At 68.0% G+C, this 46801-nt stretch carries 38 protein-coding genes, 6 pseudogenes and 1 CRISPR repeat array; of the genes and pseudogenes, 26 read left to right on the top strand and 18 right to left on the bottom strand.

Features of this window, described 5'->3' with window-relative positions:
• Positions 1-204, top strand: a pseudogene (locus tag ACWCP8_RS36970) (ISAzo13-like element transposase-related protein); the annotation flags it as partial.
• Positions 205-402: 198 nt separating this feature from the next.
• Here the strand turns inward: ACWCP8_RS36970 and ACWCP8_RS36965 are convergent.
• Complete coding sequence (locus ACWCP8_RS36965; RefSeq protein ID WP_451120704.1) at positions 403-3021, bottom strand: tetratricopeptide repeat protein; 2619 nt, start codon at positions 3019-3021, stop codon at positions 403-405.
• A gap of 1318 nt (positions 3022-4339) precedes the next feature.
• Between ACWCP8_RS36965 and dnaE the strand changes: the two genes are divergently transcribed.
• Both dnaE and ACWCP8_RS36955 read left to right on the top strand, forming a co-directional pair.
• On the top strand, positions 4340-7927 hold the full coding sequence (gene dnaE, locus ACWCP8_RS36960) for a DNA polymerase III subunit alpha (protein WP_451120702.1): 3588 nt from the start codon (positions 4340-4342) through the stop codon (positions 7925-7927).
• Positions 7924-8274: a DUF6300 family protein gene (locus tag ACWCP8_RS36955; RefSeq protein ID WP_451120700.1), complete on the top strand. Its 351-nt coding sequence runs from the start codon at positions 7924-7926 to the stop codon at positions 8272-8274. Before dnaE ends, ACWCP8_RS36955 begins: the two co-directional genes overlap by 4 nt.
• Positions 8275-9019: 745 nt before the next feature.
• On the opposite strand, the gene ACWCP8_RS36950 is transcribed toward ACWCP8_RS36955, so the two are convergent.
• From ACWCP8_RS36950 to ACWCP8_RS36940, 3 genes are all read right to left on the bottom strand, one after another.
• On the bottom strand, positions 9020-9676 hold the full coding sequence (locus ACWCP8_RS36950) for a hypothetical protein (RefSeq protein ID WP_382842785.1): 657 nt from the start codon (positions 9674-9676) through the stop codon (positions 9020-9022).
• Positions 9673-9873, bottom strand: a complete 201-nt coding sequence (locus ACWCP8_RS36945) for a DUF5999 family protein (RefSeq protein WP_382842786.1) — start codon at positions 9871-9873, stop codon at positions 9673-9675. Before ACWCP8_RS36945 ends, ACWCP8_RS36950 begins: the two co-directional genes overlap by 4 nt.
• 154 nt (positions 9874-10027) lie before the next feature.
• Positions 10028-10438, bottom strand: a complete 411-nt coding sequence (locus ACWCP8_RS36940) for a DUF6415 family natural product biosynthesis protein (protein ID WP_451120698.1) — start codon at positions 10436-10438, stop codon at positions 10028-10030.
• Positions 10439-10553: 115 nt separating this feature from the next.
• Between ACWCP8_RS36940 and ACWCP8_RS36935 the strand changes: the two genes are divergently transcribed.
• The 3 genes from ACWCP8_RS36935 to ACWCP8_RS36925 all read left to right on the top strand — a co-directional run bounded on the left by ACWCP8_RS36935 (position 10554) and on the right by ACWCP8_RS36925 (position 12440).
• Positions 10554-10877 (top strand): hypothetical protein, encoded by a 324-nt coding sequence (locus tag ACWCP8_RS36935; RefSeq protein WP_451120696.1) that lies wholly within the window; start codon positions 10554-10556, stop codon positions 10875-10877.
• Positions 10878-11251: 374 nt separating this feature from the next.
• Positions 11252-12211 carry a hypothetical protein gene (locus ACWCP8_RS36930; protein ID WP_451120694.1) on the top strand — a complete coding sequence of 320 codons (960 nt, stop codon included), beginning with the start codon at positions 11252-11254 and terminating at the stop codon, positions 12209-12211.
• Positions 12198-12440: a hypothetical protein gene (locus tag ACWCP8_RS36925; RefSeq protein ID WP_451120692.1), complete on the top strand. Its 243-nt coding sequence runs from the start codon at positions 12198-12200 to the stop codon at positions 12438-12440. The genes ACWCP8_RS36930 and ACWCP8_RS36925 overlap by 14 nt, the downstream gene beginning before the upstream one ends.
• Here ACWCP8_RS36925 and ACWCP8_RS36920 read toward each other — a convergent pair whose 3' ends face one another.
• The 6 genes from ACWCP8_RS36920 to ACWCP8_RS36895 form a co-directional block, all read right to left on the bottom strand.
• Entirely contained in the window at positions 12441-13457 is a 1017-nt protein-coding gene (locus ACWCP8_RS36920; protein WP_451120690.1) for an NAD-dependent epimerase/dehydratase family protein, read from the bottom strand.
• Positions 13458-13527: 70 nt separating this feature from the next.
• On the bottom strand, positions 13528-13905 hold the full coding sequence (locus tag ACWCP8_RS36915) for a toxin Doc (protein ID WP_352271384.1): 378 nt from the start codon (positions 13903-13905) through the stop codon (positions 13528-13530).
• 2 nt (positions 13906-13907) lie between these two features.
• The gene (locus tag ACWCP8_RS36910) at positions 13908-14153 is read right to left on the bottom strand and encodes an antitoxin MazE7 (RefSeq protein ID WP_352271382.1); all 246 of its coding nucleotides are present in this window, start codon (positions 14151-14153) and stop codon (positions 13908-13910) included.
• Between the two features lie 199 nt (positions 14154-14352).
• On the bottom strand, positions 14353-14835 hold the full coding sequence (locus ACWCP8_RS36905; protein WP_382842792.1) for a cupin domain-containing protein: 483 nt from the start codon (positions 14833-14835) through the stop codon (positions 14353-14355).
• Positions 14836-15172: 337 nt separating this feature from the next.
• Positions 15173-16048, bottom strand: a complete 876-nt coding sequence (locus ACWCP8_RS36900) for a tyrosine-type recombinase/integrase (protein WP_451120688.1) — start codon at positions 16046-16048, stop codon at positions 15173-15175.
• A 184-nt stretch (positions 16049-16232) separates the two neighbouring features.
• Complete coding sequence (locus ACWCP8_RS36895; protein ID WP_352271335.1) at positions 16233-16568, bottom strand: hypothetical protein; 336 nt, start codon at positions 16566-16568, stop codon at positions 16233-16235.
• Between the two features lie 86 nt (positions 16569-16654).
• Between ACWCP8_RS36895 and ACWCP8_RS36890 the strand changes: the two are divergent.
• Positions 16655-16885 (top strand): annotated as a pseudogene (locus ACWCP8_RS36890) (hypothetical protein); the annotation flags it as partial.
• A 117-nt stretch (positions 16886-17002) separates the two neighbouring features.
• Positions 17003-18735, top strand: a pseudogene (locus ACWCP8_RS36885) (IS1182 family transposase).
• Positions 18736-18767: 32 nt separating this feature from the next.
• On the opposite strand, the gene ACWCP8_RS36880 reads toward ACWCP8_RS36885, so the two are convergent.
• From ACWCP8_RS36880 to ACWCP8_RS36865, 4 genes are all read right to left on the bottom strand, one after another.
• Positions 18768-20015 (bottom strand): hypothetical protein, encoded by a 1248-nt coding sequence (locus ACWCP8_RS36880; protein ID WP_352271339.1) that lies wholly within the window; start codon positions 20013-20015, stop codon positions 18768-18770.
• A 445-nt stretch (positions 20016-20460) separates the two neighbouring features.
• On the bottom strand, positions 20461-20619 hold the full coding sequence (locus tag ACWCP8_RS36875) for a hypothetical protein (RefSeq protein WP_451120685.1): 159 nt from the start codon (positions 20617-20619) through the stop codon (positions 20461-20463).
• Positions 20620-20890: 271 nt separating this feature from the next.
• Positions 20891-21724: an ABC transporter permease gene (locus ACWCP8_RS36870; RefSeq protein WP_352271343.1), complete on the bottom strand. Its 834-nt coding sequence runs from the start codon at positions 21722-21724 to the stop codon at positions 20891-20893.
• On the bottom strand, positions 21721-22641 hold the full coding sequence (locus tag ACWCP8_RS36865) for an ABC transporter ATP-binding protein (protein ID WP_352271345.1): 921 nt from the start codon (positions 22639-22641) through the stop codon (positions 21721-21723). The genes ACWCP8_RS36870 and ACWCP8_RS36865 overlap by 4 nt, the downstream gene beginning before the upstream one ends.
• 226 nt (positions 22642-22867) lie before the next feature.
• Here ACWCP8_RS36865 and ACWCP8_RS36860 point away from each other — a divergent pair, with 226 nt between their 5' ends.
• The 8 genes from ACWCP8_RS36860 to ACWCP8_RS36825 all read left to right on the top strand — a co-directional run bounded on the left by ACWCP8_RS36860 (position 22868) and on the right by ACWCP8_RS36825 (position 29608).
• Entirely contained in the window at positions 22868-24043 is a 1176-nt protein-coding gene (locus tag ACWCP8_RS36860; RefSeq protein WP_352271347.1) for a sensor histidine kinase, read from the top strand.
• The gene (locus ACWCP8_RS36855) at positions 24040-24711 is read left to right on the top strand and encodes a response regulator transcription factor (protein ID WP_352271349.1); all 672 of its coding nucleotides are present in this window, start codon (positions 24040-24042) and stop codon (positions 24709-24711) included. Before ACWCP8_RS36860 ends, ACWCP8_RS36855 begins: the two co-directional genes overlap by 4 nt.
• 351 nt (positions 24712-25062) lie before the next feature.
• The gene (locus ACWCP8_RS36850) at positions 25063-25872 is read left to right on the top strand and encodes a tyrosine-type recombinase/integrase (RefSeq protein ID WP_451120682.1); all 810 of its coding nucleotides are present in this window, start codon (positions 25063-25065) and stop codon (positions 25870-25872) included.
• Positions 25824-26198 (top strand): tyrosine-type recombinase/integrase, encoded by a 375-nt coding sequence (locus ACWCP8_RS36845; protein WP_451120680.1) that lies wholly within the window; start codon positions 25824-25826, stop codon positions 26196-26198. Before ACWCP8_RS36850 ends, ACWCP8_RS36845 begins: the two co-directional genes overlap by 49 nt.
• Positions 26195-27283, top strand: a complete 1089-nt coding sequence (locus ACWCP8_RS36840; protein WP_451120678.1) for a hypothetical protein — start codon at positions 26195-26197, stop codon at positions 27281-27283. The genes ACWCP8_RS36845 and ACWCP8_RS36840 overlap by 4 nt, the downstream gene beginning before the upstream one ends.
• Positions 27187-28119, top strand: coding sequence for a tyrosine-type recombinase/integrase (locus tag ACWCP8_RS36835; protein WP_451120676.1), 933 nt, complete (start codon positions 27187-27189; stop codon positions 28117-28119). The genes ACWCP8_RS36840 and ACWCP8_RS36835 overlap by 97 nt, the downstream gene beginning before the upstream one ends.
• 48 nt (positions 28120-28167) lie before the next feature.
• Positions 28168-28812: an ATP-binding protein gene (locus tag ACWCP8_RS36830; RefSeq protein ID WP_352271354.1), complete on the top strand. Its 645-nt coding sequence runs from the start codon at positions 28168-28170 to the stop codon at positions 28810-28812.
• A 499-nt stretch (positions 28813-29311) separates the two neighbouring features.
• Positions 29312-29608 carry a transposase gene (locus ACWCP8_RS36825; RefSeq protein WP_451120706.1) on the top strand — a complete coding sequence of 99 codons (297 nt, stop codon included), beginning with the start codon at positions 29312-29314 and terminating at the stop codon, positions 29606-29608.
• A 289-nt stretch (positions 29609-29897) separates the two neighbouring features.
• Here the strand turns inward: ACWCP8_RS36825 and ACWCP8_RS36820 are convergent, their stop codons facing one another.
• From ACWCP8_RS36820 to ACWCP8_RS36805, 4 genes and pseudogenes are all read right to left on the bottom strand, one after another.
• Entirely contained in the window at positions 29898-30119 is a 222-nt protein-coding gene (locus ACWCP8_RS36820; protein WP_451120708.1) for a hypothetical protein, read from the bottom strand.
• Positions 30120-30154: 35 nt separating this feature from the next.
• Positions 30155-30430 carry a pirin family protein gene (locus tag ACWCP8_RS36815; RefSeq protein WP_451120674.1) on the bottom strand — a complete coding sequence of 92 codons (276 nt, stop codon included), beginning with the start codon at positions 30428-30430 and terminating at the stop codon, positions 30155-30157.
• A gap of 184 nt (positions 30431-30614) precedes the next feature.
• Positions 30615-30722, bottom strand: a pseudogene (locus tag ACWCP8_RS36810) (ribose-5-phosphate isomerase A); the annotation flags it as partial.
• A gap of 248 nt (positions 30723-30970) precedes the next feature.
• Complete coding sequence (locus ACWCP8_RS36805) at positions 30971-31774, bottom strand: Cof-type HAD-IIB family hydrolase (protein WP_352271356.1); 804 nt, start codon at positions 31772-31774, stop codon at positions 30971-30973.
• 361 nt (positions 31775-32135) lie between these two features.
• Between ACWCP8_RS36805 and ppgK the strand changes: the two genes are divergently transcribed.
• The 10 genes and pseudogenes from ppgK to ACWCP8_RS36755 form a co-directional block, all read left to right on the top strand.
• A complete protein-coding gene (gene ppgK, locus ACWCP8_RS36800; RefSeq protein ID WP_451120672.1) occupies positions 32136-32909 on the top strand; it encodes a polyphosphate--glucose phosphotransferase in 774 nt (257 codons plus the stop codon).
• A 51-nt stretch (positions 32910-32960) separates the two neighbouring features.
• Positions 32961-35027 (top strand): transketolase, encoded by a 2067-nt coding sequence (tkt, locus tag ACWCP8_RS36795; RefSeq protein ID WP_451120670.1) that lies wholly within the window; start codon positions 32961-32963, stop codon positions 35025-35027.
• Positions 35024-36070: a transaldolase gene (tal, locus tag ACWCP8_RS36790; protein ID WP_451120668.1), complete on the top strand. Its 1047-nt coding sequence runs from the start codon at positions 35024-35026 to the stop codon at positions 36068-36070. The genes tkt and tal overlap by 4 nt, the downstream gene beginning before the upstream one ends.
• Before the next feature lie 71 nt (positions 36071-36141).
• Positions 36142-36603: pseudogene (pgi, locus tag ACWCP8_RS36785) on the top strand (glucose-6-phosphate isomerase); the annotation flags it as partial.
• Between the two features lie 11 nt (positions 36604-36614).
• Positions 36615-36749, top strand: coding sequence for a hypothetical protein (locus ACWCP8_RS36780; RefSeq protein WP_451120666.1), 135 nt, complete (start codon positions 36615-36617; stop codon positions 36747-36749).
• Positions 36750-36759: 10 nt separating this feature from the next.
• On the top strand, positions 36760-37791 hold the full coding sequence (gene gnd / locus ACWCP8_RS36775; RefSeq protein WP_382844920.1) for a phosphogluconate dehydrogenase (NAD(+)-dependent, decarboxylating): 1032 nt from the start codon (positions 36760-36762) through the stop codon (positions 37789-37791).
• A 5-nt stretch (positions 37792-37796) separates the two neighbouring features.
• Positions 37797-38492, top strand: coding sequence for a 6-phosphogluconolactonase (gene pgl / locus ACWCP8_RS36770; RefSeq protein ID WP_451120664.1), 696 nt, complete (start codon positions 37797-37799; stop codon positions 38490-38492).
• A 48-nt stretch (positions 38493-38540) separates the two neighbouring features.
• Positions 38541-39950 carry a glucose-6-phosphate dehydrogenase gene (gene zwf, locus ACWCP8_RS36765; protein WP_451120662.1) on the top strand — a complete coding sequence of 470 codons (1410 nt, stop codon included), beginning with the start codon at positions 38541-38543 and terminating at the stop codon, positions 39948-39950.
• Positions 39951-40174: 224 nt separating this feature from the next.
• A CRISPR array of direct repeats spans positions 40175-42888; the repeat unit is 29 nt; unit sequence GGGACCATCCCCGCGGGTGCGGGGAGCAG.
• 241 nt (positions 42889-43129) lie between these two features.
• Positions 43130-46090: a CRISPR-associated helicase Cas3' gene (gene cas3, locus ACWCP8_RS36760; RefSeq protein ID WP_451120660.1), complete on the top strand. Its 2961-nt coding sequence runs from the start codon at positions 43130-43132 to the stop codon at positions 46088-46090.
• 586 nt (positions 46091-46676) lie between these two features.
• Positions 46677-46801 (top strand): annotated as a pseudogene (locus ACWCP8_RS36755) (IS5/IS1182 family transposase); the annotation flags it as partial.

Here is a 46801-nt window from a genome sequence, read left to right as displayed (position 1 = left end):
CTGGAGGTACTGATCGAGCCGCACACCCGAGGTGATCCCGTCTCTCCGTTGCGCTGGACCACTTTGTCACTTCGAGCCCTTGCCTCGACCCTTACCGCACAGGGCCACCCGGTTAGCGCTTCAACCGTCGGGCACCTGCTGCACGCCATGGGCTACAGCCTGCAGGGAACCGCGAAGACGACCGAGGACCGGACGACTCATCCACTCAACCAGCCCACATTCCCCTGCCCCAAACCCCTTGTAGACCATCCGGCGGTACGGTGAGGTCGATCTACGTCGGTCACTCTCGGCGGGGCGGCGGGCATCACCCAGCCTCGCGCCACTCGGCGAAACGCAGCATTTCACCGTCGTAGGCCCGGTTCGTCGCGTGCGAGATACCCACCTCGACGTCGTCTCGGCCGGTCAGTCCTCGTCCGGGATCGCCTGAGCGCCGTCCCGCCCAGGCATCCGGACAAACACCGGGTTGGTCGAGATCGCCGAGGACTCCATGCCATCGGCCTCGTCGGATGCCCCGTCGGCGCGCAGTGCCCGGATCAGGTCGTGCAGGACCACCGCCTCGTTCCACTCGTACGCCCCGCCCCCGTAGATGGCCAGCGTCGCCTCCAGGTCGCTGCGCGCCTTGTCCAGCTGTCCCAATTCGCGGTGGGCAACGCCCCGCAGGTGTCTGGCCATGGCCTCCGCGTACGCGTCGCCAGCCCGCACAGTCACGTTGATCGCCTCGGTGAGGGGAGTCAGCGCCTCGCCCGGGCGGCCCTGTCGCAGGTGCAGCCAGCCGACGTCTCGCTGGGTGTGGCTGAACCACATCTCGTTCCCGAGCTGCCGGAACAGGGCGAGGGCCGCCTGTGCCGAAGCCCAGGCTTCGTCGAACCGTTCCATGCCGGCGTACACGCGGATCCGCGCGTTGTCGATGCGGCCGATCCATAGCCGCTCGCCCATGGGACCGAAGATGTCCTCGGCCTTGTCATAGGCCTCCAGGGCGTCCTGGCGGCGGGCGAGCAGCCGGTAGATCTTGCCCAACGCGTAGAGGCTCGCGCCTTCCCAGACCCTGTCGTTCAGGAACCTGAAGTCGTGGACGGCTTGCTCCAGGAGCGGCGCAGCCTCCTCTGGCCTGCGCAAGTACCCGAGCGTCTCAGCCAGGGTGCGTCGAAGGCGCGCCTGTGCCCTCCTGTCCCCGAACTCCTCGGCCAGCCGCAGCGCCTCCCGCTGACTCTCCTCCGCCTTCTCGGGCTGACCGCGCCACCTCTGGAACTCGCCCAGCTTCTCCAGCGAGGACAGCAGATGCCACAAGTCGTTCTCCGTGCGCAGCTCCTGCACGGCTGTGGTCATCTGCTCCAGCGCCGCCGAATAGTCGCTCTTGGCTGCGTGGGCACGTGCCACGACCATCCGGTCCCGTGCGGTCAGCGCAATGGCGGGATCGGGAGATCCCCCCGGCAGGAACAGGTCCATGGCCGTGTCCGGTATCCCGTTTCCCAGGGCGGCCACGGCGCGTCCGCGACGCAGGCTCCGGACCACCCGAGCCCGCTGCTCGTCCCCCTCGTCGAAGAGCCACTGGGCGGACTCCGAGGACAGGTTCACGTCGTCGAGGAAGTACGACAGGCCCTCGGCGATCTCAGCGCCCTCGGGCTCCATGCCCAGGCGCCGGGCGCGGGCGATCGCCCACTGGATACGCTCGATCTCCCCGGCAACCCAGGGCCCCGCCGACTCGCGGTCCAGGTTTCCCGTGCGCTCGTGCGACGCCTCCGTGCCCAGTTCCGGGGCACGCCCCGTGGCCAGGTACACGATGGCCTCCCGGTAGGCCCGTACCAGGCGCTCCTCGGCGCCACGGCGCTCCTCCGGTGGTAGACCTTCGTACTGCTCTCTCGCGAAGACGCGCACCAGGTCGTGAAAGTGGTAGCCGGGATCCAAGGCGCCACTCCCGTGCGCCTCCATCAGGCCCACAGCGACGAGTTCGTCGGAGACGCCTCCGGCCATGGCCGCGGTCGGCAGGCACCACCCGACATGCCAGTCCGTCAGCTTTCCCACGGGCAGGGAGGACATCAGCCCGACCGCCCGCCGGGCCGCCTCCGGCAGATCCCGGTATGTGAGGGATAGACAAGCCTGGAGGCTCAGATTCTCATAGACCAGCTCGTGCAGCCGCGCGCGCTCGTCCTCGAGCCGCGTCCGCATCCGCTGGAGTGTCAGGTCCTCACGCATCCCGATCTTTCCGCCCACGATGCGTAGCGCCAGCGGAAGCCGGCCGCAGAACTGCACGATCTCCAAGGCCGCGGCGGGATCAGCAGCGACGCGCTCCCGGCCCGCGTACACACTGAGGACCTCCAGCGCCTGGTCCTCGTCGGGCAGTCGCACCTCCAGCCGGTGACGCCTGGTGATGTTTCCCGCCGACAGGGCTCTTCTGCTCGTCACAAGCACCGAGCAGCCGGTCCCCACGGGCAGAAGCGGCTGAATCTGTTCGGTGCTGTGCGCATTGTCGAGCACGACTAGCAGGCGCAGGTTGTTCGTGAGGCTGCGGAAGAGGGCGGCCCGGTCGTCCGCCCCGCGAGGGACATTGCCCTGGGCCGCCCCCAGGCTCCGGAGGAACTCCCCCAGGACCTCACCGCTTTCGCGCGGCATGTCGGCCTCACCCCGCAGGTCGACGTAGAGCTGCCCGTCCGGGTAATGCTCCTTGACGCGGTGCGCCGCGTGCAGAGCGAGAGCAGTCTTCCCCGTGCCAGCCGCTCCGTGGACAACGATCACGGTGGCCTGCCCGGCTGCCGGGGCCCCGGGCAGCGCGCCGCTGGTGGGGGTCGGCACGTCCCGGAGTCGCTCGACGAGACTGCTGCTCAGGATGTCCCGCCCCACCAGCACGGGCTCCTGTGGGAGTTGATGACGCAGTTCCAGCCCCGCCCTGGCCGACACGGCCAGATCGTCCGCTGAGTGGCGGTACATGAACGCCGACAGGCCGCCCACTACAGCAGCAACGCCCACGAAGCTGCCCAGCGCCCACTTGTCCTTCAGGACACCGAAAATCAGGTCCCCGGACATCCCGCCCACGGCAACGACCCCCGCGGTACTCGCAAGCAGAAGCCGCTTGCGACGGGTCTGAACCTGAATCGACACCCTGCCCCCCCGGAGTCAACGTGGCCAGATGGTCGCATGGATCACACACCCGTGATGTGAGGAAGCACGGAATCGAGACAGTCAGTCCACGCGGGCCCAACTGTATGGCTCCGTGCGCGACGACGAGCAGCGTTTCGTCAGCAGGTCGGACGAACTACGGAGGCTGGCACGTCTCGGATGTTCACGACGACAAACAGCAGCGGCCCGTCTCAGGAGGGGCTGGCCGGCAACCTACGCCAACGCCTCCCGGCAGACCGAAGTCAAAGGCACTGGCTACTGGGGCTTTTCGTTGCCCTCGTCGAGGGATCGAATCATTCGTGGAATCGTGACTGTCGCACGTGCGGGTGATCAGCTTGGGCGGCCCGTGACAAGACCGTGGCGACGGCCGGTTGAGCCGAGCGTGCGAAAACTGCTCTCGTACGCCCTGGCCGTATGCGCGCCACTGTGCACACTGCTGCCTGCGGCCCATGCCCTGCCGGTCACGGCCTCAACGGTCGTCGTGGCCTGGGACTTCAACTCGTGTGGCTACCAACCGAAGTCGGCCCTACGGCTGCGAAGCGGCCCGAGCACGAACCACACGACACTGGGGGTGCTCTACCCGGCGGACTCCATCAGCGCCGACAGAGCAAGGGGGGACCTGGTATCGGGTGAGCCTGCAAGACCGCTCCAAGTCCGGCTTGAAGTCTGGCACCACGTGCTGGGTCGCGAAGTACGGCGTCAAGCCCCAGGTGTGTATGCAGTTGGACTGATTAAGCGATCGGCGAGGTAAGCAACGGGCGGGGTGAGTGGAAGAAGCCCCGCTCACCCCGAGTGACGTGTCTGGCTGCTCTGGGGGTGGGCGGAAATTGCGGGGCGTTTCGTGGTCAGTAGACCCTCGGTTCGGCGTCTGTGACGCGCACCGGTTGGGCCAGGCCGCCCGGGGTTTTGCCCTTGAAGACGACCTCGCAGGAGTACTGCGTCTTCGCATGCCGAGGTACCAGTGCGGCCTTGGGGATGTGTCATTGCAGCGCGCGTGGTCGATGCTCTCGCGGTAGTTGCCGTATAGCAGGCGCGCGACGCCGTCGCTGGTAAGCCCGCCGAGAACCGCGATCTGAGAGTGCGCGGTGACAACTTTGCGTGATCGCCCGAGGTCATCGTCCGGATCCCTTTTGATCACCATCGAAGCGGGCGGGGGAGCGCTCTCCACGTCCCGCTGGGGGATAGGGTCAAGGCTTTCCACGAGCGCCTCGGAGGTGCCTGCCCGGTGTCCGACAGCTTTGTTCACCTGCACAATCACACCGAATACTCGATGCTCGACGGTGCTCAGCGGCTCAAGCCGATGTTCGCCGAGGTAGAGCGTCAGGGCATGCCGGCCATCGCCATGAGCGACCACGGCAACATGTTCGGAGCGTACGAGTTCCAGCAAGTGGCCAAAGGCTTCGACGGCGTCAAGCCGATCATCGGGATCGAGGCATACGTCGCCCCGTCCTCGCGTCGAAACCGCAAACAGGAGTTCTGGGGCCCCGGCGGTGTCAGGGCCATGTCGGACGACGGCGAGGGCTCAAAGGACGTCAGTGGCGGTGGCCGCTTCACCCACATGACGATGTGGGCGCGGAACGTCAAGGGACTGCAGAACCTGTTCTATCTGTCGACAGAGGCGTCGTACACGGGGCAGTTCCCGGCCGGCAAGCCGCGTATGGACATGGAGCTGATCGCCGAGCACTCCGAGGGGATCATCGGGACGACCGGCTGCCCCTCGGGTGCGATCCAGACCCGGCTGCGTCTGAACCAGTACGACGAGGCCCGGGAGATCGCAGCCCAGTACCAGGACATCCTCGGGAAGGAGAACTACTTCTTGGAGCTGATGGACCACGGCCTGGATCTGGAGTGCAACGTCCGGGGGGATCTGCTGCGCCTGGCGAAGGATCTCGGCATCCCGCTGCTGGCCACTAATGACGCGCACTACGTCCTCGAAGAGCATGCGGACGCGCACGACAACCTGCTGTGTATCGGTGTGGGCAAGAACAAGGACGATCCGGGCCGGTTCAAGTTCAACGGCACCGGCTACTACCTCAAGACCGCAGTCCAGATGCGGGAGCTGTTCTCCGAGATTCCGGAGGCCTGCGACAACACTCTCCTGATCGCGGAGCGCATCGAGTCGTACGCATCGGTGTTCGAGAACGTCGACGAGATGCCGAACTTCCCCGGCGTTCCCGAGGGCGAGACGCAGGAGTCCTGGCTTCGCAAGGAGTGCCTCAAGGGCCTCGCCATGCGCTACGGCGACCCGATCCCGGCCGAGGTTCTGGAGCGGTTCGAGACCGAGATGAAGGTCATCGGGCCGATGAACTTCTCCAGCTACTTCCTCGTCGTCGCGGACATCTGCCAGTACGCCCGCGACCAGAAGATCCCCGTCGGCCCCGGTCGTGGATCGGCGACCGGCTCGATTGTCGCGTACGCCACCCGCATCACCGAGCTGTGCCCCCTGGAACACGGTCTGCTCTTCGAGCGGTTCCTGAACCCGGAGCGCATCAACCCGCCGGATGTCGACCTCGACTTCGATGACCGCCACCGCGACCGGATGGTGCGCTACGTCGTCGACAAGTACGGCGACGAGTACACCGCCATGGTCAACACCTTCGGCAAGCTCAAGGCCAAGAACGCGATCAAGGACACATCGCGGCTCCTGGGCTACCCGTTCAGTCACGGCGAGCGGATCACGAAGGCCCTGCCGCCGGACGTAATGGGCAAGTCCATCCCGATCAACGGGATCTTCGACGAGAGCCACCCCCGCTACGGGGAGGCCGGCGAGATCCGGGCCCTGTACGAGAACGAACCGGACGTCAAAAAGGTCGTCGACGGCGCCAAGGGCGTCGAGGGCCTCATCCGTAACACCGGCGTCCACGCGGCCGCGGTCATCCTGTCGAAGACCCGGCTCACCGACCGTATTCCGCTCCACATGCGCGCCAAGGACGGCGTCAAGATCACCGGCTTTGACTACCCCAGTTGTGAGGACATGGGGCTGGTCAAGATGGACTTCCTGGGACTACGGAACCTGGGCGTGATCGACCACGCACTCCAGAACATCCGCGAGAACCGTGGCAACAACATCACCACCGACACGATGCCGACGGACGGCGCGCAGCAGATCCCGCTGGATGACGCCACGACCTTCCAGCTCCTGGCACGCGGCGACACCTTCGGCGTGTTCCAGCTCGACGGCGGCGGCATGCGGACCCTGCTGAAGCTGATGGAACCCTCCCGGTTCGAAGACATCGCAGCAGCCCTTGCCCTCTACCGGCCCGGCCCCATGGCGGCGAACGCGCACACGAACTACGCGCACCGCAAGACCGGCCGCCAAGAGATCGAGCCGATCCACCCGGAACTGAAGGAGGCCCTGGAGCCGATCCTGGGCAACACCTTCCACCTGCTCATCTACCAGGAGCAGATCATGGCCATCGCCCGGCAGCTCGCCGGGTACACCTTGGGCGGCGCCGACCTGCTGCGGCGAGCGATGGGCAAGAAGAAGCCCGAGGTGCTGGCCGCCGAGTGGGAGAAGTTCCACGGCGGGATGAAGGACAACGGCTACTCCGAGGAATCCATCAAGGATTTGTGGGACGTCATGCTCCCGTTCTCGGGCTACGCGTTCAACAAGTCCCACACCGCCGGATACGGCCTCGTCTCCTACTGGACCGCCTACCTCAAGGCGAACTACCCGGCCGAGTACATGGCCGCGCTCCTCACCTCCGTGGGGGACGACAAGGACAAGGCGGCGATCTACCTGGCCGACGCCCGGAAACTGGGCGTTTCGGTGCTCCAGCCGGACATCAACGAGTCCGTCGCCAACTTCACCGCCATCGGCAACGACGTACGGTTCGGGCTTCGCTCGGTGCGCAACGTCGGTGAAGGCGTCATCGACTCTCTGGTGGGCTCCCGCAAGTCCAAGGGCAAGTACACCTCCTTCCCCGACTTCCTCGACAAGGCCGACATCGGTGCCCTCAACAAGAGGGCCGTCGAATCACTGATCAAGGCCGGCGCCTTCGACTCGCTGCAGCACAGCCGCAAGGGGCTGTCCGCCATGCACGAGGACGCCATCGACGCCATCATTCCGGTGAAGAAGCAGGCCGCGATCGGGCAGGACGATCTGTTCGGCGACCTCGGTGGCGACAGCGACGAGCCGGCCTTCGGCCTGGACATCCCCATCGACGCCAGCGAGTGGCCCCGCAAGCAGTTGCTGGCCGCGGAGCGCGAGATGCTCGGGCTGTACGTCTCCGCGCACCCGCTGGACGGCACCGAGCACATCCTGTCCCGCAACCGGGACACCACGATCAGCGAACTCCTCGGCTCAGGCCGTACCGAAGGCACTGTCCAGCTGTCCGGCCTCATCACCAGCGTGGACCGCCGGATGACCAAGCAGGGCAACCCCTGGGCGATCCTCAACCTCGCCGACCGTGACGGCGAGATGGAGATCCTGTTCTTCCCAGCCACCTACACCCTCGTCCAGCACGCTCTGATCGCCGACACCGTTGTCTCCGTACAGGGCCGCCTCAACGACCGCGACGGAGCGGTCAGCATCTTCGGGCAGGAGATCCAGGTGCTTGACGTGTCCTCAGCGGAAAGTGGCGGCCGGCCACCGGTCACACTGTCCTTTCCTGCCTACAAGATCAACGAGCGTACGGTGTCCGAACTGAAGCGGATCCTTGCCGCGCACAAGGGCGAGAGCCCGGTACGGATGCGAGTCCAGACGCCCGCGAAGACCGTCCTGTACGAGCTGGGATTCCTGGTAGACCCGACCTCGGTCGCCTCCGACATTAAAGGCACCTTCGGCCCCGACGCCTGGCAAGGCGCCGCGTGAGCGAAGAGGACGACGAAATCGTCCTCCAACTCGCCGATCCACCGGACTGCGCACGGTGTGGGGGAGCTGGGCTGCTCTCGGCCCGGTTCTCGCACTCCTGGAAGAATGTCCGCGGCGAAGAGGTCCCAGGTATGCGGGAGGCCATGCTGTGCCCAGTTTGTGATCGCGGTGAGCCGGCCGCCGACAGGCTCCTGGCATTCTTCGTAGTGCACGAGACACTAGATGCCTCCGAACTGCAGGCCTTCAACAGTCTCGCCGCTGCCTGGGTAGCGGTTGCACGTGCCTGCCAGGTCAACCAGCAGCAGCTCGACAACGAATATGAGCGCTGCCGCAACGGAGAACTGTAGACAGCGGTGCGCCGACAGGGAAGATCTCGTCGGCGCACCGTCGTGCCGGGCGGTTACTGCCCGTCGTAATTGCTATCCGAGCAGCCCGAGTGGCACTGCGAGCAGTTGGCGGCGTGGCCCCACAGCTCAGCGGCGGGTTCGTAGCCGGCCTTGCGAATCGCCTCGATGGCGCGCAGCCGCGTGTCGCGCTTCGGCTCGTAGCTGGCGCCGGGCTCGTCCGTGGTCGAGTGATGGATGAACCAGCCTGCGATGCGCTCGCAGAATCGGCGTAAGGCTCGGTGTAGAGAACGAAGGTGTGCCAACCGAGGTCGACCTGCTCGCTCGGGCCGAGAGCGGCGCCGGGGTTGGCCGCGCAGGCTGCCAGGAACGCGACCGCGTCGGTCATGATCCGCTCGGCGAGGGGCTGATCCACGCCCTCGTCCTTGACGATCCGGTTGACGAGTCGGCCGAACAGCTCGTCGGAGATGAGGGTACGGGCGTCGGCCCGTACGGGTGCCGCGGTGCTCATGTGATCTCCTTGCTCTGCGTGAATGGTGGCGATGGTGCTCGGATACGAGGCGTCAGCGCCGTGAGGCGGCGGTCCCCTCGCAGTTGATGGCGGCGAGCGCCTGAGCGAGCACTGGTAGCCGTTCGCTGGATGGGGCATCAGATGGGCCGCACTTCTGCGGCAGTGACGATCGCGGCAACGGCAACTAGGAAGACTGTTACTTGGCACACGCGTCGGAGCATGGGCCCTCCAGGACGGTCAGGAAATTGAGTCGAGCGTCGAAAGGCTGTCCAGGTCGACGACCGCGAAGTCCGTCAATGTGCGGACAAGTTGCGAGGCGAGGAACCACCTCAGGACCGGGTCTCGGTACCGCACGGGCACGTCGTCGCCTGCCAGCGCTTTGATCCCGTGGGCGGTCCACTCGTACGGCGTCCCAATGACTCCGTAGAGGGGGGCGCTGCGCACCATCAGAGCGGTGTAGCCCCTCTGGAGGTGCGGGCACTGCTCAACTGCGACGCGCATGTGCGCCAGGCAAACCGGGGGCTGCGAGGTGAGGAGGGTGGTCTCAGATCGCGGATCGCCGTTGGCGGGCGCCAGGAACGGGTATCCCGCGGGTGTTCTGGTGGGGCCTGCGCAGATCTGGCAGTGGAGTTTCGTCATCGTCTCGCGTTGCCTGGCGGGGTGGATCAGCCGCCACTGCGGCTGTCCGGACGGCAGTCCGTCACGACCGATCGACTGCGAGCACCGGCCCCACAGCACACCCAGCGGATCGCGGTCGTCTTGGCTCTCGTCCCAGTAGCCCAGGGCGGAGCGGCCGGCGCCGTCGAAGGAAGCGCGCAGAGCCAGGTACGACTCGGGTTCCTCGCCTTGGCGGGCTGTGATGTACGGGACCAGGCGGCTGACGGCGGTGCTCATGCGGCCGCTCCTGTCAGCACGGTGGGGCGGTGCGGGGCAACGATCTGGCCGTCGGGCAGCAGCTCGCCGGTGTCGTCGAAGAGCACGACCCCGTTGCACAGCAGAGCCCAGCCCAGGACGTCGTCTCGTGCAACCGACCTGGCCGCCTCGCGATCCGACGCGACAGCGGTGGGACAAGGGGTCTTGTGACGGCACATGTGCGTCGCTCTTCCTCTCGGACGTGCTGTGGTGGCCCCTCTTCGGCGGGATTTTCGAAACCGCGGGGGACCGGAATCGCACCGCCGAAGAGGGAGTTTTGGGGCCGCCCGGGGCGGTATCGGTGCGCAGGATTGAGCGAGTTGGGGTCGTGCATCAGTCGGTGTCCTTGATCTGCCGAGCGGAAATCAGGCGTTCGATCAAGTCCGATGTCACCCAGGACAGACGACGGGCGAGCCCAAGAGTCGACTGGTAGTCGCGGGGCACCTGTTCGTCCCGCAGGCTTCGCCCTCGGTCAATGAGCTGCAGCGTCGCGGAATCCGCGGGGAACTTCGGGTCGGCTACCGCGATGGCGCTGAGCTGCTTGACCGTGCTGCGTAGCCGTTGGGCGAGTTCATCGACTTCGCCCGCTCCTGGCATCTGGTCCCCTTGGGCCAGGTCCAGGTCATCGAAGACGGACTCGACGACGAGAGGGTCCCAGGCGCGTACCCGGTCCAGGAGGTGCGCCAGGGCATCCGCGTTGAGCGGGGGAGTCCACTGCGGCTCGGCCGGGCTGTTCGCGCTCACACCGTTCAAGAACGGGGCGGTGGGGAGCATCACTTGCTCTCAGGACCTGTGAGGGCGCCCCAGGCGCGTGTTCGTAAGGGGAGGGTTCTCATGCCGGGACCCGACCGGGCGTCATATGCGCGCGGACAGCTTTGCCGCCTCGCTCGCAGAGGCGCCACGACAGTGCACCGCCAAGCCGGCCGACTTTCCACAGGCCGCGGCCGAGCTCGCCGGCGCACGCTTGCTCAAAGTTCGGGAACGCGGGAAGCGGATCCTCGATGTCGATAAGAAGGGCGTGGGTTTCGGTGATGGCGAGCCGGAGTCGCACGCGTCGGTCCTCGTGGTTCGGACCCGGGTCGGCGTGGGCAACGGCGTTGCCGACCAAGATCCCTACGGCCTCCGTGGCGCCTTCAACGTTCCCCGGCCACCTGAACATCGTCAGCCGCGTCCGTGCGTGTAAGCGAGCGAGCTGCGAGGCACCCGGCAAGAGCTCAGGAGTCCTTGACCATTCCTCGGCGACCGGCGCAGTCCCCGTGAGGGACGTGACCGGTGCCGCCGGCTCGGCGTATCTCGGATGCACGACTCTCACTCCTGGCGTCGGAATGTGTTCGGACCACCACGCTCAGCAGCGGGTGGCGATCAGATTCCTCCCGGCCTGGGTGGCTTCGCCATGGCTTCCGGGGTGGCTTCCACGACACTTATGGGCGACAGACGTGGCCTCGGGGTAGCTTCTAAATGCCTTTTGCACAGGACCTGTTGTCCTGTCGACGGCACGCGGTATCCCCTCGTGAGGAGGGTTCCGTCGACGACTGGTCGAGGACGACGCTCAGAGACTTGGGGGCCGAAGTGGTCAAGCCGAGGACGCTGCTCAAAGTCCTGATTGATCAGCGACAGTGGACGTGGGCGATCTTCGAGCTCGAGTTCGCGAAGGCAGCAGACAAGGTCATCGGCCGCGGGGCGCAGAATCCCACCGTCGGCGAGACGCAGTACCGCCGGTGGACGAGTGGCCAGCTCAAGGGGCTGCCCAGCGCGGATGCTTGCCGCGTCCTGCAGGAGATGTTCCATGTCGAGGCGTCGAGACTTTTCGCGCCCCCGCCGGAGTCGACAGATCCCGATGTACCGACGTTCGACCTGGAAGCCGAGATCGCAATGACCGCACGTGAAGCCCAGGATGATGCCGGTGCCGCTGCCGCATCCTCCGTCTCTGACCTGACCGTCGACCAACTGCGTGACGACCTGCACGCACTGGCCAGGAGTTACGGCAATCAGTCCGCTCGCGACGTCTGGCAGAGAGCCAAGGAACTGCGGGAACAGGCGGAGAACGACCGCGACCGCACTGCCGTCCCGGCCCAACAGCAGGCGTTGCTCATCCTCGCGGGACAGGCGTCCGCCCTGCTGTCCACCGCCGCGTTCGACCTGGGGTCTTTTGACGGTGCAAAGCGGCTGGCGCGCACGGCGGCGCTCTATGGCGAGACCGCGCGGTACGAGCCGCTGCGCGCATACGCAGCGGGGAGCCTGGCCTTCATCGCCTACTACTCCGGCGCGCAGTCGCAGGCGTCCGTTCACGTTCGGCACGCACTCACCTACGGAGGTCTTGGAGATGTTGCGGTGCGGCGTCTCCACTCGATCGAGGCTCGGGCGTATGGGCACCTCGGGGATGCGGAGTCAGCCCGACGCGCATTGAGCATGTCGGAGGAGGTGGGGACCGACGCAACGGACGAGCTGCACGACTCAGTCGGCGGTGAGTTCGGGTTCAGCGACGAGCGGCTGGCCATGTCGAATGCTGTCGAATGATCTGGAGGGTGCTGCAGAAGCCCTTGAGGTGATGTTGTCGATCACCACCACGCATCGGGCAACCGGGCTCGTGGCAAGGGCCATGGAGTTGCGGCGAGCACTCACCCGGCGGCACCTGCAGGGCACGGCGCTTGCCGCCGATCTCGGCGAGCGGCTGGAGGACTTCACTCGTCTTCCGGGCCAGTGTCAGCTTGTTCCCCCGTATGGAGTGCTGGCGCTGGATGCCTGATCAGAGGGAGGCGAGGATCTTCGCTTCCTTCTCGGGGGCGATCCCGTGTTCTGCCCACCGCGGGTGGTCCACGGGGCGGCCATCGTTCTGCAGCCAGTTCCAGGTGTCACGGATGGTCTCGTGCAGGGGTCGGCAGCGGAGTCCTGCGGCTGCGGCCCGGCTCGAGTCCACTGACCAGACGCCGCTGTGGGTGCGCCACAGGGGGAGTTCGGTCCATTGCTTCACGCCGTGGTCGATGAGGACCGAGGGGTCGACCCATACGGGGCGCCCGGCTCCGCCCGTGGTCTCCAGGCAGATACCCAGGAAGTCCTCGAACGTGATGCCGTCCGGGTGCGCGACGTTGTAGCTCCCAGACGTGATTTCGCCGATGGCCTGGTCCAGCGCGAACGCAGCAACGTCGCGAACGTCCACGGGCTGGATCCGCCGCTGGGCCGGCGCTGGCGCTACAAAGGGGCCTCCCTGGTGCGCACGGCGCAGCCACCATGGCAGGCGTCCCACGTATTCGCCGGGGCCGAGGATCACGCCAGGGCGGAGGAACACGGCTCGGCCGGCGAACGACTCGGTCACGGCACGCTCGCCGCCCGCTTTCTGGAAGCCGTAGATGGTGGGACTGCCGTCCTCGCCGGTGTAGCCGTAGTTCTCATCCGAGTCCGCTGGGCACTCGAGCAGTTCGGAGTCGTCGGCCAGACGGCTGTGGGGCCAGCCCCTGTATACGGACACCGTGGAGAGGTGAATCCAGCGGGCAGCACAGTCCTTCAGCGTCGAGGTTGCCAATAGCACGTCGCGTGGTGGCAGATCGGAACTCGAGGTGTCGATGACTGCATCCCACGGGCCGCGCGCTGCGAGCGTTCGAACATCGTCGATGACGGTTCGGTCCCCGTGAACAGGCCTGACCCCGGGTACGTCCTTCCCGGAGCGGCCCCGGTTGAAGGTGGTCACGTCCAACCCTCTGGCCAGGGCCGCTTCGGCAATGTGCTTGCCCAGGAACCAGGTACCACCCATCACGAGGAGTCTCATGCTCAGAGATCTTGCCAAGTGGATGCCGCTGAACGAAAGAGCACCCGTGGCTCCCCCGACGGGCAGATGGTCAGGAAGCGCGCCAGGACCGCAGACGATCGGCGATGTCGAAGGTGTCCAGCCGCAGGGCCTTGATGTCCTCGATCAGTTGAATCCACTGGCCTTGACTCGCGTCGACGGTCTCGCCGGAGGCCGCGATGTACGCCACGGCGACCGTGTACCCGTACAGCTCGTTCCTTCCGGGCAGCGGCCGCGTCAGGACGATCGTGTCGAGCAGAGCTGCGGCCCGCCAGTAGGCATCGGGGTCGGCCATGTCCAGGTGGGGCGTGTTGACGCGATGCCGGGCGACGGCCGCGACAAGCCCTGAGTAGTCGCGGACCTGCAGGTTCTTGCCGAGCACGCGTTCTTGCCGGTCCAGGAGCCACCGGACGTCGATGTGCAGTTCCAAGATCAGGCCGCCCGGCTACTGGCCGGGGCCTCGGGGAGGCCGCCGAACGCCTTGTCGAAGGCGTCGACGAATCCCGGACGATCGAGCGCGGCGTCGAACGCGGCGGTCGCCCGACCGAGCAGCGCCTGGTGCTCTTCTTGGCGGGAGAGGTCCTCGAGGTAGGCGGCGAGACTCATGCCGCGGGCCTTGGCGAGAGCCGCGAGGCGGTCCCTTGTGTCCGTGGTGATTCGTACGCTGGTGTCAGCCATGCCGCCAGTATGCACCCACGCATGTGTCCACGCATACACCCCGCCTTGGCCGGGCGTGAGTAGTTGAGGTGCAGGAAATCCCGGCGAGATTGATCTTGGGCGGCTAGCGCATCTGCCGGGGACTGACGGGCCGCACCGGCCGGGGCGCTTTCGGGCACTCCCGGGCGTGTGACGCAGGGGCCGCAGCACTCGGTGCAGCCTAGTCGTCGAGCATGTCGGTGGTGTTGTACTGGTCGTGCCTGATCCGGAAGGCTTTCAGCTCTTCGCTGCTGCGCTGTGAGTACTCCTCCAACTTCTCGAAGTACTCCTCCCTGGGAGCTCCCGGTGTGAAGAGCAGCAACAGCGACACCGGGTCGTCGCTGTCGTTCTGGAAGGCGTGGAGCCCGCCGGGCGGTACGTAGAGGAAGTTTCCCTCGCCTCCTGTGACCCACCGTTCGCCGTTGTAGAGCCGGATCTCGCCGGACAGGACGTAGAAGGACTCGGAAATCGTACGGTGGAAGTGTTCCGTGGCGCCCATGGCCTTCGGTCCCATGTCGATCTTGTACAGGCCGAACTCGCCGTTGGTGTTCTCCTGCTTGGCCACGTAGCTGATGAAGCCGGTGTCGGGCTCCGGGGATGCAGGCCGGAGCAGTGCGCTGACCTGGCCCCTTTGGCCGAGATAGCGGGGCTCTGGATAGGACATGGCGACTTCCTTTCGGGTCGGCCTTAGGCACCGCACAGGAGGGGCCTCGGCAGGCGTCATGCAGCACCCCACTGAGCCGATCCCGATCGAATCGGCCACGCACCGGACCGCAGAGCCGGTCCGCCGGAGGCTGCGCCCTCCTTCAGCAAACCTTTTTCTTCTGAAGATCGCTCTGTGGAGCCGCTCGAACCCCGCAGGGTCTTCAAAAACCCCTTGGGGCGCGCGCTGGCGCCATCCCCCGCCAGCTCGAAGCCCCGTGAAGTAGGCGAACCCCAGCAAGATCAATCTCACCGGCATTTCCTGTCCCTCAACTACTCACACTCGTTGACCTGCATCTTTATGGCTCCGCAATGTCTTCCTTGAACCTGCCGAAGAGCGGAACGGCGTCGAGTGGATCGGTCTCGGTGGCGTCGACGGTGCCGTCCGGCCGGTTGTAGCGGGAGTCGGGCAGCGGAGATTTCTCGCCCCAGTCGCCCGCTTCGCGCCGGTCTGCGAGGGGGATCTTGGCGCGCTTCATGTCGGTGTTCGGGCCGGCCCGCAGGGAGTGGCTCGTCACCTTCAGGCCGTTGATGTAGGTCACTCCGGCGGCGGCCGCGCGCTTCTTCACGATCTCGTTGATCGCTCTGCCGGACAGGTGCAGGCCGCGCACCGTGGCGTTGCTGCGCCCCTTCAGGTTGCCCGTCGTCGACAGGGCCCGGAAGAGAGGAAGGGTCGGGTTGTCGGCGTCGAGCTCGCGCAGGTCGCCGAGCCAGGCCCGTACGCGCCGGACGATCTGCAGGTCGGCCCGGTCGCGGATGAACCGCCACTTACCCTCGCCGTCGCGGCGGGTCTTGGACTTCGCGGTGTAGACCCACACTCCGTCGTCAGCCACGCGGAGGTTCTTCACGAGCAGGTCGGCGACCTCGATTCCGCGGGACAGCTTGCCGTAGGCGACGGCGAGCATGGCCGCGTCCCGGCGCCCGATCCGGGTGATCTCGTCGATCTTGTCGAGTACCTGGACCAGGTAGAAGAGGGTGAGGCCCGCGGCCTCATCCCGTTCGCCGCCGGCCGGGATGTACTCCTCGAGGCGGTAGTCCTCGATCATCTGCCGGACGAGGGAGCCGTCAGGCCGCTCGCCCGCGGGGTACCAGGTGACGATGCGGGAGAGGTAGGCGAGCAGGCTGCCGACCCCGCCCTCGACGCCCTGTACGAGACGCTGCGCCTGTATCAGCACGGTCCGTTCAGCGTGTCCTGCCCCCTACTGCCACGTGCCGCCCGGCGAACTGTGGCCGACTGCACCGCGGTGTTCGACTGGGTACAGCCCTGGCCCCCGAGCCGGAAGCGAGTCGCCGGGCCGGCTGTCTTGCCCCCATGGACCCCGGGTGTGAGTAGTTGAGGTACAGGAAGTAGCCGCCGCGCTACGGTGCCGGCAACTTGCCCTTCTGGTCTGGGCACTCGACCAGCACCGCGGCCGATACCAGCGCGGCTGCCTCCTTCGCCGAGAAGCCGGTCTTGGCATACGCGACCGCGTCGTCGTACGACCCCTTCTTCAACTGGTCGCACAGCTCGGCCCCCTCGTCTCCGAGGGTGCCGGCGAGGTCGTCCGTCTTCATGCCGCCGAAGTCGTCCGGGTCGGCGGCCGCCGCGGCGTCGGCGTACTTCTTCTGGTCGGCGGACGGTCCACTCGACCCGCAGCCGACGAGGAGCGCGCCGGCAAGGACGGCGCCGGCCGCCATGGTGATCGTCTTTCTCATGCGGGTCATCCTCGCCGCCGCGACGCGCGTACGAGGATGCCGTGACGGGGCTGTGACGAACCCGCGGTGCCGTCAATCCGCCGTTCGCGTACACGATGGGGCTCGGCGCCCGGCCCGGCCGCGCGTACGAACTCGCGTGCACCACCCTGCCCGCCGAAACGGCCTGCAGCGTGCTGAACAACGCTGCCGCGCAGCTCGTCACCGATCTACTCGACACCGTCGACGGCCTGGAGCTCGACGAGGCCCTGATCGGCCACACAGTCCGTCTGCGGCGGGTGGAGGACACCAGCGGGTTCACGGGCATGGGGTGCCGGTAAGAACTCTGTCACCGATCCTGCTGGCCAATTGCATTGCTGGTCGGCTGTGTTGCTCGTTGGCTCCGTATAGCGGTCGCGTCTTCCGTCATCGGCCGCAGGGTGGGGTGTGGGGTGTCGATGCAGGCGCGGCCGTGGCCGCAGGTGCCGGAAGCGACCGGGCGGGCAGCACGGGCCGCAGCGGCGCGAGGACCGTATCCGTTGGCGATGAGGATCCGTGACGAGCTCGGTGAACTGTTCTCGGACGCCGAGTTCGCCCAGGCATTCGGGGTGCGGGGGCGGCGGGGCTGGTCGCCGGGGCTGTTGGCGCTGGTGACGGTGCTGCAGTTCGCCGAGAACCTCACCGACCGGGCCGCGGCGCATCGGGTGCGGTTCGGGATGGACGTCAAGTACGCACTGGGTATGGAGCTGGACGATCCCGGGTTCGACGCCTCGGTGTTGTCCGAGTTCCGCGCCCGCCTCGTCGAACACGGCTTGGAGGAGCGGGCGCTGGACCTGCTGCTGACCACGTTGAAGGACAAGGGCCTGGTGAAGGCGGGCGGGCAGCAGCGGACCGACTCCACTCGTGTGCTGGCCGCGGTGCGGGACTTGAACCGGTTGGAACTGGCCGGGGAGACCCTGCGCGCCGCGTTGGAGTCCCTGGCATGCGCGGCGCCCGACTGGCTGGCCGAGGCGGTGCCGATTCGACAATGGACGGAGCGGTACGGGCCGCGGATCAACTCCTGGCAACTGCCGTCGTCCCAGGCCCAGCGCACCGAGCTGGCGCTGGCCTACGGTCGGGACGGCTTCGCGCTCCTGGAAGCGGCGCACGCCGCGGACGCACTGGTGTGGCTGCGGGAACTCCCGGCGGTGCAGGTCCTGCGGGCGGTGTGGCTGCAGAACTACACGCGCACGGTCAGTGAGACGGGGCGGGAAGTGAAGCGGCGAGAGAGGGAGGATCTCCCGCCGAGCAGACTGCGACTGACCTCGCCGTACGACCTGGATGCGCGCTACGGCCTCAAACAGGGCTCATGGTGGACCGGCTACAAGGTCCACATCAGCGAGACCTGCGACCCTGAGGAAGAGAAAGAGAACATCCCGGCTGACGGCGGGACGGCACCCGGGTCCGGATCAGATGCGGCCGGCCCACTGCGCATCATCACCAACATCGCGACCACCGATGCCACCGTGACCGACGCGGAGATGACCGAACCGGTCCACCACATGCTCGCCGCCCGCGACCTGCTGCCTGCCGAGCACTATCTGGACTCCGGCTACCCCTCAGCCGAGCTGATCGTCGGTATGAAGCAGAGCTTCGGCGTCACTCTGGTCACCCCGGTCCTGCTGGACAGCTCACCCCAGGCCCGCTCCGGCGCCGGGTTCAGCCGCACCGCCTTCACCATCGACTGGGACAACCGACAGGCCACCTGCCCGCGCGGGCACACCAGCACCTGGTGGAGCCCCGCCGTCCAACGCGGCACCAAAGCGATCGTGGTCAAGTTCGACAAGGAGACCTGTCATCCCTGCCCAGTCCGCGACAAATACACCCGAGCCAGAAGCGGCGGCCGCACACTCTCCCTGCGCTCCCGCGATCAACAGCAGGTCCTCGATGAGGCCCGCACTCAGCAGACCAGTCAGGAATGGCGGGCCAAGTACGCCACCCGCGCGGCGTCGAGGGCACCATCCACCAGGCCGTCGCCGTCACTGGCATGAGACGCGCCCGCTACCGCGGCCTGCAGAAGACTCATCTGGAACACGCGTACTCGGCGGTCACGCTCAACCTCATCCGCCTCGACGCCTGGTGGAATGGCCATCCCCTTGACCGAACCCGCAGCAGCCACCTCGCCCGACTCGACCTCTCCCTTAGCGCATGATGGGGACGCGCGGAATGTTGTATTTCCTTCGGTCAGCCGCCGAAGAGGGAGGTACCGAACGCGATGGTGGCTGCGAGGCCCTGGTCCGTGCCCGCTGCAACCAGCTCGGGCGGCACCATTCGGAGAAGCCTCCGGAAGATCCTCCCCCCGCTCTGCGGATCGGCTCCATCCCGCTCCAGTTCGTCAATGTCCTGGTTGAAGTCCTCAGCGTCCTGAGGGGAGAGCCCGAGGTTCGGTGCAATCGCCCGGAGCTGGGCAACGAGCGTAGCGAGACCTTGAGCGTCAATGCCTTGGTTCACGGTCTGGGTGTTGCCGCCTCCGGTGGCCAGGTTGGAGCCGGGGGCATCCCCGTGTACGTAATTGCTGTTGTTGCCGTAGTAGTTGGTAACCCTCTGGGTCGCCGGTCGCTGGTTGGTCATGAAGGTCCTCAGCATCTTTTTGGAGAGCACGAAGTCGATGCCCTCGGCGGTCGGTGCAATATGCGTGGCATTGGCTCCGGGAGCCCGTTGGACCTTCAGGATGCCTTTGTCTTCGAGATAGCTGACAGCGGCATCCACTTCGCCCCAGGTCATCGCGGCGCCGCGGAACCACCACTGGTCGCACGCGGCGAACGTCTGAAGACTGGCCCAGTCCCCCGAGCGTGCGCTCTGATATGCCCAGCGAGGCAGGACGTTGTGCAGGTACGTTTCACGATCGGCCCGGGAATCCGGTCGCTGGTTGGTCATGAAGGTCCTCAGCATCTTTTTGGAGAGCACGAAGTCGATGCCCTCGGCGGTCGGTGCAATATGCGTGGCATTGGCTCCGGGAGCCCGTTGGACCTTCAGGATGCCTTTGTCTTCGAGATAGCTGACAGCGGCATCCACTTCGCCCCAGGTCATCGCGGCGCCGCGGAACCACCACTGGTCGCACGCGGCGAACGTCTGAAGACTGGCCCAGTCCCCCGAGCGTGCGCTCTGATATGCCCAGCGAGGCAGGACGTAGTGCAGGTACGTTTCACGATCGGCCCGGGAATGAGGGTGGTCCCGCAACTCTTGAGCCCTGGCCACTCCTAGCGGAGTCAGCCGGATCATGGGGGAGCTACCGTCGGCCCGGTCGACCGCGCGTTCCGCCCAACCGAATGTGATCACCCACGAGACGATCCCCTGCTCATCGGCCGGGTCCTGCAGGGCAGTAGCCAGGATCTGCTCCGCATCCAGAATCCCATCCAGATCACCCCTGAGAGCGTCGAGAGCACATTGGAGAAACTGCTCGACGTTCCGGGCGTGCCGCTTCCATGTCATGACTCCCAATCGTAAGGGCCTGTCCCGTCTGCCCTCTTGATCGCCTGATTGCGATCGCACGTGGGCGGTATGGCGCGGCGGGCGGCCTGCAGAAGACTCATCTGGAACACGCGTACTCGGCGGTCACGCTCAACCTCATCCGCCTCGACGCCTGGTGGAATGGCCATCCCCTTGACCGAACCCGCAGCAGCCACCTCGCCCGACTCGACTGGTGGGCTATGCGGCACGGGCAAGCGCAGCCGCCCTGCCCCCACTTGCCCGTCTCGATGTTGTCGGGCGCCCACACTGTGCGCCGCACCTCTCGCCCGCCGTACGTGGTGGCTGTGTAGCCATCAAAGTCGCGTTCCATGGCGCCTCCCCAGAATCTGCACTAATCCTGCGGATTCTCACATGAGGCGGGCGGTCCTTCGGCGGCCGGTCTCGACGGATGCGCTGCGCGGTCCGACTACCCCCTGTTCGGCTCCACCTTGCTGCAGTGCGCCACCTTCGGGCGCACTTCCTGCGGCCACCAGTAGGCCCGGCGAGTGACCATCGTCGACCCGTCCACGTCGAGGGTCACGTGGTACGAGACGCGCCTGTCGGCGTAGTCGTGGCGGGTGTCCACAGCCGCGTAGCGCCACTTCCCTTCGCCCGCACGTACAGTCCCGGCCGGTCCCTACAGGCCGCGTTCACAGCGTCGGCGCCAGCCCGTGCTCGGGGCGCCACGGCGGCGCCTGCTCCGGCTCGTCGCTGCTGGTCATGCTCCGAAGAGTAGGCAGGCGCGGTACACCGCGCGACGTAAGCGAACGGGGCCCTGCAGCATCCCGGCGATCTGCTCCCTATGGTTGGCCGCACCTGTGCCTCCGGGGTGCGATACGCGCGTTTCGGAGGCGCGTTCACACGTCGCGGTGCCGTACGACGACCACCGCGAGAGCGACCGCGACCAGCGGCCAGAGGCCGTACACGATCCAGGAGCCGGGGAGCGTGGCGGTGTAGCCCAGGGATCCGGGATCCGGCTCCCAAGTTTGGACCAGACGAGTCCAGGCGGCCGACACCATCGTGTGTTTGACGTCCGCCGACCAGCGGTTACTCTCCGAGAACATGGTGGGCAGCATCAGCAGGGTGAAGACGCTGGTGAGCATGGTCCCGGCGGCATGCCGGAGCAGAACGCCGAGGCCTAGACCGACCAAGGCACACACCGGAGCCAGCAACGCGGATGCCACCAGCGGACGGAACACGTCGGAGTGGGTGATCGGAACGCTGGCATCGTGCCCGTCCAGGATGGCCTGGGAGACCAGGAAGGATCCGATGGAGGCGGCCGTGCCGACCGCGGTCCACAGCACGGCGGTGACGACTGCCTTGGCCAGCACCACCGCACCACGGGCGGGGACGGCCACGGTGGTGGTGCGGATCAGCCCGCTGCTGTACTCGCTCACGACGGTGAGGGCGCCCATGCTGCCGGCGACGAGCATCAGCGTCATGTAACCGGTCGACGGGAAGGCGTCGTAGGCCAGGAAACTACCGGGTTCGGAGCCCGCGGCCTTGTCCGCCAGTGTGGCCACGGCGCCGGACCCGATGACGAACAGGGTGATGAAGGCGAGGGCCCACGGGGTGGAGCGCAAGGACCGCATCTTGATCCACTCGGAGGCGATCAGGTCGCGGAAGCGGGCGGGCGGCTCGGCGAGGGACGCGGCCGAAGTGGTCGCGGGGGCGGATGTTTGTGTGGTCATCGGGGCTGTCCTGCCTGGTATTCGACGCTGTCGGCGGTGAGTTCCATGAAGGCCTCCTCCAGCGAGGCGGTTCGGGAGGTCAGCTCGTTCAACAGGATCCCGTTCTCGAAGGCGAGCGCGGCGATCCGGTCCGTCGGCAGTCCGGTCACGGCGAGCTTCTCGGCGCCCGCCGATCCCTCCGGCTCGACCGATGCGCCGGCGGCGGTCAGCACCGTCGTCAGCTCGGCGGCCTGCCGCGTGCCCACCACCACTCCGAGGCCGGTGCTGCGGGCCGCGAAGTCCCGTACCGATTCGGCAGCGATGAGCCGGCCTCGGCCGATGACGACGAGCTGGTCGGCGGTGTTCTCCATCTCCGACATGAGGTGGCTGGAGAGGAAGACCGTGCGGCCCTCGGCCGCGAGGCGCTGGAAGAGGCGGCGCATCCAGAGCACGCCCTCCGGGTCCAGGCCGTTGACCGGTTCGTCGAACATCAGCACCGGCGGGTCGCCGAGCAGGGCGGTGGCGACTCCGAGGCGCTGCTTCATGCCGAGCGAGAACCCGCCGATGCGGCGGTTCGCCGCGTCGGTCAATCCCACTTCGTGCAGGACCTTGTCCACACGGCGCGGGGAGATCCCGTTGCTGCGGGCCAGGGCGGACAGGTGGGCCGTGGCGGTGCGTCCGCCGTGGACCTGACCCGCGTCGAGGAGGGCGCCGACGTGCCGCAGTCCCCGGGCGTGGCTGCGGAAGGGGACTCCGCTGGCGGTGGCGGTGCCCGAGGTGGGGGCTTCCAGGCCGAGGATCATGCGCAGGGTGGTGGACTTTCCGGCTCCGTTGGGGCCGAGGAAGCCGGTGACCTGGCCCGGCTGCACGGTGAAGGACAGCTGGTCGACGGCGGTCTTGCCGCCGTAGCGCTTGGTGAGTTCGTTGACTTCGATCACATGGACAACCCTTGCCGGGAGGGCCCCGTCCGGTCATGGGGCCGTGGGCGGCAATCCCGTGGCCGCCTTCGCCCGTGGGCGTACGTCCACGGGCCGATGCCGCAGGGTCAGCGGCTGGATAGCCTCGCGGGATGAACGACATACCGACCACCCCGTTGCCTGGGCGCGTCGCAGGGCACGACCTTTCTCTTGTGTGGGCACATCGCCTCGAGAGGACACACCGCCGATGACGAGAACGAAGGTCATGGCCTGGGTGGGGGGTGTTCTGTACGTCCTCGCGGTGGGTCTGCTCATAGGAGGTGCGCCGCGGGCTTCGGGCACGGTCCACGGCATTGGGGCACTGCTGGCGGCGAGCCTGCTCGTCGGTGTCCTGCGACGCGGGCCGGTCCTGGCCCTGGCCATGGCGCTCTTCGGATCCACGGCCGTGGTGGTGGGTCCCCCGAGCTCCGCCGGTGTGGATCTGTCGGCTTCGTACCAGGGCCAGTTCCTGTCGTATCTGGCGGTGGACCTCGTCCTGGGCTTCATCGTCGCCACCCGCGCGCGGCGGGCTTCGACCGTTGCCGCGGCCACATCCCTCGTCGTCCAGCTCCTGCTCGTCGGCGGCTTTGCGCACGGCGACAGCCTGACCGTCAACCTCGTGATCACCCTCCTGGCGATGGCCGCGGCCTGCACGGTCGGTCTGCTGAGCCGCGAGCGCCGCGAGCACGCGGTGGAGCTGCGCGCGCAGGAGGTGGCCGAGGCCGTCATCGCCGAACGGCTGCGGATCGCACGGGAGTTGCACGACATGGTCGCGCACAGCATCGGCATCATCGCCATCCAGGCCGGGGTGGGAAGCCGGGTCATCCGGACACAGCCCGCGGAGGCCCACGAGGCGCTGCGAGCCATCGAAGCCACCAGCAGAGAGACCTTGTCGGGCCTGCGGCGCACGCTGGTGGCACTCCGCCAGGCTGACCCGGACGCAGAGGTTTCGGGGCGGGCACCGATCACGCCTTCGCCCGGTCTTGCGGACCTCGAACGGCTGGCGGCGACGACGGCGGACGCCGGCGTACGCGTCGATGTACGCCGCGGCGGGGAACAGCGCCCGCTGCCCGCCGACATCGACCTGTCGGCCTACCGTATCGTCCAGGAGGCGCTGACCAATGTGGTCCGCCACGCGGGCACCGGACACTGCCGGGTGACCATCGAGTACGGGGACGGGGAACTATCCGTGGAAATCGTCGACGACGGGCGCGGCGCCACCGAGGACGGCCCGGCCCACGGCTTCGGCATCGTGGGCATGCGCGAGCGGGTCGCTCTGCTGCACGGCCGCCTCAGCGCCGGGCCGCGTCCCGAGGGCGGCTTCCGGGTGGCGGCGCGGCTGCCCCTGCCCGACCTCGCCGTAGTTCCGGTGGAGGCCCGATGACCGGCAGTCCCGTACGCGTCCTGCTCGTCGACGACCAGCCGCTGGTGCGGTCCGGCCTGCGCGTGATCATGGCCGACCACCCCGACCTGGAGGTCGTCGGTGAGGCGTCCACCGGCGCCGAGGCGGTCCAACTGGTTGGGGACATATGCCCCGACGTCGTGGTGATGGACATCCGGATGCCCGGCATGGACGGGATCGAGGCCACTCGACTGATCACCGCCGGTCCGGCGACCGCCCGCGTCCTCGTCCTGACCACCTTCGACGAGGACGACCACGTCTACGGTGCGCTCCGGGCCGGAGCGAGCGGCTTCATGGTCAAGGACATGGCGCTCGACGACATCCTCGCGGCGATCCGCGTGGTCGCCGCCGGCGACGCGCTGATCGCCCCGCGTGTCACGCGTCGTCTGATCGCAGAGTTCGCCGTGCGCCCCGAAGCCGCCCCGGCACGCTCCCCACGGCTGGTCGAGGGCATCACCGAGCGGGAACGGGAAGTTCTGACCCTGGTCGGGCGCGGCCGGTCGAACACCGAGATCGCGGAGGACCTCTTCATCACGGTGGCCACCGCCAAGTCGCACGTGTCGCGCCTGCTCACCAAATTGGGCGCCCGGGACCGGGTTCAGCTCGTGATCACCGCCTATGAGACGGGGCTCGTCACGCTGCCCGGCTGAGCGCGTCTGACAGCAACACCGGTTTCCTGGTCCGTTCCTCGCACAGCCCTGCCGCCGCTCACGACGTTGCCCGGGACTCTTCAGCGTCCCGGGCAACGTCGTCTTCGGCACGGCTCCGGCCAGGCCCGGAGCGTCACGCTGGGATGCTTGCTGCCTCCCCCTGCGGAGTGCGTGGGCCGGGCACCGTCGCCCGGACGGACAGGTCCAGATCGAGACGGCTGTTCATGTCCAGCTCGAACCGGCCGTAGATCTCCTTATCTGGACACCTTTGAGTGACGCCTGAAGTGGCACCGTGGCGATCGAGGTGCGGGGTTCGTTGGGCCACCTGAGTGCAGGCTCGGGGAGGCCGGTGTGCGGGTGGTCAAGGAACGCGATGGCGGTGTCGTACGGCGAGTCCGGTTGGTCGACGGCAATGGTGAGCCGGTCGTGGCGGCCTGCTGGTTTCTGGACCATCTGGTCGACCGGGGTTTCTCGCCGCACACGATCTGCGCGTACGCGTACGACCTGCGGCGCCTGTTTACCTTCCTCGCTGCTGAGGGCATGGACTGGTTCGAGTTCCGGGGCCCGGATGCCTTGCGGCTGCTGGCGTTCCTGCGGCGGGCACCGTCGCGGCGGCCGGCCCAGCGGCTGGGCCTGACGGTGGTGGTCGGCGGCCCGGAGGCGCCGGGCAGTCTGCTCGCTCCGGCGACGGTGAACCGGATCTTGGCCGCAGTCTCCAGCTTCTACGACTGGGCGGTGGTCGCCGAGGAGTACGACGGCGACTCCCCGATGCAGAAGCGCCTTGACCCGGCACTTGCCCTGGTGCCGGACCGGCATCAGCCGTTCATGGGCCGCGCGAGCCGTCAGCACCCGATGCGCCGCACGGTGACGGTCAAGCAGCCGCGGCGACTGCCGCGTCCGGTGGACGAGGCGGTGCTGGAGCAGTTCATCGGCAGTCTGAAGCGGATGCGGGACCTGGCGGTGTTCCTGCTGATGCTGGACGGCGGGCTGCGGCCGGGCGAGGTGCTGTCGCTGCATCTGGACGACATCTCCTACGGCCGCCGCCGGGTGACGGTCCGTAAGCGCGACGACCACCCACGGGGGTCCGTGGCAAGTCCCGCACCGAACGGGTCGTGGACCTGCACGAGCCACGCACCCTGGACGCGGTCAACCGCTACGTAATGCACGAGCGCCCGCTCGACGCGACCAGCCCGTTCGCGTTCCTGGTTGGAGGAAAGGGCACCCGCCGCCTGGAGCCGCTGGGCTACGACGCGGTGGTGCGGCTGTTCGCGCGGCGGCTGGACAAGCTCGGTCTGCGCACGCCGGAGACCACGCCGCACGCGCTGCGACACACTCACGCCACCGCGATGTGGGAGGGCGGGATGCGGGAGCTGTCGCTGCAGAAGCGATTGCGGCACGCTTCGCCGGAGTCGACGAAGGTTTACACCCGCGTCTCCGACGAGGCCGTGCTGGCTGACTACACCCGCGCGCTGGAGGGCAACCAGTGACCGCGCTCGCCCTGGCACCCGCCCCGGAACCGGACCGCCGCCGGTGCCACGCGCCGAGGGAGGAGTACTTCGCCTGGGTCCGCGTGACGTTCGCCGATGCTCCGGCGTCGGTCAAGTCCCGCCGCTACTTCGACAACCGCTTCCTCAAGTACTGGCCGGACTTGGAGGACTGGTTCGCCGAGCCTCTGCTGGTCCGCCTGGACCTGCACGGACGCGATCCGCATGAGTCCGGCAAACGCATCGGGCCGTCCCACGAGGCAGGCCCCTACCTCTGCTACCTGTCACTGGTGCACGGCCTCCGGCTGGACGCCGACTACGTCCTCAGCCGCAACTTCGACAGCCTGTTCGTCCCCAAGGTCGCCGCCGGCCTCGGCCTGGACCTGGATCTGCTCGATTCGCTCTCGGCCCGCATGCTTCAGCTCGGCTATGCGCCTGTCAGCGGCCGGTCCGTCCTCACCTGGACCTTCACCCGCCTTCTGCTGATGCGCGGCGACCCCGATCTGCGCGCGATCCGGCTCGACGACCTCACCGCGCTCGCCGAGGAGATCAAGCGCTACTGCGCCCGGCCGGAGGCCGGGTTCGTGCGGGCCAGCCATGTCTCCAACGCACGCCGCCGCATGCCCATGGACCAGCTCGCCGAGATCTACCAGAAGGCGTGTCTGACCAGGCTGCACGGCGTCCATGTGCTGCTGTTCAATATCGGGCAGGTGCCCGAGCCGCCGTTCCACGGCCTGAAGACCGCCGAACTCTGGCGGACCGCACTCACCCCTCCCGAGACACCGTCGGCGCTCGCAGCTCCGGTGTCGCGCTGGTTGTCTGGACGGTTGCAGACCAGCGACCGCGCGGAGTCGGTCCGCCACTCACGCGACGCCTTCCGCTACTTCCTGCGCTGGCTCGCCCAGGCCGGCCACTCCTCGGCCGGTCGGACATGCCCAAACTCCCCTCCGCACTGCCGCGGTTCATCCCCCGGGCCGAGCTGGACCGCCTCATGGAAGCGGTCGAGGAACTCGACGACCCGCACCAACGAGCGGCTCTGCTTCTGCTGCGCTGGAGCGGCGCCCGGCGCGGGGAGATCGCACGGCTGACCCTGGACTGCCTGGATGCCTACCCCGACGGCTATCCGCGGCTGCGGATCCCGGTCGGCAAGACCTACACCGAGCGCATGGTTCCCCTGCACCCCAAAGCAGCGGACGCCCTGCGGGAGCTGATCGACGCGGCCAAGGCCGCGAACGCCGCAGCCCGCCACGACGCATGGGCCCAGCGGCCGGTCCGCTACGTATTCATGCGGCGGGGCAAGCCCATGGGCCGTCATTTCCTCTACGCGGACGCCCTGGAGATCGCCTGCCGCAAGGCCGGGCTCCTCGACGGCGACGGCAATCTCACCGTGACCGCCCATCGGTTTCGCCACACGGTCGGCACCCAGCTCGCCGAAGGCGGCTGCCAGATCCAGACGATCATGGCGATCCTCGGGCACCGCAACGCGCAGATGTCCGCCACCTACTCCCACATCAGTGACCCCGTCCTGAAGGAGCAGTACGAGAAGGTCATCGCCGCCGGTGGACGGATCGCGGGCCCGGCTGCGGCGGAACTGCTGACCAGCCGGATCGGCGAGGACACCCTGAACTGGCTCAAGACCAACTTCTTCAAGACCGAACTCGAACTCGGCCACTGCCTGCGGGCACCCGCCGAAGGCCCTTGCGAGTGCGACCTCTACCTCCGCTGTTCAAAGTTCCTCACCACGAGCGAGTACGCACCGCGCCTGCGGTCCCGGCTCGCCCGTGAACAGCAGCTCGCCCAGGACGCCGTCGAACGCGGTTGGCCCCGCGAAGTCGAACGGCACAACGCCATCGCCGAACGGATCCGCGGCCTCCTTGCAGATCTCGGAGAGAGTACCGAACCCGGCTCTGACGATCACTGTTGATCGGTTCGTTCCGGCAGCCTGAACGAGAGCCCGACGGATACTTGTCGGATGGATGGAACAAGGGCTTCTTGGGTCAACACCACGCACGATTGGGCCCGCATCGTGGACGCGGACCATCTCGGTCAGATCCGCCAGGGATCCGCAGAGTTCGCTCCGGGCGGGCCAGAACACCTCGTTCTTGAGATCGTTGCTTACGCCGCTGACGAGGCAGCGAGCCGGGGCGGCGGACGGTGTGTGGTCACGTTGCATACCGACGGCTCGGTGTCGGTGAAGGATGACGGACGGGGCACCGACACTCGGGTCGACGAGCATGGCCAGGTGGTGAAGAAGCCGGTCATGGCCACGAAGGATCTTCGGTTCTTCGACCTCCCGGAAGCGGAGCGGCTTCCGGACGGACATCCGCGTCGCGGCATGTCCGTCGTCGCAGCGCTCAGCGAGTGGCTGATTCATACCAACCGCCGTCTCAACGGATCCTGGAGCCAGCGCTATGAGCACGGCGTCCCGGTGACCGATCTGGAGCCCGTCGAAGCCGACGGGACCACGGGGACCTGCATCCGCTTCCTGCCGGACGAAGCCCTGCGCTCGCGGTGGTCGTTGACCGCGGGCGATCTGGCGCGGTGGTCCGAGCACTGGCCCGACCTGACTGCCCGCCTCGACGATCAGCGCGATCGCGAGGACCGGTCAGGTCGGTGACCACGGGGCGCCGCGACCGAGCTCCACCGGAGAGAGCGGTCCGGCCGACTCCCGACCTGCGGTCCTGTTGCTCGGCCTCGGTGGCTTGGAGGTGGCAGGAGTCGGAGCCAGTCTCGATCAGAGTGCATTCGAAGTTGAGCTGGTCCCGCGCACGGAAATTCGTCCAGATAAGGGGTGACGTGGGTCCAGAACAGCGGTGACAGTGCCCGCCGGTCCGCGTCGGTGAGGGTGTCGGCCCACGGACGGTATGGCCCTGGGGCGGCTCGGCCAGGCGGCGGCCAGCGGCCCTGGCCTGTCCGTGCCTGACGGTTTCCTTCGGGGTCGGCATGACCGACAGGTAGGAGCCGTCGGGCAGCACCGGCAGCGGGACGAAGACCAAGTTCTTCCTGATCCGCCAGGCCAGGTGGGCACCGGTGGTCCGGGCCAGGCCCCACAGTTCGTACCCGGAGAAGTTACGGTCGGCCAGCAGTAGCATGTTCGGCCGCAGGGAAGCCAGCAGCTGGCGGGCGAGCCGCTGCTCGCTGAACGTGGCCACGGCGTCGAACGCCGCGTCGACGAGGGCATGGGTCCCGCATCGGTCGCGGCTGATCTGGGGGTCAACACCGAGACGCTCAGGAACTGGATACGGGTCGCCGACGAGCGGCATCTGGGCTCCCCCTCGGCGACCCAGACGGCCGTGCCGGCGTCGGACTCGGGGGAGGTGACCGCCTTGCGCAGGCGGATCCGTGAACTCGAAGAAGAGCGGGACATCCTGCGCAAAGCGGCCCGGTATTTCGCAACGGAGACGCGCTGGTGAGGAGCCGTCAACTAACTACTGCCTGGTTTGATGTCGCTTTCGTAGGCGGTGATCGCGCTGTGCAGGGCCTCGATTGTGCGGGGTGGGTGAGTCCGCCCTTATCATCCCAGCTCAGATCAATGCCGGTGAGTTGGCGAGTACGTGCTGATCAGAGGCTTGCCGTTGGTGAGTGGAGCCGGGTTTGTCCTCTGGTTGCGTTCTGTGGTTCGTCACTTCCGGTGAGACTCGGTCAGCGCCATAAGACGTACCTGCGGGTGCCCGCTCTGATTGACGCCACGGGAGTTCGGGTTCACCGGCAACGGCGGCACTTGATCGTCGCTCCCGGCCGTGAGCGGTACAGCGCGACCGCGTCCGCCTTGAACTCCGGCGGATAGTGCTTCATTCCCACAGGGACTCCGTTCTCCCAGATCCTCAAGATCCAGTGTCTACGGTGTCCGAGGTCCGGGGTCAGGGCCCGCGTTTCCTTGGTGTCGCGCCAGGAGTCCAGCGGAAGAGGGGGGAAGAGTTCCATGCCCGTACTGTCGTGTCGGCTGGTCATGGTGGCGCTCACCAGCCCGCGATCGTGGCGTGCATCTCCCAGACAAGGATCTCGGCGCCCTCGGGGGAGGAGACCTTCTGGCCGCCGGTCGCGGTGAGGCGTACCGCGTCTCCCTTTTCGAGGAGGCCGACACCTTCCAGGGCGACCTTTCCCTCGGCGACGAACAGGTGCAGGAAGGGGGCGTCGGGCAGCTGGATCTCGCCGCCAGCCTGGATGCGGGCGGCGTGCAGGGCGACGTACTTGTTCTGGATACGGATCGCCGTCGCGTCGGTGTGCTGGCCCATGCCGGAGGCCACTGTGACCAGACCGCCCTTGAGTAACTCGTCGTCGATCTCCTGCTGTTCGTAGCCAGGCTTGATGCCCGCCTCGTCGGGCTATCCCGCACACACACCGCCGGCACCCCGGGAAGGCGATCACGACGAAGCGGTCGGCAGCCGCCGCGACAATCTTCTCCCTGGTGTGCGCGGCGCCGCCGCCCTTGACGAGCCAGCCGTCCGGCGCTATCTGGTCCGCACCGTCAATCGTGATGTCGAAGTGGTCGATGCTGCCGAACGGTTCGACCCGCAGATCGAGCATCAGGGCCGCCTCCTCGGTCCGCGGCGACGTCGCGACACACCGCAGTGACAGACCGCGGTGGGCCAGCGCAGGCAGGTGGTAGGCGACGGTCGAGCCGGTGCCGAGGCCGACGGCCATGCCGTCCTCTATCAGCTCGGCCGCAGCCTCGGCGGCACGTTGCTTCTCGTGCTGGACGCTCACGGTCCTCCTCCTTGACCAGGCCAGGTCTCAGGCTCAGAGCGCCAGGCTCGGAAATGCGGTGACGCGGGTCATAGGATGAACTGCTCGACCGCGTTCGCGAAGCCCTCCTCCTCGTTGCTTGTTGTAACCCGCCTCGCCGCGCGCTGGACCTCGTGACTGGCGTTGCCCATCGCGATGGACAGTCCCGAGTGGGCGAACATCAGCACGTCGTTGGGCATGTCGCCGATCGTGGCGATCTGTTCGGGGGAAATCCGGAGCTTGGCGGACCAGTACTTGACGACACCGCCCTTGTTGGCCTGCGGATGCGTCACATCGAGGTAGTAGGGCTGCGAGCGGGCGGCCGAGACATGCTCGCCGAACTGCGCGCGAGCTGCGACCGCGGCCGCCTCGACGACCTGGTGGTCATCGCTGACCCCGACGAGCTTGGCGGCGCCCTGCTCCAGCCCGTCGAAGCCGGGAACGAGCGTGGGCGCGAACTGCACCGTCCAGCTCTCGCGATCAACGTGCGGCCCCTTGAGATCGCGGACGTACCAGTCGGCGCCCCGGTAGATCCAGACGCTGAGGCCGAACGACTCCATCAACGCGACGACCGGGGCCACCACCTCCGCGGGAATGACCTGCTGCTCGACAACGGTCATATCCGGGTTGACGATGAGACCACCGTTGAAGGCGGCGAGTTCAGTGGTCAGCGCCAGGGGCTCGATGATCATGGACATGCCTCGGGGCGGTCTCCCGCTGGTCACCGCGAAGAGGACGCCGGCGTCTTGGAGCTTGCGGGCCGCCTGGACGGCGCGGTCGGTGAGGGCCTTGTCGCTCGTGACCAGAGTGCCGTCGACGTCGGCAAGAAGCAGGCGGATCGGTCGGGTTGGCATCACGCCTCCGTAAGCTCTGGTCGCGGCCGGTCCGGGTGGGGAGAGGCAACGGCTCATGGATGCGGGGGACCTGTGGGACGGGTTCCCAGTCGGCTTGATTTCCGAAAGTTGCTGGAGGTTACCGTCGCGGCTGGCATGAGTCCCAGTCGCGTTCCTCTCGGACAGAGGGGAAGGTCAATGTCGTTGAGGGCGCGCAATGCTTGGATGTACCCCTTGGGCTTCGATATAACCCTATAAGAGTGATGTGGCGAATATAAGGGACGTGTGCCAGTGTTAAGAATTATATGGCGAAGCTCATGCGGGGGCTGACGTCCAAAATTCACACAACACATTTTGGGCCGGCCCCTGAGGGGAGCGGGCAGTGGCGCAGGCAAGTCTGGACAAGACGGCCCACGTGCTGGGGGTCGACATTGGCGGGACCGGTATCAAGGGAGCGCCGGTCGACCTCGAGCTCGGCAGCCTCATTGGTGAGCGGGTCCGGATCCCGACGCCGCATCCGGCGACGCCGGGGGCAGTCGCGGACGTGGTCGTGCGGGTGCTCTCCCATATCGGCGTCCCAGGACCGGTCGGGCTGACGCTCCCGGCAGTCATCCGGGGCGGCAAAGTCCAGACGACGTCCAATATCGACCCGGCCTGGATGGAGACGGACGCGGCCCAGCTCTTCGCACGAGCGACCGGCCGCGACGTGAGGGTAGTGAACGACGCCGACGCGGCCGGGATCGCCGAGATGCGCTTCGGCGCCGGCAAGGGACGCAAGGGCGTCGTCGTGATGGTGACGCTCGGCACCGGTATCGGCAGCGCCGTCTTCTCCGACGGGTACCTGGTGCCCAACAGCGAGCTGGGGCACCTGCCGCTGCACCACGAGGATGCCGAGGACTGGGCCGCGGAGTCGGTGCGCGAGCACGACGACCTGTCCTGGAAGAAATGGGCGCACCGCCTGGAGAGGTATCTCGAGCTCGTCCAGCGGCTGCTGTGGCCCGACTTGATTGTCATCGGCGGGGGCGTCAGCAAGAAGGCCGACAAGTTCCTGCCGTACATCGAGCTCAGGACCGAGATTGTGCCGGCGCAGCTGTTGAACGATGCGGGCATTGTCGGCGCGGCGCTCTTCGCCCCGGCCGGGAAAGCTCAACCCTAGTCTGCCGCGCTCGATATGAGCGCAGGGGCAGCATCTTCAGGGAGGCTCGCATTGAGCAACAACGACCTGGAAACACTTTCCGTCAACACGATCCGCACTCTGTGCATGGACGCCATCCAGGCGGCCAACTCTGGGCATCCGGGGACACCGATGGGAATCGCCCCGGTCGCGTACACGCTCTGGCAACGCTTCCTGCGCTTCGACCCGACCGACCCGATCTGGCCCAACCGCGACCGCTTCGTGCTGTCGGAAGGACATGCCTCCGCGTTGCTCTGGTCGCTGCTCCACCTCACCGGCGTGCAGGCTGTCGACCCCGACTACGAGGTCCTGGGCCGACCCGCCGTGACCCTCGACGACCTCAGGACGTTCCGCCAGCTCGGCTCGCGCTGCCCCGGGCACCCGGAGTACCGGTGGACCAGCGGCGTGGAGACCACGACCGGCCCGCTCGGCCAGGGCGTCGCGACCTCAGTCGGGATGGCGATCGCCGGGCGGTGGCTCGCCGCCCGGTACAACCGCGACGACTTCACCGTCTTCGACTTCGACGTGTACGCGATGGCCGGCGACGGCTGCATGATGGAGGGGATCTCCTCGGAGGCTGCCTCGCTCGCAGCCCACCAGCGGCTGTCGAACCTTTGCTGGATCTACGACTCCAACCGGGTGACGATCGAGGGCCACACCGACATCGCGTTCACCGAGGATGTGGCGGCCCGGTTCATCGGCTACGGCTGGAACGTCACCACCGTGGCCGACGCCAACGACCTCGACGCCGTGGCCCGCGCGCTGCACACCTTCAAGTCCGAGAATGAGCGCCCGACGCTCATCGTGGTGCACAGCCACATCGGCTACGGGTCACCGGTCGAGGACACCCCGAAGGCGCACGGCGCGCCGTTCGGCGTGGAGGGCGTCAAGTCAACCAAGCGATTCCTCGGGATGCCGGAAGGCAAGGACTTCTTCGTTCCCGACGGCGTCTACGAGCACTTCGCCGCAGGCGTCGGCGCGCGCGGTCGCGAAGCCCGGACGAGCTGGGAGGCTCGAATCGAGGCTTACTCAACCACCCATCCCGAGCTCGCCGACGAGCTGGGGCGCATCCAGCGGCGTGACCTGCCGGAGGACTGGGAGTCGGCGCTGCCGACCTTCCCGGCCGACCCCAAAGGCATCGCAAGCCGTGACTCCAGCGGCCAGGTGCTCAATGCGCTTGCCCAAGCCGTGCCGTGGGTGCTTGGCGGGTCGGCGGACCTTTCGCCGTCGACCAAGACCAACCTCACGTTCCCCGGCGCCGGCGACTTCCAGGCCGATGACCGCTCGGGGCGCAACCTCCACTTCGGGATCCGCGAGCACGCCGCCACCGCGATCACGAACGGGATGGCGCTGACCAAGCTGCGCCCGTACTGGTCGGGGTTCCTGATCTTCTCGGACTACGCGCGCGGCGCGGTCCGGCTTTCAGCGCTGATGGAGATCCCGGTCGTGCACATCTTCACCCACGACTCGATCGGCGTCGGCGAGGACGGTCCCACCCACCAGCCAGTCGAGCAGCTCGCGTCGCTGCGCGCGATGCCGGGGCTGCTGGTGTTCCGCCCTGCCGACGCGAACGAGGTCGTCGAGACCTGGCGGATCGTCGCCGCGCTCAGGCACGAGCCGGCGGTGCTGGTCCTTTCCCGTCAGGCACTGCCGACCCTCGACCGCTCCGAGATGGGGGCCGCATCCGGGGTGGCCAGGGGAGCCTATGTTCTGGTCGACGCGGCGGACGGCAAGCCCGACGTCATCCTGCTCGCCACCGGGTCGGAGGTGCAACTCGCGCTCGCGGCCCGTGACGAGCTCGCCGCCGAGGGCCTCGCGGCTCGCGTGGTCAGCATGCCCTGCTGGGAATTGTTCGACCGCCAGCCCAAGGAATACCGCGACTCGGTCATCCCGCCCGGGGTCAGGGCCCGGGTCGCCATCGAGCAGGCGGCGACCCTCGGCTGGGACCGTTACGTCGGCGACGGCGGCGCGGTCGTCGGCATGCACACGTTCGGGGCATCGGCGCCGCTCAAGATGCTGCTGACCAAATTCGGCTTCACTCCCGAGAAGGTCACCCAGATTGCCCGCGAGTGCGTGGCCGCCGGTAGGGAGCAGGCGTGAACGTAACCCAGGCGCTTCATGAGCAGGGCCAGAGCATCTGGCTGGACAACATCACCCGTTCGATGCTCGATACGGGCCAGATCCAGCACTACATCGACCAGTACTCGGTGACCGGGCTCACCTCCAACCCCTCGATCTTCGACAAGGCGATCGGCTCCGGTGACTACGACGACGCGATCCGCGCGAAGGCGGCGGGCGGGCGCAAGGGCGAGGAGCTGTTCTTCGAGCTGGCCATCGAGGACCTGCAGCGGGCCGCCGACCTGTTCCTGCCCATCCACGAACGCACCGACGGCGTCGACGGCTGGGTCTCGCTGGAGGTCTCGCCCCTGCTCGCCTACGACACGCAGCGAACGGTGGCGGCCGCCAAGGCGCTGTACGCCAGGACCGACCGGCGCAACCTCTTCATCAAGATCCCCGGCACGCCCGAGGGGCTGCCGGCGATCGAGGAGGCCATCGCCTCGGGCGTTCCGGTGAACGTGACGCTGCTGTTCTCGGCAGACCACTACCGGGCCGCGGTTGACGCCTACCTGCGTGGCGTCGAGCGCCGGGTACAGGCTGGCCACGACCCCGCTGTCGGCTCGGTCGCGTCGGTGTTCATGTCACGCTGGGACGTGGCGGTCAAGGACGCCGCACCAGCCGGCCTCACCGACACTCCCGCCCTCGCCGTCGGCCTCGACGTGTACCGGGCGTACCGCGAAGTGATGGGCTCGCAGCGCTTCCAGCGGCTGGAGAATGCCGGCGCGCGAATGCAGCGGCTGCTCTGGGCCAGCACGAGGACGAAGGACCCGGCCGCCTCCGACACGCTTTACGTCCACGGTCTGGCCGCGCCATTCACGGTCAACACGATGCCCGACGACACCCTGAAAGCCTTCTTCGACCATGGCGAGATCGGAGAGACACTGCCGTCGGACGGGGCGAATCCGCGGCAATGCTGGCCCGCTTCGCGAGCGCGGGCGTCGACATCAAGGCGCTTGCCGCCAAGTTGCAAAGCGAAGGCGCCAAGTCCTTTGTCGCGGCCTGGAACGACCTCATGGAGCGAATAGACGTGCAGAGCAAAGCCGTGGCCTGACCTCGGCGCCGAGTGGCCGGACTGAACCCATCAGAGGAGCAAGCCATGCCATCGACCGCGCTGCGCGAGCGTCCTGCGTGGAAGGCGCTCGCGGGCCATCACTCCGAGATCGCCGGGCGCCACCTGCGCGAGCTGTTCGCCGCCGATCCGGGACGCGGCGAGCGGATGGCGGCCGAGGCCACCGGCCTGTACCTGGACTACTCGAAGAACCGGATCAACGTCTCAGAGCACCGGCCGGTGCTGCACGTGGCGCTGCGGATGCCGAAGGAGTCCTCGCTCGTCGTCGGCGGAGTGGACGTCGTCGCGCAGGTGCACGAGGTGCTCGACCGGATGGCGGCGTTCGCGGACCAGGACCGCTCGGGCGCCTGGAAAGGCGCCACCGGCAAGCCGATCCGCAACATCATCAACGTCGGCATCGGTGGCTCCGACCTCGGGCCCGTCATGGCCTACGAGGCGCTGCGCCATTACAGCCGGCGTGATCTCACGTTCAGGTTCGTGTCCAACGTCGCCTCGAAGACGTGTGGGGTGTCGAGCTCGGCAAGGTGCTTGCTGTCGCTGTCATCCCGGAGCTCGAGAGTGCGACCGACCCTGAACTCGGCCACGACTCGTCCACGAACGCGCTGATCCGGCACTACCGCACGCTCAAGGACTAGGAGGCGCAACATGGCGACAGACAAGCCCATGCAGCTCGGGATGATCGGGCTCGGCCGGATGGGGGCGAATCTGGTGCGTCGGCTGATGCGAGACGGCCACCAATGCGTCGTGTCCGACGTCAACGCGGCGGCCGTCGCCGAACTGGCCGGCGAGGGCGCGACGGGCGCAGACTCACCCCGGGATCTCGTTGCGAAACTGGACAAGCCACGGGCCGTATGGCTCATGCTTCCGGCTGCGATCGTCGACTCCATCCTCGACCAGCTCGAGCCGTTGCTGGAGCCCGGCGACATCCTGATCGACGGCGGCAACTCCTACTACCGCGACGACATCACGCGCGCCAAGCGTCTTGCTGGCAAGTCGCTGCACTATGTTGACTGCGGGACCAGCGGTGGGGTCTGGGGGCTGGAGCGTGGCTACTGCCTGATGATCGGCGGCGAGGATGAGGTCGTGGCCCATCTGGACCCGATCTTCAAGACGATCGCTCCCGGCGAGGGCAGCGCCGAGCCGACGCCGAGCCGGACCCGGACCGACGGCACCGCCCCGCTCGGGTACCTGCACTGCGGGCCGAACGGCGCCGGGCACTTCGTGAAGATGGTCCACAACGGGGTCGAGTACGGGATGATGGCCGCGATCGCCGAGGGCCTCAGCATCATCAAGCGCGCGGACGCCGGCAAAAGCCGGCAAGAGGTCGACGCGGAGACGACGCCGCTGCGCGATGCGTGGGCCTACCAGTACGACATCGACGTCGGCGAGGTGGCCGAGGTCTGGCGGCGCGGCTCGGTCGTCGGCTCGTGGCTGGTCGACTTGATCGCCGATGCCTTCGCCGGCTCGCCCTCCCTCGACGGCTTCGCCGGGCGGGTCTCCGACTCCGGGGAAGGCCGCTGGACCGTCCTCGCCGCGGTAGACGAAGGCGTCCCGGTACCGGTCATCACCACCTCGCTCTACGAGCGCTTCGAGTCCAGGCAGGCCGGGGAGTTCACCGACAAGATCCTCTCGGCGATGCGCTCGGAGTTCGGCGGGCACGCCGAAAAGAAGGGCTGAGGGCTGTGCATCACGAACTCGAAGTCGTCGCCGACCCCGATGCAGTCGCCGGCACCGCGGCGGCGTTCGTGGCGCGGCTGGCCCGGGCCTGCGTTCAAGCCCACGGCCGATTCACGTTCGCCGTCAGCGGGGGGCACACACCATGGGCGATGTTCGCGCGGCTCGCACATGAGCACGTCCCCTGGGAGCACGTGGCGGTGTTCCAGGTCGACGAGCGGGTCGCGCCCGACGGCGATCCGGACCGCAACCTCACGCACCTGAGGGAGAGCCTCGGTGCGGCCCCGGCCGAGGTCATGGCGATGCCCGTGAACGACGCCGACCTTGACGCGGCGGCCGCCGCGTACGGGCAGTCGCTGCCCGGGCGTTTCGACCTCGTTCACCTGGGCCTCGGCCCGGACGGGCACACCGCCTCGCTGGTGCCACGGGACCCGGTGCTCGAAGTCTCGGACCGGCTGGTGGCCCTGACGGCGCCCTACATGGGCCACCAGCGCATGACACTCACCTATCCTGCGCTCGCTCGCGCCCAGCAGGTGCTCTGGCTCATCACCGGAGCGGACAAGCGCGAACCGCTCTCGAGGCTCGTTGCGGGAGACCGGTCGATTCCCGCCGGCCGGGTCGAGGCGGCGGCGTCGCTCGTCCTCGCGGACGCGGCGGCGGCCGACCAGGGCCCTCCGCGCGCCGGTGCCCAGCCGCCGGCATGACCATGACGCCCGACCCTTTTGCCGTGCCGGCCCCGTAAGGGAGATCAGATGGCTTTGAACTCGTCGAACGTTCCCGCAGACGTGCTGGTCATTTTCGGGATCACTGGCGACCTCGCGCGAAAGATGACGTTTCGCTCGCTCTATCGGCTTGAGCGGCGCAAGCAGCTGACCTGCCCGATCGTCGGAGTGGCGCGCGACGGCTGGTCCGACGACGCGCTGCGTGACCACGCCCGCGCGGCGATCAAGGCAGCGGGTGAGCCGCTCGACGACAGCGTCTTTGCCCGGTTCGCCGCCCGACTCACCTATGTGCAGGGCGATTACACCGACGAGGAGACGTTCCATCGCCTCGCCCGGGCGGTCAACGGCAGGCGGCGCCCCGTCTTCTACCTGGAGATCCCGCCGTCGCTGTTTGCCCGGGTGGTCGGGGGCCTGGCAGGCGCCGGGCTGACCAAGGGCGCCCGGGTTGTCGTGGAGAAACCATTCGGGCATGACCTCGCGTCGGCGCGCGCCCTCAACGCCGAGCTGCGTCAGCTCCTCGACGAGGATCAGCTGCTGAGGATCGACCACTTCCTCGGCAAAGAGCCGGCGATGGACATCCTGTTCCTGAGGTTCGCCAACTCCGTGTTCGAGCCGGTGTGGAACCGCGACCACGTCTCCTGCGTGCAGATCACCATGGCCGAGGACTTCGGGATCGAGGATCGCGGCCACTTCTACGACCCGGTCGGCGCGCTCCGCGACGTCGTGCAGAACCATCTGCTGCAGTTGCTCGCCCTGGTGGCGTCCGAGCCGCCATCAGCGGCCGATGCGGACGCGCTCCGAGACCGCCGGGTTGATGTGTTCCGGGCGATCCCCGACGCCGACCCGGCCCACTACGTCCGCGGGCAGTACGAGGGGTACCTGCAGGTCCCCGGCGTGCGGCCGCGCTCGCGCACCGAGACCTTCGTCGGGTTGCGGCTGGAGGTCGAGAACTGGCGCTGGTCCGGGGTGCCGTTCTTCATCCGCGCCGGCAAGTCGCTCCCCGAGCGAGTGACCGAGATCCGGATCGTGTTCAAGCGCCCGCCGCGGCTTGCGTTCGCGGAGCGGTTCGCGCCCGAGCCCGACCAGTGGATCCTGCGGATCGATCCGAGCCCTGGCATGAACTTCCGCATCCAGGCCAAGCAGCCGGGCAAGCAGGACACGCAGCTGGTGGACCTTGACCTCCTCTTCGCGGTCGAGCTGGGTGAGGCACCCGAACCGTACGAGCGCCTGCTCAGTGATGCAATGCAAGGCAACGCGAGCCTGTTCACCCGGGAGGACTCGGTGGAGGAGACGTGGCGAATCGTCCAGCCACTGCTGGAGGCGCCCGGCGACCCTGAGCGTTACCGGCAGGGGACCTGGGGACCGGCGGGAGCGAGCAAGCTCGTCGCCGGATACCCGCGATGGCACGAACCATGGCTGCCGGCGAGGTCCCCCGACTGATACAGCCGCGCCCCGGACCCGGTGAACGCCGGGGCGACGATGGCGATGAGGTCGGACCGCCACATGACGATCTGCTCCGTACCCAGGCCGTACCAGCCCTCGCCTCCGTAGGCGACGCTCAGCCGCGGATCCTCGCCCGCGCACCAGGTGAGCCGGTTCCGGTCACCTTGGTAGATGCTGTAGGGGGCGGTCGAGAGGCAGGCCTGGCGCGCGCTCGGCAATGGGGGACCATCCCCGCGGGTGCGGGGAGCAGCAGGAGTCGCGAGTGTGCGGGTCGTAGTGGTCGGGACCATCCCCGCGGGTGCGGGGAGCAGGCGCCGAACTCGGCGATCGGGACGGTGCGCTGGGGACCATCCCCGCGGGTGCGGGGAGCAGAAGCGCGTCCAGGCAGGACGGTCCTGGCGTTCAGGACCATCCCCGCGGGTGCGGGGAGCAGAAGGAACCTCGGTTCCGTCCCTCAGCCGGACGGGGACCATCCCCGCGGGTGCGGGGAGCAGTCCTGGACGGACTGCTGGGCGCCGGTGAGGAGGGGACCATCCCCGCGGGTGCGGGGAGCAGACCAACAACGACGACATCTACCGCAGCGCCGCGGGACCATCCCCGCGGGTGCGGGGAGCAGAAAACGATCGCGTGAATGTGCGGGTGCCAGCCGGGACCATCCCCGCGGGTGCGGGGAGCAGTCGATCGACGTGTCGTTGTTCTGCGGCAGGGAGGGACCATCCCCGCGGGTGCGGGGAGCAGCGATCCGTCTTTCTGACGGTGGGTCGGACGGTGGGACCATCCCCGCGGGTGCGGGGAGCAGCGGTCGGCTTTGCCGTCGCGCGGGTCCCAGGCGGGACCATCCCCGCGGGTGCGGGGAGCAGTTCAGGTCGGTCGGCTGGCCCATGGGCCACCGGGGACCATCCCCGCGGGTGCGGGGAGCAGAGATCGAGACGCACCGTCTGGACCCGGAGGTCGGGACCATCCCCGCGGGTGCGGGGAGCAGGCTTCTGGACCACGGTCACCGTTGTCGTGCCCGGGACCATCCCCGCGGGTGCGGGGAGCAGGCCGAAGTCCTCATGGAGATCGACGCCAAGCAGGGACCATCCCCGCGGGTGCGGGGAGCAGAGAGATCAGCAGACATGACCACGATCACGATCGGGACCATCCCCGCGGGTGCGGGGAGCAGTTCGTACGTTCTTCCGGACGTTCAACGGCGCCGGGACCATCCCCGCGGGTGCGGGGAGCAGGGCATCGAGCAGGCCTCGTCCGGCGGCGGCGTGGGACCATCCCCGCGGGTGCGGGGAGCAGCTGAAAACGGCGACCCGCCCAACGGAAGTGGGCGGACCATCCCCGCGGGTGCGGGGAGCAGGGGTGTCGGCAGGGTTCAGGTTCCGGGGAGCGGGGACCATCCCCGCGGGTGCGGGGAGCAGGTGTCGACCATGCCCACCCTCGGGCGCGGCGTGGGACCATCCCCGCGGGTGCGGGGAGCAGCGGGAACCAGACGCCCTTCCAGCTGCTCGGCAGGGACCATCCCCGCGGGTGCGGGGAGCAGCCGATCGCGTGACCGAACTCGTGCGTGGTCGAGGGACCATCCCCGCGGGTGCGGGGAGCAGGTGCACAGGCGGCTGAGGTTGATTCCCATGTGGGGACCATCCCCGCGGGTGCGGGGAGCAGACGAACCGCGAACAGCGGTACGGAGTACCCCAGGGACCATCCCCGCGGGTGCGGGGAGCAGGAGCTGGAGCCTGAGCGCCCGTACCGGCCCGAGGGACCATCCCCGCGGGTGCGGGGAGCAGTGACGAGGTTGCCCGCGGTGCTCTTGCTGATCGGGACCATCCCCGCGGGTGCGGGGAGCAGGCGTGCACGGACCGCGGGTTGGCGTGCATCGAGGGACCATCCCCGCGGGTGCGGGGAGCAGACGTCCCTGGCACCGGGCACGTACACCGTGGAGGGACCATCCCCGCGGGTGCGGGGAGCAGTTGCAGCAGATCCTGACGGAGCGCCTCGACTTGGGACCATCCCCGCGGGTGCGGGGAGCAGGACCGGGTGACGGTCGCGAGCCCGGCGGCCCCGGGACCATCCCCGCGGGTGCGGGGAGCAGGCCCGCGCGTATCCGATCCTGTACGGCGAGAAGGGACCATCCCCGCGGGTGCGGGGAGCAGTGACGGTGGAGAGGGACGAGACATGAGCGTCAGGGACCATCCCCGCGGGTGCGGGGAGCAGCACCATTTTTGGGACAGGGCCGCCATGATGGCGGGACCATCCCCGCGGGTGCGGGGAGCAGAATCCGGACGTATTGATCAAGTTGCTAGCGCCGGGACCATCCCCGCGGGTGCGGGGAGCGGGGCAGACCGCAGGGCTTGCCGAACGCGTACCCGGGACCATCCCCGCGGGTGCGGGGAGCGGGACGTGACCCTTGGTCAGAAGACCCTCGGCGCGGGACCATCCCCGCGGGTGCGAGGAGCGGCTCCGGGCCGCTACCTGGAACTGGTAGCTGGTGGGACCATCCCCGCGGGTGCGGGGAGCGGCTCCGACGCGTCATGGAACAGGGCGTGCTCACCGGGACCATCCCCGCGGGTGCGGGGAGCGGTCCAGGAAGTCGTAGTCGGACCAGGCGGTGGGGGGACCATCCCCGCGGGTGCGGGGAGCGGAACACGAGCGGCCTCAAGCTGAAGGTCCGCGAGGGACCATCCCCGCGGGTGCGGGGAGCGGCGCACTTTCGGCAGACGATTTGAACGGGGACGGGGACCATCCCCGCGGGTGCGGGGAGCGGGGGACCCCGTTGTGACGCACCGCAGTCCGAATGGGACCATCCCCGCGGGTGCGGGGAGCGGAGTGCTTTCCTTCGGGCCGCACTGCTCCCATAGGGACCATCCCCGCGGGTGCGGGGAGCGGTCGTCGCAGCGATCATCGCTGCATGGGCGGCTGGGACCATCCCCGCGGGTGCGGGGAGCGGACTGCGTGACCTGCGACTTTATCGCGACGGCACGCAGTTTTCGCACACTTTCACCGAGTCCGGCATAACAGGCATAACGCACCTGGTTCTTCCGTCTAGACGTCCGGTGGGCGGCAGTGCAAAGTGATCATCCTAGAGCCTGTCTGCCTGCTGTCAGGGAGTTACTCTCGGGTCGGAAGAAGACTTCTTGAGTTTCGTCATATAGGCATTCTGGGACCGGGTTTGCCTGTATTCATCTGGCATGACGGGTGAGGGAATGTCCCGCTCGGGCCTGCGGGGCAGGCTCGACGGGCCGGTGCTGACGGTATGGGCGAAGCACGACAGGGATTCCGACGGGTGGCTGCCGTTGTGGCGGCACATGGAGGACAGCGCCGCTGTCGCCGGTCTGCTGTGGGACACGTGGCTGCCCGCGAGTGTAGGGAAGTTGATCGCCTCTGCGCTGCCCGGTGGTGAGCAGGACGCACGTCGGCTTGCCGTGTGGATGGCGGGGGTGCACGACATCGGGAAGGCGACGCCCGCTTTCGCCTGTCAGGTCGACCAGCTCGCAGACCATATGCGTGAGCAAGGGCTGCAGATGCGCTCGGCACGGGCCCTCGGGCCGGACCGCAGGATCGCGCCGCACGGGCTGGCCGGGCAGGCGTTGCTGGGGGAGTGGCTGAAGGAACGGCACGGCTGGACGGTGAAGCAGACAGGCCAGTTCACGGTCGTCGTGGGAGGACACCACGGGGTGCCTCCGGAGCACGGTCACATCGCAGCCCTCCACAAGCACGGGCACCTGCTGCGTACCCCGGGACCCAGCCGAGCCGCGTGGCACCGAGTGCAGGACGAGCTGCTCGATGCGTGCGCCGACGAGTACGGCGTACGGGACCGGCTGGATGAGTGGCGGTCGGTGAAACTGCCACAGCCGGTGCAGGTGTTGCTCACAGCACTGGTGATCGTCGCCGACTGGGTCGCCAGCAACGCCGACCTCTTCCCTTACTTCCCGCAGGATGTCGCCCGCAGCAGTGAGGAGCGCGTCGCCGCGGCCTGGCGCGGCCTGGACCTGCCGGCGCCCTGGTGCCCGGACGAGCCTGCAGGCGACGCCCAGGAACTGTTCGCCTCCCGCTTCGATCTGCCGCCAGGGGCCAAGGTCCGGCCGGTGCAGGAAGCCGCCGTCGAACTGGCCCGGGCGATGGCAGACCCGGGGCTGATGGTGATAGAGGCGCCGATGGGGGAGGGGAAGACCGAGGCCGCCCTGGCGGTCGCCGAGATCTTCGCTGCCCGCTCGGGGGCGGGCGGCGTGTTCTTCGCGCTGCCGACCATGGCCACCGGCAACGCGATGTTCCCCCGCCTTCTGGACTGGCTCGAGCGGCTGCCCGCAGCCGAAGACGCCCGGTACTCCGTCCTGCTCGCTCACTCGAAAGCCGCGTTGAACGAGGACTTTGCCGACCTGATGCGCGAGAGAGGCCACCGGATCGTCGCGGTCGACGCGGACGCGCCCGAGGAGCCGCAATGGCGCCCCTCGCACACGACACGGTCCGCTCCTGCTGAGCTCGTCGCGCACGCCTGGCTGCGCGGCCGTAAGAAGGCCATGCTGTCCTCGTTCGTCGCGGGAACCGTCGACCAGTTGCTGTTCGCCGGGCTCAAGAGCCGCCACCTGGCAATGCGTCACCTCGCGGTCGCCGGGAAGGTCGTCGTGATCGACGAGGCGCATGCCTACGACACGTACATGAGCGTCTACCTCGATCGCGTGCTGTCGTGGCTCGGCGCGTATCGCGTGCCAGTAGTGGTGCTGTCCGCGACCCTGCCCGCGGGCAGGCGCCGCGAGCTCGTCGAGGCGTACGCAGGCAGCAGCGCCGAAGCAGCCCGGAGTGCCACGGAGTTCGAGGCGGTGAGCAAGGCCGGCGCCTATCCTCTGCTGACCGCCGTGACACCTGGTGGGGAGCCGGTCCTGAGGAATCCTGGCGCCTCCGCCCGGGGCACGGACGTCATCCTGGAGCGGATCGACGACGACCTGGACGTTCTCGTCGACCGACTCGCCACTGAGCTGGACGGCGGCGGCTGTGTGCTGGTCGTACGCAACACGGTCAAGCGGGTGGTGGAGACCGCCCAGGTGCTCAGGGCGAGGTTCGGCGATGAGCACGTGACGGTCGCCCACTCGTGTTTCATCGACATCGATCGTGCAGCGAAGGACGCAGATCTCCTGAAACGCTTCGGGCCGCCAGGCAAAGCGGAAGGCCGCCCGACGGGGCCGCACATCGTCGTGGCCAGCCAGGTGGCCGAGCAGTCCCTCGACGTCGACTTCGACCTGCTTGTCACCGACCTCTGTCCGGTCGACCTGCTGCTCCAGCGCATGGGGCGTCTGCACCGGCATCAGCGGGGCGAGGGACAGCACGAACGTCCCAAGCGGTTGCGCCGGGCGCGCTGTCTGGTTACCGGTGTCGACTGGACAGGCGACGTGCCGGCGCCGGTGCGAGGCTCGGTCGCCGTGTACGGGGCGTACGCGCTCCTGCGGTCCGCGGCCGCGCTCCTGCCTCACTTCGAGAAAGGGCCAAGCCGTCCGGTACGGCTGCCCGACGACATCAGCCCGCTCGTACAGGCGGCATACGCCGACGGCCCCGCAGGCCCGCGGAGCTGGGCACCGGCGATGACCGATGCCCTCGAACTGTACGAGCGCCACCGCGCAGACCAGGCCGAACGGGCGGCCGTGTTCCGGCTGGAGGAGGCCGGAAGGGACGGCAGGCCCCTGTTCGGGTGGGTGGCGGCGGGAGTGGGCGACGCGGACGACACCCGGATCGGGCGGGCCCAGGTCCGCGACAGCCGCGAGAGCCTAGAGGTCGTGGTCGTGCAGCGGCGCGCCGACGGCACCCTGGCAACGATGCCGTGGCTGGAGCCAGACCGCAAGCGCCGACCCCTGGCGGGGCTGGCACTGCCTACGGACCAGGTGCCGACCGCCCTCGCGGCCCGCACCGCGGCAAGCTGCGGGCTGCGGCTGCCGATCCAGTTCAACTACGCCGACGTCATGGACCAGGCGATCGACGAGCTCGAGGAACTGTATGTGCCCGCCTGGCAGACAAAGGACAGCCACTGGCTCGCCGGCCAGCTCATCCTCGCGCTCGACGAGGACTGTCAGACTCAACTGGCAGGTTTCTGCCTCCGATACAGCCACAGCGACGGTCTTGAGGTGACCCGTGATGAACGGCAGGGGGACAGCGCGGCTTGAGCAGAAAGAATCCCCGCACGGGCGGGGAGCAGTGAGGTTACAAGCTTGGGTACGCCCCTCAGTCTGGGGCCATCCCCGTCTCAGCGGGGAGCAGTGACCGCATGCTACTCGAGGGCCGTTCATGCATGCGGGCTCATCTTCCGCGGAGGGCGCGGCGTGGGCTGGAGAGGGCGGAATCACGCTTCTGTCGAAACCTGGCGTCCTCTTTCCGCCCACCGGACCAACGGCAGGCCCGCTACGGCAGATATCGCACTTGCCAGGGCTGTGGCGACGCCCCACCTGGCGGCTTCATCTGCCGGGCCGCCCAACGGCAGCCAGCGACCCAGCAAGAGGGCTAACCAGAAGATGGTCGCAACAGCTCCCGTCACCAGGATCCAGCGGATCCACCTGTTCAACTCCGTACCCCCCTCAGTCTGTTGCATTATGGTTGCACGCACTCTAGAGGATCCGAGGCCTCATGCCATACGCCTTAGACCGACCGGCAAATGGCTACGTCGCTCGTTGGCTGACGGTCCCGGAAACGAGACAGGCACGGGCCCTGCGTGATCATGGAGTTCTCTACGCTCAGTGATCACACGGAGGACCCGTGCCTGCAGTGCCATCTTGCCTGCTCGACCCCCTGTGGGACCAGTTCGCTGCTCTCCTGCCGGTGCGGGAGGGGTTCTCGGCGAGCCATCCGCTCGGGTGTCACCGCCGCCGGGTGTCGGACCG

It is taken from the genome of Streptomyces sp. NPDC002206 (genome assembly GCF_053593595.1).
The sequence above is the reverse complement of the archived record's forward strand: the minus strand, read 5'-3'. Positions and strand labels throughout refer to the sequence as shown.

What these genes read in the sequence shown, in the direction of transcription:
- gnd (WP_382844920.1), top strand. Translation starts at nt 36,760, where the DNA reads ATGGCGACAGACAAGCCCATGCAGCTCGGGATGATCGGGCTCGGCCGG.
- ACWCP8_RS36855 (WP_352271349.1), top strand. Translation starts at nt 24,040, where the DNA reads ATGACCGGCAGTCCCGTACGCGTCCTGCTCGTCGACGACCAGCCGCTG.
- ACWCP8_RS36860 (WP_352271347.1), top strand. Translation starts at nt 22,868, where the DNA reads ATGACGAGAACGAAGGTCATGGCCTGGGTGGGGGGTGTTCTGTACGTC.
- ACWCP8_RS36830 (WP_352271354.1), top strand. Translation starts at nt 28,168, where the DNA reads ATGGATGGAACAAGGGCTTCTTGGGTCAACACCACGCACGATTGGGCC.
- ACWCP8_RS36950 (WP_382842785.1), bottom strand. Translation starts at nt 9,676, where the DNA reads ATGAGCACCGCCGTCAGCCGCCTGGTCCCGTACATCACAGCCCGCCAA.
- ACWCP8_RS36965 (WP_451120704.1), bottom strand. Translation starts at nt 3,021, where the DNA reads ATGTCCGGGGACCTGATTTTCGGTGTCCTGAAGGACAAGTGGGCGCTG.
- zwf (WP_451120662.1), top strand. Translation starts at nt 38,541, where the DNA reads ATGGCTTTGAACTCGTCGAACGTTCCCGCAGACGTGCTGGTCATTTTC.
- ACWCP8_RS36815 (WP_451120674.1), bottom strand. Translation starts at nt 30,430, where the DNA reads ATGGGCCAGCACACCGACGCGACGGCGATCCGTATCCAGAACAAGTAC.
- cas3 (WP_451120660.1), top strand. Translation starts at nt 43,130, where the DNA reads ATGACGGGTGAGGGAATGTCCCGCTCGGGCCTGCGGGGCAGGCTCGAC.
- ACWCP8_RS36925 (WP_451120692.1), top strand. Translation starts at nt 12,198, where the DNA reads ATGCTGTCGAATGATCTGGAGGGTGCTGCAGAAGCCCTTGAGGTGATG.
- ACWCP8_RS36945 (WP_382842786.1), bottom strand. Translation starts at nt 9,873, where the DNA reads ATGTGCCGTCACAAGACCCCTTGTCCCACCGCTGTCGCGTCGGATCGC.
- ACWCP8_RS36835 (WP_451120676.1), top strand. Translation starts at nt 27,187, where the DNA reads ATGGAAGCGGTCGAGGAACTCGACGACCCGCACCAACGAGCGGCTCTG.
- ACWCP8_RS36895 (WP_352271335.1), bottom strand. Translation starts at nt 16,568, where the DNA reads ATGAGAAAGACGATCACCATGGCGGCCGGCGCCGTCCTTGCCGGCGCG.
- ACWCP8_RS36905 (WP_382842792.1), bottom strand. Translation starts at nt 14,835, where the DNA reads ATGTCCTATCCAGAGCCCCGCTATCTCGGCCAAAGGGGCCAGGTCAGC.
- ACWCP8_RS36805 (WP_352271356.1), bottom strand. Translation starts at nt 31,774, where the DNA reads ATGCCAACCCGACCGATCCGCCTGCTTCTTGCCGACGTCGACGGCACT.
- ACWCP8_RS36820 (WP_451120708.1), bottom strand. Translation starts at nt 30,119, where the DNA reads ATGGAACTCTTCCCCCCTCTTCCGCTGGACTCCTGGCGCGACACCAAG.
- ACWCP8_RS36870 (WP_352271343.1), bottom strand. Translation starts at nt 21,724, where the DNA reads ATGACCACACAAACATCCGCCCCCGCGACCACTTCGGCCGCGTCCCTC.
- ACWCP8_RS36935 (WP_451120696.1), top strand. Translation starts at nt 10,554, where the DNA reads ATGCGCGCGGACAGCTTTGCCGCCTCGCTCGCAGAGGCGCCACGACAG.
- ACWCP8_RS36910 (WP_352271382.1), bottom strand. Translation starts at nt 14,153, where the DNA reads ATGGCTGACACCAGCGTACGAATCACCACGGACACAAGGGACCGCCTC.
- ACWCP8_RS36920 (WP_451120690.1), bottom strand. Translation starts at nt 13,457, where the DNA reads ATGAGACTCCTCGTGATGGGTGGTACCTGGTTCCTGGGCAAGCACATT.
- ACWCP8_RS36880 (WP_352271339.1), bottom strand. Translation starts at nt 20,015, where the DNA reads ATGACATGGAAGCGGCACGCCCGGAACGTCGAGCAGTTTCTCCAATGT.